Annotated in this window: 53 protein-coding genes and 1 tRNA gene (1 of these 54 only partly in view); 35 read left to right on the forward strand and 19 right to left on the reverse strand. The window is 39.0% G+C overall.

What is annotated here, in order from left to right:
• A protein-coding gene (gene porQ / locus AC0N32_RS06690) for a type IX secretion system protein PorQ (protein ID WP_476393084.1) crosses the window boundary here: on the reverse strand, positions 1 to 36 show its 5' portion. 957 nt of this gene lie to the left of the window's left edge; the window shows 36 of its 993 coding nt (coding positions 1-36); the start codon lies at positions 34 to 36; the stop codon falls past the left edge of the window.
• A gap of 389 nt (positions 37 to 425) precedes the next feature.
• Here porQ and pyrH point away from each other — a divergent pair, with 389 nt between their 5' ends.
• The 3 genes from pyrH (at position 426) to frr (ending at position 2,346) form a co-directional block, all read left to right on the forward strand.
• On the forward strand, positions 426 to 1,133 hold the full coding sequence (pyrH, locus tag AC0N32_RS06695) for a UMP kinase (protein ID WP_476393085.1): 708 nt from the start codon (positions 426 to 428) through the stop codon (positions 1,131 to 1,133).
• A 181-nt stretch (positions 1,134 to 1,314) separates the two neighbouring features.
• Positions 1,315 to 1,482, forward strand: a complete 168-nt coding sequence (locus AC0N32_RS06700) for a bacteriocin-like protein (protein WP_476393086.1) — start codon at positions 1,315 to 1,317, stop codon at positions 1,480 to 1,482.
• Between the two features lie 309 nt (positions 1,483 to 1,791).
• Positions 1,792 to 2,346 carry a ribosome recycling factor gene (frr, locus tag AC0N32_RS06705; protein WP_476393087.1) on the forward strand — a complete coding sequence of 185 codons (555 nt, stop codon included), beginning with the start codon at positions 1,792 to 1,794 and terminating at the stop codon, positions 2,344 to 2,346.
• Between the two features lie 51 nt (positions 2,347 to 2,397).
• Here the strand turns inward: frr and AC0N32_RS06710 are convergent, their stop codons facing one another.
• From AC0N32_RS06710 to AC0N32_RS06725, 4 genes are all read right to left on the reverse strand, one after another.
• Positions 2,398 to 3,039 carry a hypothetical protein gene (locus tag AC0N32_RS06710; protein WP_476393088.1) on the reverse strand — a complete coding sequence of 214 codons (642 nt, stop codon included), beginning with the start codon at positions 3,037 to 3,039 and terminating at the stop codon, positions 2,398 to 2,400.
• Positions 3,040 to 3,145: 106 nt separating this feature from the next.
• Positions 3,146 to 4,606, reverse strand: coding sequence for an LptF/LptG family permease (locus tag AC0N32_RS06715; protein WP_476393089.1), 1,461 nt, complete (start codon positions 4,604 to 4,606; stop codon positions 3,146 to 3,148).
• A 149-nt stretch (positions 4,607 to 4,755) separates the two neighbouring features.
• A complete protein-coding gene (gene lolA1, locus AC0N32_RS06720) occupies positions 4,756 to 5,403 on the reverse strand; it encodes an outer membrane lipoprotein periplasmic chaperone LolA1 (protein ID WP_476393090.1) in 648 nt (215 codons plus the stop codon).
• 72 nt (positions 5,404 to 5,475) lie between these two features.
• Complete coding sequence (locus AC0N32_RS06725; RefSeq protein ID WP_476393344.1) at positions 5,476 to 7,992, reverse strand: FtsK/SpoIIIE family DNA translocase; 2,517 nt, start codon at positions 7,990 to 7,992, stop codon at positions 5,476 to 5,478.
• Between the two features lie 420 nt (positions 7,993 to 8,412).
• Between AC0N32_RS06725 and AC0N32_RS06730 the strand changes: the two genes are divergently transcribed.
• The 4 genes from AC0N32_RS06730 to AC0N32_RS06745 all read left to right on the forward strand — a co-directional run bounded on the left by AC0N32_RS06730 (position 8,413) and on the right by AC0N32_RS06745 (position 13,330).
• Complete coding sequence (locus AC0N32_RS06730; RefSeq protein ID WP_476393091.1) at positions 8,413 to 11,658, forward strand: cytochrome c biogenesis protein; 3,246 nt, start codon at positions 8,413 to 8,415, stop codon at positions 11,656 to 11,658.
• A 191-nt stretch (positions 11,659 to 11,849) separates the two neighbouring features.
• Entirely contained in the window at positions 11,850 to 12,716 is an 867-nt protein-coding gene (locus AC0N32_RS06735; RefSeq protein WP_476393092.1) for an SPFH domain-containing protein, read from the forward strand.
• A gap of 72 nt (positions 12,717 to 12,788) precedes the next feature.
• A complete protein-coding gene (locus AC0N32_RS06740) occupies positions 12,789 to 12,977 on the forward strand; it encodes a type II toxin-antitoxin system antitoxin (RefSeq protein ID WP_476393093.1) in 189 nt (62 codons plus the stop codon).
• A gap of 56 nt (positions 12,978 to 13,033) precedes the next feature.
• Positions 13,034 to 13,330, forward strand: a complete 297-nt coding sequence (locus tag AC0N32_RS06745) for a hypothetical protein (protein WP_476393094.1) — start codon at positions 13,034 to 13,036, stop codon at positions 13,328 to 13,330.
• A gap of 147 nt (positions 13,331 to 13,477) precedes the next feature.
• Here AC0N32_RS06745 and AC0N32_RS06750 read toward each other — a convergent pair whose 3' ends face one another.
• Positions 13,478 to 13,615, reverse strand: a complete 138-nt coding sequence (locus AC0N32_RS06750) for a hypothetical protein (protein WP_476393095.1) — start codon at positions 13,613 to 13,615, stop codon at positions 13,478 to 13,480.
• Positions 13,616 to 14,003: 388 nt separating this feature from the next.
• Here AC0N32_RS06750 and amaB point away from each other — a divergent pair, with 388 nt between their 5' ends.
• From amaB to AC0N32_RS06790, 8 genes are all read left to right on the forward strand, one after another.
• Complete coding sequence (gene amaB, locus AC0N32_RS06755) at positions 14,004 to 15,554, forward strand: L-piperidine-6-carboxylate dehydrogenase (RefSeq protein ID WP_476393096.1); 1,551 nt, start codon at positions 14,004 to 14,006, stop codon at positions 15,552 to 15,554.
• A 118-nt stretch (positions 15,555 to 15,672) separates the two neighbouring features.
• Positions 15,673 to 16,998, forward strand: a complete 1,326-nt coding sequence (gene lat / locus AC0N32_RS06760; RefSeq protein WP_476393097.1) for an L-lysine 6-transaminase — start codon at positions 15,673 to 15,675, stop codon at positions 16,996 to 16,998.
• A gap of 61 nt (positions 16,999 to 17,059) precedes the next feature.
• Positions 17,060 to 17,290, forward strand: coding sequence for a DUF2007 domain-containing protein (locus tag AC0N32_RS06765; RefSeq protein WP_476393098.1), 231 nt, complete (start codon positions 17,060 to 17,062; stop codon positions 17,288 to 17,290).
• 146 nt (positions 17,291 to 17,436) lie between these two features.
• The gene (locus AC0N32_RS06770) at positions 17,437 to 17,949 is read left to right on the forward strand and encodes a GNAT family N-acetyltransferase (protein ID WP_476393099.1); all 513 of its coding nucleotides are present in this window, start codon (positions 17,437 to 17,439) and stop codon (positions 17,947 to 17,949) included.
• Between the two features lie 116 nt (positions 17,950 to 18,065).
• Complete coding sequence (locus AC0N32_RS06775; RefSeq protein ID WP_476393100.1) at positions 18,066 to 18,521, forward strand: transcriptional regulator; 456 nt, start codon at positions 18,066 to 18,068, stop codon at positions 18,519 to 18,521.
• A gap of 1 nt (position 18,522) precedes the next feature.
• Positions 18,523 to 19,710 (forward strand): efflux RND transporter periplasmic adaptor subunit, encoded by a 1,188-nt coding sequence (locus AC0N32_RS06780; RefSeq protein WP_476393101.1) that lies wholly within the window; start codon positions 18,523 to 18,525, stop codon positions 19,708 to 19,710.
• 3 nt (positions 19,711 to 19,713) lie between these two features.
• Positions 19,714 to 22,860 carry an efflux RND transporter permease subunit gene (locus tag AC0N32_RS06785; RefSeq protein ID WP_476393102.1) on the forward strand — a complete coding sequence of 1,049 codons (3,147 nt, stop codon included), beginning with the start codon at positions 19,714 to 19,716 and terminating at the stop codon, positions 22,858 to 22,860.
• An 80-nt stretch (positions 22,861 to 22,940) separates the two neighbouring features.
• On the forward strand, positions 22,941 to 24,356 hold the full coding sequence (locus AC0N32_RS06790) for an efflux transporter outer membrane subunit (protein WP_476393103.1): 1,416 nt from the start codon (positions 22,941 to 22,943) through the stop codon (positions 24,354 to 24,356).
• Between the two features lie 150 nt (positions 24,357 to 24,506).
• Here the strand turns inward: AC0N32_RS06790 and AC0N32_RS06795 are convergent.
• Positions 24,507 to 24,580, reverse strand: a tRNA-Ala gene (locus AC0N32_RS06795).
• Between the two features lie 345 nt (positions 24,581 to 24,925).
• Between AC0N32_RS06795 and AC0N32_RS06800 the strand changes: the two genes are divergently transcribed.
• From AC0N32_RS06800 to hisIE, 16 genes are all read left to right on the forward strand, one after another.
• The gene (locus tag AC0N32_RS06800; RefSeq protein WP_476393104.1) at positions 24,926 to 25,297 is read left to right on the forward strand and encodes a hypothetical protein; all 372 of its coding nucleotides are present in this window, start codon (positions 24,926 to 24,928) and stop codon (positions 25,295 to 25,297) included.
• A 133-nt stretch (positions 25,298 to 25,430) separates the two neighbouring features.
• On the forward strand, positions 25,431 to 26,003 hold the full coding sequence (locus AC0N32_RS06805; RefSeq protein ID WP_476393105.1) for a C40 family peptidase: 573 nt from the start codon (positions 25,431 to 25,433) through the stop codon (positions 26,001 to 26,003).
• 62 nt (positions 26,004 to 26,065) lie between these two features.
• Complete coding sequence (locus AC0N32_RS06810) at positions 26,066 to 26,668, forward strand: methyltransferase family protein (protein ID WP_476393106.1); 603 nt, start codon at positions 26,066 to 26,068, stop codon at positions 26,666 to 26,668.
• 69 nt (positions 26,669 to 26,737) lie between these two features.
• Positions 26,738 to 27,550 carry a 2,3,4,5-tetrahydropyridine-2,6-dicarboxylate N-succinyltransferase gene (locus AC0N32_RS06815; protein ID WP_476393107.1) on the forward strand — a complete coding sequence of 271 codons (813 nt, stop codon included), beginning with the start codon at positions 26,738 to 26,740 and terminating at the stop codon, positions 27,548 to 27,550.
• 28 nt (positions 27,551 to 27,578) lie between these two features.
• Positions 27,579 to 28,748: a glycosyltransferase family 87 protein gene (locus AC0N32_RS06820; protein ID WP_476393108.1), complete on the forward strand. Its 1,170-nt coding sequence runs from the start codon at positions 27,579 to 27,581 to the stop codon at positions 28,746 to 28,748.
• A gap of 4 nt (positions 28,749 to 28,752) precedes the next feature.
• Positions 28,753 to 29,682 (forward strand): glycosyltransferase family 2 protein, encoded by a 930-nt coding sequence (locus AC0N32_RS06825; RefSeq protein WP_476393109.1) that lies wholly within the window; start codon positions 28,753 to 28,755, stop codon positions 29,680 to 29,682.
• A 1-nt stretch (position 29,683) separates the two neighbouring features.
• On the forward strand, positions 29,684 to 30,460 hold the full coding sequence (locus AC0N32_RS06830; protein WP_476393110.1) for a polysaccharide deacetylase family protein: 777 nt from the start codon (positions 29,684 to 29,686) through the stop codon (positions 30,458 to 30,460).
• Positions 30,457 to 31,551, forward strand: a complete 1,095-nt coding sequence (locus AC0N32_RS06835) for a glycosyltransferase family 4 protein (protein ID WP_476393111.1) — start codon at positions 30,457 to 30,459, stop codon at positions 31,549 to 31,551. The genes AC0N32_RS06830 and AC0N32_RS06835 overlap by 4 nt, the downstream gene beginning before the upstream one ends.
• A 253-nt stretch (positions 31,552 to 31,804) precedes the next feature.
• A complete protein-coding gene (gene hisG / locus AC0N32_RS06840) occupies positions 31,805 to 32,662 on the forward strand; it encodes an ATP phosphoribosyltransferase (RefSeq protein ID WP_476393112.1) in 858 nt (285 codons plus the stop codon).
• Position 32,663: 1 nt separating this feature from the next.
• Positions 32,664 to 33,944: a histidinol dehydrogenase gene (hisD, locus tag AC0N32_RS06845; RefSeq protein WP_476393113.1), complete on the forward strand. Its 1,281-nt coding sequence runs from the start codon at positions 32,664 to 32,666 to the stop codon at positions 33,942 to 33,944.
• Complete coding sequence (hisC, locus tag AC0N32_RS06850; RefSeq protein ID WP_476393114.1) at positions 33,944 to 34,975, forward strand: histidinol-phosphate transaminase; 1,032 nt, start codon at positions 33,944 to 33,946, stop codon at positions 34,973 to 34,975. Before hisD ends, hisC begins: the two co-directional genes overlap by 1 nt.
• Positions 34,972 to 36,066, forward strand: coding sequence for a bifunctional histidinol-phosphatase/imidazoleglycerol-phosphate dehydratase HisB (gene hisB, locus AC0N32_RS06855; RefSeq protein ID WP_476393115.1), 1,095 nt, complete (start codon positions 34,972 to 34,974; stop codon positions 36,064 to 36,066). The genes hisC and hisB overlap by 4 nt, the downstream gene beginning before the upstream one ends.
• 1 nt (position 36,067) lies before the next feature.
• Complete coding sequence (gene hisH, locus AC0N32_RS06860; protein ID WP_476393116.1) at positions 36,068 to 36,646, forward strand: imidazole glycerol phosphate synthase subunit HisH; 579 nt, start codon at positions 36,068 to 36,070, stop codon at positions 36,644 to 36,646.
• A gap of 2 nt (positions 36,647 to 36,648) precedes the next feature.
• The gene (gene hisA, locus AC0N32_RS06865) at positions 36,649 to 37,371 is read left to right on the forward strand and encodes a 1-(5-phosphoribosyl)-5-[(5-phosphoribosylamino)methylideneamino]imidazole-4-carboxamide isomerase (RefSeq protein ID WP_476393117.1); all 723 of its coding nucleotides are present in this window, start codon (positions 36,649 to 36,651) and stop codon (positions 37,369 to 37,371) included.
• Entirely contained in the window at positions 37,364 to 38,116 is a 753-nt protein-coding gene (gene hisF, locus AC0N32_RS06870; RefSeq protein ID WP_476393118.1) for an imidazole glycerol phosphate synthase subunit HisF, read from the forward strand. The genes hisA and hisF overlap by 8 nt, the downstream gene beginning before the upstream one ends.
• Positions 38,113 to 38,703, forward strand: a complete 591-nt coding sequence (gene hisIE, locus AC0N32_RS06875) for a bifunctional phosphoribosyl-AMP cyclohydrolase/phosphoribosyl-ATP diphosphatase HisIE (RefSeq protein WP_476393119.1) — start codon at positions 38,113 to 38,115, stop codon at positions 38,701 to 38,703. The genes hisF and hisIE overlap by 4 nt, the downstream gene beginning before the upstream one ends.
• 66 nt (positions 38,704 to 38,769) lie before the next feature.
• On the opposite strand, the gene AC0N32_RS06880 is transcribed toward hisIE, so the two are convergent.
• The 6 genes from AC0N32_RS06880 to AC0N32_RS06905 form a co-directional block, all read right to left on the reverse strand.
• Complete coding sequence (locus AC0N32_RS06880) at positions 38,770 to 39,942, reverse strand: M20/M25/M40 family metallo-hydrolase (protein WP_476393120.1); 1,173 nt, start codon at positions 39,940 to 39,942, stop codon at positions 38,770 to 38,772.
• Positions 39,943 to 40,043: 101 nt separating this feature from the next.
• On the reverse strand, positions 40,044 to 40,388 hold the full coding sequence (rplT, locus tag AC0N32_RS06885) for a 50S ribosomal protein L20 (protein WP_100375628.1): 345 nt from the start codon (positions 40,386 to 40,388) through the stop codon (positions 40,044 to 40,046).
• A 121-nt stretch (positions 40,389 to 40,509) separates the two neighbouring features.
• Entirely contained in the window at positions 40,510 to 40,707 is a 198-nt protein-coding gene (gene rpmI, locus AC0N32_RS06890) for a 50S ribosomal protein L35 (RefSeq protein WP_002979658.1), read from the reverse strand.
• 255 nt (positions 40,708 to 40,962) lie between these two features.
• On the reverse strand, positions 40,963 to 41,463 hold the full coding sequence (infC, locus tag AC0N32_RS06895) for a translation initiation factor IF-3 (protein WP_294197649.1): 501 nt from the start codon (positions 41,461 to 41,463) through the stop codon (positions 40,963 to 40,965).
• A gap of 149 nt (positions 41,464 to 41,612) precedes the next feature.
• On the reverse strand, positions 41,613 to 43,532 hold the full coding sequence (gene thrS, locus AC0N32_RS06900) for a threonine--tRNA ligase (protein WP_476393121.1): 1,920 nt from the start codon (positions 43,530 to 43,532) through the stop codon (positions 41,613 to 41,615).
• Between the two features lie 151 nt (positions 43,533 to 43,683).
• The gene (locus tag AC0N32_RS06905) at positions 43,684 to 45,231 is read right to left on the reverse strand and encodes a hypothetical protein (RefSeq protein ID WP_476393122.1); all 1,548 of its coding nucleotides are present in this window, start codon (positions 45,229 to 45,231) and stop codon (positions 43,684 to 43,686) included.
• A 147-nt stretch (positions 45,232 to 45,378) separates the two neighbouring features.
• On the opposite strand from AC0N32_RS06905, the gene AC0N32_RS06910 reads away from it, so the two are divergent.
• The 4 genes from AC0N32_RS06910 to leuB all read left to right on the forward strand — a co-directional run bounded on the left by AC0N32_RS06910 (position 45,379) and on the right by leuB (position 49,796).
• On the forward strand, positions 45,379 to 46,542 hold the full coding sequence (locus AC0N32_RS06910; RefSeq protein ID WP_476393123.1) for a 2-isopropylmalate synthase: 1,164 nt from the start codon (positions 45,379 to 45,381) through the stop codon (positions 46,540 to 46,542).
• A gap of 26 nt (positions 46,543 to 46,568) precedes the next feature.
• Positions 46,569 to 47,951, forward strand: a complete 1,383-nt coding sequence (leuC, locus tag AC0N32_RS06915) for a 3-isopropylmalate dehydratase large subunit (RefSeq protein WP_476393124.1) — start codon at positions 46,569 to 46,571, stop codon at positions 47,949 to 47,951.
• Between the two features lie 131 nt (positions 47,952 to 48,082).
• Complete coding sequence (gene leuD / locus AC0N32_RS06920) at positions 48,083 to 48,685, forward strand: 3-isopropylmalate dehydratase small subunit (protein WP_476393125.1); 603 nt, start codon at positions 48,083 to 48,085, stop codon at positions 48,683 to 48,685.
• Positions 48,675 to 49,796, forward strand: a complete 1,122-nt coding sequence (gene leuB / locus AC0N32_RS06925) for a 3-isopropylmalate dehydrogenase (protein WP_476393126.1) — start codon at positions 48,675 to 48,677, stop codon at positions 49,794 to 49,796. Before leuD ends, leuB begins: the two co-directional genes overlap by 11 nt.
• Before the next feature lie 153 nt (positions 49,797 to 49,949).
• Here the strand turns inward: leuB and AC0N32_RS06930 are convergent, their stop codons facing one another.
• The 6 genes from AC0N32_RS06930 to AC0N32_RS06955 all read right to left on the reverse strand — a co-directional run bounded on the left by AC0N32_RS06930 (position 49,950) and on the right by AC0N32_RS06955 (position 56,307).
• The gene (locus AC0N32_RS06930) at positions 49,950 to 50,135 is read right to left on the reverse strand and encodes a hypothetical protein (protein ID WP_476393127.1); all 186 of its coding nucleotides are present in this window, start codon (positions 50,133 to 50,135) and stop codon (positions 49,950 to 49,952) included.
• 11 nt (positions 50,136 to 50,146) lie between these two features.
• Positions 50,147 to 50,752 (reverse strand): DUF4230 domain-containing protein, encoded by a 606-nt coding sequence (locus AC0N32_RS06935; RefSeq protein ID WP_476393128.1) that lies wholly within the window; start codon positions 50,750 to 50,752, stop codon positions 50,147 to 50,149.
• Between the two features lie 3 nt (positions 50,753 to 50,755).
• Positions 50,756 to 51,322 (reverse strand): TlpA family protein disulfide reductase, encoded by a 567-nt coding sequence (locus tag AC0N32_RS06940; RefSeq protein WP_476393129.1) that lies wholly within the window; start codon positions 51,320 to 51,322, stop codon positions 50,756 to 50,758.
• A gap of 1 nt (position 51,323) precedes the next feature.
• The gene (locus AC0N32_RS06945; protein WP_476393130.1) at positions 51,324 to 51,791 is read right to left on the reverse strand and encodes a pyrophosphohydrolase domain-containing protein; all 468 of its coding nucleotides are present in this window, start codon (positions 51,789 to 51,791) and stop codon (positions 51,324 to 51,326) included.
• A 234-nt stretch (positions 51,792 to 52,025) separates the two neighbouring features.
• A complete protein-coding gene (locus tag AC0N32_RS06950) occupies positions 52,026 to 54,956 on the reverse strand; it encodes a reprolysin-like metallopeptidase (RefSeq protein ID WP_476393131.1) in 2,931 nt (976 codons plus the stop codon).
• A gap of 211 nt (positions 54,957 to 55,167) precedes the next feature.
• Positions 55,168 to 56,307, reverse strand: a complete 1,140-nt coding sequence (locus tag AC0N32_RS06955) for an acyl-CoA dehydrogenase family protein (protein ID WP_476393132.1) — start codon at positions 56,305 to 56,307, stop codon at positions 55,168 to 55,170.
• Positions 56,308 to 57,671: the final 1,364 nt, after the last annotated feature.

The raw sequence follows: 57,671 nt of genomic DNA on the forward strand, positions 1-57,671 counted from the left end.
TGACAGAAATAATGAAAAAATGACAATTTTCTTCAATTCAGTTTATTATTAATGCAAAAATAATCCTTTTTCGTACTTTTCAAAATATTTCTTATATTATTTATAGGTAAATCGTTGAGTTTTGTGAAAATCGTGGTTTTTACCCATACAGATTTGAAACGATATCCTTTCTGGTTGCAGGTCGCAAAGCTATTGCAAAAAAAAATAATTTGACAACCTTATCACAGATTTCTGAAAAGCTGTCGGATATGTCTTAATATAAATCAAATTTTGTCGGTAAAATCATAGGAGAGAAGCCCTTAAAAACAGCTTACAGTACAAGATCTAAAAATTTAATCAAGAATTAAAAATCAACCTTATTAATGATTATATTTGCAAAGTCAAATTTCTGACAACAAACGGAATAAAATTATTTAAAAATAAAGATGAAATATAAAAGAATCCTTCTGAAACTTAGTGGTGAAGCCTTAATGGGAAACAGACAATATGGTATTGACAATGAAAGGCTTCAGGAATACGCAGCTGAGATTAAACAGGTCGTGGATAAAGGCTGTGAAGTTGCCATTGTAATCGGAGGAGGAAATATTTTCCGTGGTGTAGCCGGAGCGGCAAAAGGTATGGACCGTGTACAGGGAGATTATATGGGGATGCTTGCCACTGTAATCAATGGTATGGCATTGCAGGGTGCTCTTGAAGACGCGGGCATTAAAACCAGGCTTCAGTCGGCCATTGAAATGGATAAAGTTGCTGAACCTTTCATCAAAAGAAGAGCCGTAAGACATCTTGAAAAGGGCAGGGTAGTGATCTTTGGGGCCGGAACCGGAAATCCGTATTTTACCACCGATACTGCAGCTACATTGAGAGCTATCGAAATCGGCGCTGATGTTATCCTGAAAGGAACAAGAGTAGACGGTATCTACGACAGTGATCCTGAAAAAAACGTAAATGCTGTAAAATACAATTCTTTGTCTTTTGACGAAGTATATGCTAAAAACCTTAAAGTGATGGATATGACTGCATTTACTTTAAGCCACGAAAACAAACTGCCGATCATTGTTTTTGATATGAATAAAGAAGGAAATCTTGAAAAAATCGTAGACGGAGAGAATGTAGGTACTCTGGTTGATTTGTAACATAGAGTTTACCAAAAACCTTAAAGATAATTGCCCGATTATGAGTTGAAAAGCTGATAATCGGGCATTTTTTTAGTTCAAACATCTCAAAATATACCTCTGAATGAAAATATCTGGAAATTTATATCTCTGTAAAGAGAAATTTATTATATTTGAATTACAATCAACTAAAGTATTCATTATGAAAAATTTAAGAAAATTACCAAAGAAAGAACTGAAGACCATTCAGGGTGGAAGGCCGCCGCTGGGATGTAATGACTGGAATCAGTTAAAAGGTTGCTGCAGATCCTGGGATGAAGGTTACTGTGGAAACAATACCTGCCCGGATTCACCACCACCACTTTGCTAAGACTACAAAGCTCCACTGTCACAAGACTCTGGAGCTTATTTTTGCAAATTAATATAAGGTTGATTAATGAAAAAACTCAAGACTTGTCATTTTTCATACGATTTATTTTATAGACAAAAATTAAAACCGTTTATTTTAATTTTTTTAGCGACCATAGCATTTTCCGGATATTTTACTATCTTTGGGAGCGGTAAAAAATAGTAGAAAAACAGTAAAAAACGATCAGGTAATTCAGATTTTGAGTATCGTATTTTACTGATAATCAAACACTATTTGAAAATGTGTAACTTATCAAATTTTTATTATATAATGGAAGAATTAGATCTTATAGTAGAGTCTGTACAGCATGATATGGAAGCAGCTGTAAAGCACCTGGATCATGCATTTCAAAGAATCAGAGCGGGACGTGCGTCTACGAATATGGTTCAGGATGTAATGGTAGAATATTACGGAGCCATGACTCCCATCAATCAGGTTGCCAACGTTTCTATTCCGGATGCCATGACAATTTCTATTCAGCCCTGGGATTCTAAAGCGATTAATGATATTGAAAAAGCGATCATCAATTCAAATCTTGGCTTTGCCCCTTCCAATAATGGAATCAATATCATCCTTAATGTACCGCCATTAACGGAAGAAAGAAGAAAAGAGCTGGCAAAACAGGCAAAAGCTGAAACCGAAGATACAAAAGTGGTTGTAAGAAACGCAAGACAAAACGGTCTGAAAGAGCTTAAAAAGTTAGACGGTATTTCCGAAGATCTTGTTAAAGGAATCGAAGCGGATATTCAGGTTCTTACGGACAAGTATGTGAAGATCTGCGACGAACATCTGAAAGTAAAAGAAGCTGAAATTATGAAAGTATAATTTTCAGATCTTTTTTAAATAATAAAGCGGCTTTTGAGGCCGCTTTCTGTTTTAGAGACATCCAAGATCTCCTTTCTTATTTTTATTTTTCATAATACGTTCATACTGCTGCATATATTCTGAAATATCGCATTTCGTTTCCCTATTAGGCACGCTGTTGGGGTCCTGATTGTTTCCTTTCGATCTTATCGAATAATTCTTCTCAAAGCACTGAACAGCCTTACCCTGCAAAATATAAATTCTTTTTTCTTTAATATCATCTTTTGTTTCAGCCTTTTCGGGAGTACCGCCTTCATCAAAATTCCATACGGTTTCATCATTAAAAATGAAAAATACCTGGTCATCTTTCACAAAATATTTGGTGAAGCTTGAAAAATGACTGTGTTCAGCGTAGAAATCTTTTACCATTTTAAGTTTTTTATTCTGGTAATACAAAGTGACTTCACCTTCTCTTTCGTTACAGTAATAATTAAATGTGGTTGAATCCAGTTTTTTTGAGTCCACCAGACCACTGATGACCGCATATTCTTTTTTGATATCAGCAATAGTTTTGATAGAGTCATTCTTAATGCTATCAGGTTCCTGCACAGTGCTTAAACTATCATTCTTTTCATTGGGAGGCAGAGACCTTGTTTTTTCTTCTTTACACGAGAGGAAGAAAAGGAAACTCAGGCTTAATAGGGCAATTTTCATATTTTGAGAATTTGGTTATTTAATGCAAACAAAAAATATGCAACACCTTTATGAATATGGCAAAAAAAAGACCCGGAAGTTCCGGATCTTTTTGATATTGTTTTTATTACTGATATCTTTTATGTTCTTCTTTTTTAACAAATAATCTGGTTATCGGTTTAAAGAGAGCCTTATACTTTTCAGCATCAAACAGCTGAGAATCTGTCAGAGCCTTATAGGTCATCCAGATTCCAAAAGGGAAGAGGACCAGATTTGGAATCCAGGCAGCGAGATACGGATTTAATTTTCCGGACCACGCCATATTTTCTGTTCCTACGCTCATGACATAGAATATAATGAAAATAACAATCGCAATGATCACCGGAAGCCCCATGCCTCCCTTCCTGATAATCGATCCGAGACTTGCCCCGATCAGGAAGAAAATGATACACGTGAAAGAATAAGTCACGATTTTCTGCTGATAAATCACCACTTTACTGTAATACTTTACACCGGGATCGATCTCATTATTTTTTGCTTCCAAAGTGGCCTTAAGATTATCCAGTCTGCTGTAAGCATTGTTGATGATTTCAAGTTTTTTTTCACCTTTTACGGTATCAAGCTTTAAAATCTGCTTTGGCTTAACCTTCGATTTGTTCTGCTTCGCGTCCATATAGGTCATGATCGAATTGGTCTGATTCAGGACATCATTATTGACATTGGTGAAAAATTTATCATTATCTTTTTTTGTCTGATCGATCGTCTTGTTTAGCTGGTTGAATGTCTCAAAACGGTAGTCGTCCGTGATTTTCTCTTCCTCAATCGCTTTATTGATGATATCACTTACATCGAAGTGGGAAGTCAGGGAATCAAATTTAATAGCCTGGTCGGGTTGTTTCAAACGGACATTTTCGGGTTTTCCCGCAAAATTATCTTCGTAAACATAGCCGTTATACAGAATAAGTTTAAGGTAATTCTTATTCGCAGCCGGAACAAATTTTCCTTTTTCGGCTACAATAGAACGCTGATTATCGAATGTTGTCGATTTTTTATGAATAAAAACCCCTTCAATATTTTCTCCGTTTTCTCCTGTAATTTTGTCAAATTTCACCATATAACCGGGGATCTGATCGATAAATTGCCCGGGGGTGAAATTCAGTGCGGGTTTGGTCTGTGCAATATTAAAGAGCATATTTTTGGCCTTCCGCTGAAAATCGGGAATGATATTGTTAGAGAAAAAATAAAGCATGATCGAAAGAACGATCGTTACGCCAAGCAACGGGAGCATTACCCTGGTCAGGGAAATCCCTGCCGCTTTCATCGCCGCAAGTTCGTACCGCTCCCCGAATTCTCCGAAAGACATGATACTGGCGAGCAGAATGGTAAGTGGCAATACCAAGCTGATAACACTTACCCCAAGATAAAAAAGAAGTTTCAGGATCTGGAAGCTGGTGAGCCCTTTTCCCATAAACTGCCCCAACTGAACCCAGATGATATTCACAATAAATATGAAAAACAGCACGCTGAATATAAAGAAAAACGGTCCAAAGAAAGTTTTTATGATATATCGGTCTAGTATTTTTAACATTTGCCAAAATTAATGAAAAAGCCACAAAGTTTCCTTTGCAGCTTTTATATTTTATGAAATTTTTATAATCCGTAATGATGTCTGTTTTAAAAACTGTAATTATCTGAAAGACAGAAACGAGAAGCTTTAAAACTTAACCATTACAACATTTAAAGTTCTGTGATCAGATAATTTTTATACTTGCTCTTGTCAAAAACAAACATTCCCGGATCCAGATTCTGGTTTTCTTTGTATTCTTTTATGGCAATTACGGCTACATCTTTATTGTTGCCGTGCTGTTCAAGCTTTACCATCTGCTTTTTCGCAGAATCAACGAAAAGATAGACATACTGTATTCCGTTCGCTTTCACGGGTGTCAGCTTTATAAAATCCGTACTTACGCCATTGACATTTTTCTTGCCGCCGTAAGTGACATTATAATCATTTCTGTAGGTAGAAAGATAGTTGATAGGGGAGAACATCGAGCCGCTTCCGTTCGGTTTGGCTACCGTTACTTCCATATCTTCCGTATTGATGTTATAGATTTTGCTGCCGTCAAAAATCTGTTCGGTTTCCATGATCTTTAGCTTGTACTTATCGCCGGCAGAATAATAAATCCCAGGTTCCGTTTTCGAAACCTGTCCGTTGGTTCCCGTTCCGAAGGAGAATTTAAAATAAGAATTTTTCTTGGAATTATAGTTTGCAGTGACATCATCCAATATTTTTTTGGCCTTTGCATCAATTTTCTGCGCGTTGGTAAAGATTGCTGCTCCCACAACCAGACTGCTTACTATAATTTTTGAAACCATATTTTTCATTTTATTTAAATCTTTTAATCTTTAGACATTTCCAAAAGCTGAAAGTTAAACTGAAACCTCGTGTTCTTCTTTTCAGCTGCGCAAATCTTCCAAAAACTGTTCCAAAGAATGAAGATCACTGATAAGGACTTCCCTTGCTTTTGCACCGTTGAATCCTCCAACGATTCCGCTCGCTTCAAGCTGGTCCATAATTCTTCCTGCCCGGTTGTATCCAAGTTTCAATTGACGCTGAAGCATCGAAGTAGAACCCTGTTGCGTGGAAACGATAATTCGGGCTGCCTCCTCAAATAAAGCATCTTTTTCATTGGGATCAAAAGATCCTACACTGCTTGCAGAATCTTCAGAAACATATTCAGGAAGAATAAAGGCTGAAGCATATCCTTTTTGCTCACCGATATATTCTGCCAGTCTTTCCACTTCCGGAGTATCTACAAAGGCACATTGAAGCCTTAAGATTTCATTTCCGTTAAAGTAAAGCATATCTCCTTTCCCGATCAGCTGGTCTGCTCCCGGAGAATCCAGGATGGTTCTGGAATCCACACTTGAAATCACACGGAATGCCGCTCTCGCCGGGAAATTCGCTTTGATCATCCCGGTAATTACGTTTACCGAAGGTCTTTGTGTAGCGACGATCAGGTGAATCCCTACCGCTCTGGCCAGCTGGGCAAGTCTGGCTATCGGAAGTTCAACTTCTTTTCCGGCGGTCATGATAAGGTCTGCAAATTCATCAACGACCAAAACGATATAAGGAAGGTAACGATGGCCGTTTTCAGGATTCAGCTTACGTTCTGCAAATTTTTTATTGTATTCCTTTAAATTTTTACAGAATGCGTTTTTTAGCAGGTCGTATCTCGTATCCATTTCGATACAAAGGGAATTCAGCGTATTAATTACTTTATTGGTATCGGTAATTATGGCTTCTTCCGCATCAGGAAGTTTTGCCAGATAATGCCTTTCTATTTTTGAATATAATGAAAGTTCTACCTTTTTAGGGTCTACCATCACGAATTTCAGTTCGCTCGGATGTTTTTTGTAAAGCAGGGAGGTTAAAATCGCGTTGATCCCTACCGATTTTCCCTGTCCCGTGGCTCCGGCCATCAGTAAGTGAGGCATTTTTGAAAGATCGGCCATGAAAATTTCATTCGAAATGGTTTTCCCGAAAACGACCGGAAGATCCATATCCGTATTCTGGAACTTTTGAGAAGCTATTACCGAACGCATCGAAACCATGGTAGGATTCTTTCTCGGAACTTCAATCCCGATCGTCCCTTTTCCCGGCATCGGAGCAATAATACGGATTCCCAACGCCGAAAGGTTCAGCGCAATATCATCCTGAAGTTTTTTAATGGCAGCTACACGAATTCCCGCTTCAGGCACGATCTCGTACAAAGTTACCGTTGGGCCGATGGTCGCTTTGATTTCAGCAATTCCTACATTAAAGTTTTTCAGTAACCCGACGATCTTATTTTTATTTTCTTCTAATTCTTCTTTGTTAATAGAGATTTCTTCGTTTCCGTAATCTTTCAGAAGTTCAACAGTCGGCATCTGGAAATTGGCAAGATCCAGTTTATGATCGTACAAACCGTGCTTTTCCACCAGCTCCTGGGATTTTTTGTCAGAATCATCCAGGATATCAATCACAGGAGCAACTTCAACTTTAAATTTGATATCATCTTCTTTTGCCACAGCTGTAGAAGTCACAGGATTCATATCAAAAGCCTGTTCAGGGCTTGAAACTGGAACCGATGGCTTAGGACTTAAGTTCAAGTGCAGTGAGGTTGAAAAATCGTTTTTTTCTTCAAAAGAAGTCTGGTTGGGAGTGACAATTGTTTCAGCATCCGAAACAGGCAGCACTTCAATCGAGCCATTCTCTTTTTTGGGTTTTACCGTTTCCGTAACGGTAATTTTTGAAGGATCGATTTCAGGTGCCTGAGCTTCTTCAACAAGCTCATCATCAGCTTCAAAGTTTTCATCGGAATTCGGCATCATCGATTTTACCCTTCCGATTGTATTTTCATTGATATCGTTAAGCTTCGATCTAATAGAACTCGGACGAAGATTAAATTCTAAAATAAAATAAAGGGCAATACTGGACACCAATACAAGCCAAAGCCCGACGGTACCAATGATTGCATTCATAGAATCCATTATCTGATAACCGTATACGCCACTCAGGACACCTTGTCCCTTGGTAACAGCGCCAAATAAAATAGGAAGCCAGCAGATAAAGAACAGAGAATGCCCCACAGTTTTCCAGGGCTTGAACATTTTCTTTTTAAGAATAACGGTCCCGAAGACCAAAAACAAAAAAGCAATAATAAACGAAGCCACTCCGATACTTTCGAAAATAAAGATATTCCCAAGCCAGTCACCCAGTTTGCCGAACAGATTGGAAGATTTAATGCTTTTGTCGAGCATGGTTCCCGCCTGGCTCTGATCTGCTTTCCAGTTCATCAGATATGAAACGAAAGAAAACGTAAGAACTACGGAAAAAAGAATGAATGTGAGCCCGAAGAACACCCTCGGCTTCGATAAAAGTTTGCCTTTTTCAGGCGATTCCTGCTGTTTTTTTTGTGTGTTTTTATCCATAATATGTTGTGGCAAATTTAATGTTTTTAGGCATTAAAAAAGTGTGTTTGCTTAAAAAGAAAATTTAATTTTTAAAGAGAAAATCATTCACCCGGATGTCGATTTCCAAGACTAAAATATTTAAAATAATTTAAAAATGATTTAATTTTTTAATCTGTTTTTTTCTTAAACGAAAACTGTAACGAAAGCCTTTTCCCTGTGATAAGTCCAACAATTTTAATTAAATATTTCATCATGATGAAATTTACCGTAAGATTCGGAAAGCATCAGCCCGCACCGTTGATTTTTTCTCAATAAAATTATTATTATTAAGAATCTTTAAAAATAACCTTTATCCGGCCTAAAGTGATAAAAAACAGCTTTTTTTAACGTCTTTGTAGTTTATCATCCTTATTTTTGCCTATCAAGTATATATATATCATGAAGAAGATCCAGGATATTCTTATCTCGACCAGAACAATGGCTGTGTTGTTGCTGGTGTACGCATTTGCGATGGCTTATGCAACGTTCTTAGAAAACGACTATGGAACTCCCACAGCAAAAGCATTAATTTATGAAGCATGGTGGTTTGAATTGATCATGCTCCTTCTTATTCTCAATTTCATCGGAAATATCGGAAGATACAGACTCTGGAAAAGAGAAAAATGGCCCGTACTGGTTTTTCACCTTGCCTTTGTACTTATCTTCATTGGAGGTGCCATTACACGTTACATCAGTTTTGAAGGAACCATGCACATCAGGGAAGGGGAAACTTCCAATGAAATCGTAACCGACAAAAATTTCCTGAAAGTACAGATCGAGGAAAAGGGCGATATTCTTAATTACAAGGATGTTCCGTATCTAATGTCTCCTTTGCACAAAGATTTGCAGGCCACGTATGATTTCCACGGAAAAGAAGTAAAAGTCTTGGCTAAAGAGTATGTCCAAAGAAAAAAAGACAGCCTCCTTGCAGATCATAATGGCGCAGAATACCTTCACCTGGTATCGACCGGACAAACCGGAAGACAGAATATCTTCATCAAACCCGGAGAAACCAAGTCGATCAACGGAACGTTGGTTACTTTCAACAGACCGATCGAAGGAGCCGTGGAATTCAAAAACGAAGGCGGAAAATTATTCATTAAGACGCCTGTTGACGCCAGTTATATGACCATGGCCACACAAGCTACAGGCAGTACAAAAAAAGACGAGTTTCAACCGCTGGTTTTAAGAAGTTTATATTCCATTAACGAGCTTAAACTGGTTGTTCCTGAAGGTCTTAAGAAAGGAAAACTAATAGCGATTGAAGGCGACCGGAAGAAAGACCAGGCGGTACCTGATATGCTTACGGTTGAAATCCAGGGCCCTAAAACCAAGCAGCTCGTAGATCTTTCCGTTGAGAAAGGAAACCCGAATGCCTACAAACAGGTGACCATGGACGGACTGAACATTATGATCGGTTTCGGCCCGAAAATTTACAATACGCCGTTTTCTTTAAAATTAGATGATTTCATCATGGAAACCTATCCGGGAAGCTCATCCCCAAGTGCGTATGAAAGCCATATTAAAATCATTGATGAAGGGAAACAGACTCCTTTCAAAATTTATATGAACCACGTTTTAAACCATAAAGGATACCGTTTCTTCCAGTCGAGTTTTGACCCGGACAGAATGGGAACCGTGCTTTCCGTAAACCATGATTTCTGGGGGACACTGATCTCTTATATCGGGTATACTTTCTTATTCGGAGGCATGTTCTTTATGTTCTTCTGGAAGGGAACTCATTTCTGGAAATTAAACAAAATGCTGAAAGACGTCAATAAAAAAAGAGCGGCAACCGTACTTTTACTGCTGTTAAGTTTCGGTCTTAATGCTCAGAAAATTGACACCCACGGAACCACCGATGGCAGCAAAGAGCACATCCACGCGGAAGGAGACGGCCACAATCACGCGCCTGCACCTGAAACGGTTCAGCCACAAGGTGCACAGCCTTTTACAAAAATGAAAACGGTTTCGGCAGACGAGATCATCGCCCGAAACAAAATAGATAAAGAGCATGCGGATAAATTCGGGTATCTCCTGGTTCAGAATTTTGAGGGACGAATTGTACCGATCAACACCCAGGCGCTTGATGTTTTAAGAAAACTATACAAAAAAGACGAATTTAAAGGAACCGATGGAAAATCGCTTACTGCAAATCAGTGGTTTTTATCCGTAAACATCGACACACCGAGCTGGACAATGGTTCCGATGATTAAGGTAGGTACAAAAGGAGGCGATGAACTGCAGAAAAAAACAAAAGCAGATGAGGAAGGATATACTTCCCTGATGAATCTTTTCCCTGCAGATGCCAACGGAAACCTGAAATATATCCTTGAAAGCGATTATAATACGGCATTCCGTAAAAAAGCATCCGAACAGACCAACTATGACAAGGAAGTGATTGCAGTGAATGAAAGAGTTCAGATTTTCAACGAATTTTTCAGCGGCCAGTTTATGAGAATTGTCCCGGTAAAGAACGATGCCAATCATACATGGCACTCATGGCTGGACCAGAAGATGGAGCCGGATACCGAATCCCAGCAGGTAATGGGGCCTTATTTCGCAGAAGTTTTACAGGCTGAAAAATCCGGAAATTGGTCAAAGGCCGATACGGAGCTGGCTAAACTGTCAGAATATCAGCAGAAATGGGGCAAAGCTGTAGTACCTGCCAAATCCAAAGTTGATCTTGAAGTTTTCATGAATAAAGTGAATATCAATTTCAAGTTATTGATCTTCTACACAATTATAGGCGGACTTCTCCTGATCTTAGGTTTTGTGGAATTATTCAGGTCTAATAAAAATTTAAAGAAAATAATTAAGGCGGTTATTGTCATTGGTGCTGTAGGGTATGTATTCCATTTCCTTGGTCTGATCGCCAGATGGTATATTTCCGGTCACGCGCCGTGGAGTAACGGGTACGAAGCGATCATCTTTATCTCGTGGGTGGGTATTTCGGCAGGTTTATTCCTGTACAGAAACTCGAACGCTTTAATTCCTGCGGCCGGATTTATGGTAGCTGTTATTATGATGGGATTTGCACATGGAGGCTCGGCTCTTGATCCACAGATTACGCCGCTTGTTCCTGTATTGAAATCTTATTGGCTTATCGTACACGTTGCGATCATCACCTCCAGTTACGGTTTCTTCGCATTATCGATGATTATCGCGGTGATCAGTTTGGTGTTTTATATTATTTCCAATAAAGACACGCATAAGATTCACCATGATACCACACTGAAGGAACTTGCGATCGTTTCCGAAATGTCCCTCACCATCGGTTTATTTGCCCTTACTGTAGGAAACTTCTTGGGAGGAATCTGGGCCAACGAATCATGGGGAAGATACTGGAGCTGGGACCCTAAAGAAACCTGGGCATTCATCTCAATTATGGTCTATGCGTTTGTTCTTCACATGAGACTGGTTCCGGGCTTACGAAGCAGATGGGCATTCCATGTAGCGACGATGTTTGCTTTCTGTTCGATGGTAATGACCTATTTTGGGGTAAATTATTACCTGAGCGGTCTTCACTCTTATGCAGCAGGAGATCCGGTTCCGGTTCCGGCATGGGTGTATATAGGCCTTTCAGTAATGCTTGCTTTAGCGATTGCATCTTTCGTTAAATTTAAAATGCTGATAAAAAAATAGATTTCATTCATTATAAAACAGAATCCCGGGAATTGGTTTTCCGGGATTTTTTTTGTTAAATTAAATCATCTGTTAAAATGCATCAGCGAAGTATATATGGGATTGAAATTTAAAGAAAATAATATTTCAACAATAAAAATTTAATCATATCTTTATGATATCAAAATAATATCAAATTAAAAATCTATATCATGGAAAAAGTTTTAAAACCAATGTCGGGGTATCTTACTTTGGTAATCTGCCTTGTGCTTTTTGTAGCCTCCGTTTACTTTTTTATAACCGGAGTAGACACCAGCATCACCTTTGTGGTTCTGGCATTACTCTGTTTTATCCTGTCATGTTTTTTCTTGAAAGGTTTAATGATCATTCAGCCTAATCATTCAAGAGTACTTAATTTCTTCGGTAAATATGTCGGGACAGTTAAAGAAAACGGCCTGTTTTTTATTAATCCCCTGTACTCATCACAGAAAATAAGCCTCCGTTCGGAAAACCTTCAGGGACAGACTTTGAAAGTCAATGACAAAATGGGAAACCCTATTGAAATTGCGGTTGTTATCGTATGGAAAGTAGGAGATACCTACAAAGCGGCTTTTGATGTTGAACGTTACACAGACTTCGTAAAAATGCAGAGCGAAGCAGCCGTTCGTCACCTGGCCATGAGCTTCCCTTATGACAACCTGGAAGATGACCATGCGCCGATTACCTTAAGGGAAGGCGGAGACAAAATCAATGCGATCCTTGAACAGGAACTTACGGAGCGACTTTCAAAAGCCGGAATCACCATTCAGGAAGCCAGAATTTCTCACCTGGCGTATGCTTCAGAGATTGCAGGCGCCATGCTTCAGAGACAACAGGCCACAGCTATTGTAGCAGCCCGTATAAAAATCGTGGAAGGCGCCGTCGGAATGGTAGATTTAGCCTTAAAAAAATTATCCGAAGAAAATATTGTTGAACTGGATGATGAAAGAAAAGCAGCCATGGTAAGCAATCTGATGGTTGTTCTTTGTGGAGAAAAAGCTGCAACGCCCATTCTAAATGCAGGAACATTGTACAATTAATACGGATCGGATCTATATTTTGAATTAAAAATATACATCACCAGCGCTGTTTGCATTAAATAAAAACGAAAAATGAAATCACAGAAAACTCAGAATTCTTCCGAAAACAAAAGCAAAAAATCTTTCGTCATCAGGATCGATGAGTCTACCTACAAACTTTTGGAAAAATGGGCTAGTGATGAATTCAGAAGTGTAAACGGACAGATTGAGTACCTGCTTCATCAAAGTTTAATGGATTCGGGAAGAAAGAAAAAAGAATAATTTTATTACTAAAATTATTCTTTTTTCTTATTTTTGTATAAAATAATTCTCATAATATGATAAATATAGTGCTTGAATTTAAAAAATACCGTGACAGTATTCCTCAGCTTATCCAGAATTCTGATTATAAAACAGGATATTTCATCAACTTATTAGGCCTTAAGACTCCAACTTATTACCGGAAGCTTAAAGAAAACTCTTTTTCTATGGAAGAGATTGAATTGCTCACCAAAGCATTATATCCCAAAGAAGCACTTTTGATGGAACTACAGGATGCTGAGGACGATTATGCTAAAGGAAATGTAAAAGAACATGAAGGATTCATGGAAGAACTAAGGCAGGAGTTTCTTTAATTTTTCAGGGTCCTGATAATTATTCCAGAAAGAGGCCAAAAGAATTTCACCTTTCTCGGTTAATCGGTAGTAAAGATAAATTTGTTCTACAATTAAATATTTTCTGTAAAGTATATTTTCTTCGTAAACAGAGCCTATGTAAGGATTTTAAGAAATGTTTACCACAGCGATATGTACAAACTTCATGAATCTTTTGATTTCTTTTTTGGTCCAGAACTCTTGTAAATAAAGTAAATTATCCCTGTAGTTTTTCTGGGCTTTGACGGACCATACTACTTTTTTCATCTGAATGTTTTTTTCAAAAATAAAAAAACACAGGTATAAAGAAATATATAATTTATAATCAAATATTTAAACAACAAAAAAGCAGAGAATGTCTCTGCTTTTCTATTTTATACAACTTTGAAGCGTATCTGCGCCGAAGTAGAATATCACCAGCCAGATGAGGCCTTTTATTGTGAAAAAGGCAAATCCTGCCCAGCCAACCCGCTTGAACCACTTTTTAAACTTCGAATTATTTTCCTGTGAGCTTTCCATTTCTGAGTGTCAAAAGATTATATGACAAAGATAAGCATGTTTATAATTAGTCCAAATAAAAAGTCGTTAAAAAAATTTAAATTTTGTAGTTCGCCTAATATTTTTAACTTTAGGGAAAACGAAAAGTAAAATTTTTATGTCTAAAAAAGTAAAGGATTTTGGGATTGAAAAAACACTCAGAAATCTAGGAATCAAGGATGAAAATAAAGGAACTTCGACAGGCGGAAAATACTTTGCATCCGGGAAAGTTATAGAAAGCTATTCTCCCGTAGACGGAAATCTCATTGCTAAAGTTAAAACTTCAGGAGAATCCGATTACAACAAAGTACTGGAATCTGCGGAAAAGGCCTTTAAAGAGTTCAGACTGATTCCCGCACCCAAAAGAGGGGAAATCGTACGGCAGCTCGGCCAGAAACTAAGACAGTACAAAAATGACCTGGGAAAGCTTGTTTCGTATGAAATGGGAAAATCTTTGCAGGAAGGCTTGGGTGAGGTTCAGGAAATGATCGACATCTGCGATTTTGCGGTAGGCGTTTCAAGACAGCTTCACGGATACACCATGCATTCCGAGAGACCGGGACACCGAATGTATGAGCAATACCATCCGCTGGGAATCGTAGGAATTATCACCGCATTCAACTTTCCTGTAGCTGTATGGTCTTGGAATACGGCTTTGGCCTGGATCTGCGGAAATGTTACCATCTGGAAACCGTCGGAAAAAACACCGCTTTGCGCCATTGCCTGCCAGAACATTATGAACGAAGTTTTAAAGGAAAACAATCTTCCTGAAGGAATTTCCAGTGTTTTGGTGGCAGATTATGAGATCGGACAGAAACTGGTTGATGATAAAAGAGTCGCTTTGGTATCTTTTACAGGATCAACGAGAGTCGGAAGAATGGTGTCTGCAAACGTAGCCCAGAGATTCGGAAAATCGATCCTTGAATTGGGAGGAAACAATGCGATCATCATTTCCAAAGATGCAGATATCGATATGTCTATCATCGGAGCCGTTTTCGGAGCCGTAGGTACGGCAGGGCAGAGATGTACTTCCACCAGAAGGCTTATCATTCATGAAAGTGTTTATGATGAAGTTAAAAACAGGCTGGCCAAAGCATACGGACAGCTGAAGATCGGAAACCCTTTGGACGAAACCAATCATGTAGGCCCGCTTATCGATACCGATGCCGTAAACCAATATCAGGAAGCTATTAAAAAATGTAAAAAAGAAGGCGGAAAATTCATCGTTGAAGGTGAAGTACTGAAAGGAAAAGGCTACGAATCCGGATGCTACGTAAAACCATGCATCGCCGAGGTGAAGAATTCTTACGAAATCGTTCAGCACGAAACATTTGCACCGATTTTATACCTGATCAAATATAAAACGCTGGAAGAAGCCATCGCCATTCAGAATGATGTTCCCCAGGGATTATCATCTGCGATCATGACGCAGAATTTGAGAGAAGCGGAATTATTCCTTTCTCACGCAGGTTCGGATTGCGGTATTGCCAATGTAAATATCGGAACTTCGGGAGCAGAAATCGGCGGTGCATTCGGTGGTGAAAAAGAAACCGGAGGCGGAAGAGAATCAGGTTCAGACGTCTGGAAATATTACATGAGAAGACAGACGAATACCATAAACTATACGGCAAACCTTCCTTTAGCACAAGGAATTAAGTTTGATCTTTAGTCATAAAACATCAGGAAATCAGAGATTTAAAAATTAAAAATTGTCAACTTTTATATAAACCGGTCTCTTGTTTCCAATCATAATTATTTATCATTAATCATCCCTAAGATTAATTAAAATGGAACAAACAATTGATATACAAGTAAATAAAGTAAAAGAAACAGTAGGAAAACATGTTTTGGCAGACGGATTCGATTTCGTAATGGATATTGAAAAATCCCACGGATCGTGGCTGTATGACAAACTTACCAATAAAGAATACCTGGATATGTTTTCCATGTTTGCCTCGGCATCGATAGGCTACAACCATCCTTATCTGGTTGAAAAATCGGCGTGGCTGGGAAAAATGGCCGTTAATAAACCGACCCTTGCAGACGTTTATTCTGAAGAATACGCCCATTTCTTAGAAGTTTTTGAAAGAGTGGCGATTCCTGAAGAGCTTCAGTACGCTTTCTTCATCGAAGGTGGAGCGCTTGCGGTTGAAAATGCCATGAAAGCGTGCTTCGACTGGAAAACCCGCAAAAATTTTGAAAAAGGAATCGATATGGAAGCAGGAATATGCATCCATTTCAGACAGGCTTTCCACGGAAGAAGCGGATATACCTTAAGCCTTACCAATACCTCCGATCCCAGAAAATACCAGTATTTTCCGATGTTCGACTGGCCGAGAATACTGAATCCCAAGCTTACTTTCCCGATTACCGATGAAAATCTGGAAGAAACCATTAAAAATGAAAGATTAGCTTTATTAAACATCGAAGAAGCGATCCTGATGAATCCTAATAAAGTCGCATGCATCATCATTGAACCGATTCAGGCAGAAGGCGGCGACAACCATTTCAGAGATGAATTCTTATCGGGATTAAGGAAAATCTGCGATCAGAATGAAATTCTTCTTATTTTTGATGAAGTGCAGACCGGAATAGGAATCACAGGAAAAATGTGGGCTTTTCAACACTTTACGGCAAAACCGGATATTATTTCTTTCGGTAAAAAAGCACAGGTTTGCGGAATTTTAGCCAATAAAGAAAAATTCGATGAAATCCCTGATAATGTGTTCCGTGAAAGCTCAAGAATCAATTCTACTTTCGGTGGCAATTTTATCGATATGCTGCGTTTTCAGCTGGTCATGGAAGTCATCGAACAGGAAAATCTTGTTGAGAACGCAAGAATTGTAGGGGATTTTTTACTGGAAGGCCTGCAGAAACTTGCTGAAAAATATCCCGAAAAACTAAACAATGCGAGAGGAAGAGGATTAATGTGTGCGATCGATCTCCCGACTCATGAGCAAAGAAACGCCCTGAGAGACGAGCTCTGGAATGACGGAATGATCATTTTATCCTGCGGGGATTTGTCACTGCGCTTCAGGCCGCATCTTAATGTAACCAAAGAAGAAATTCACCTTGCATTGGATAAAATAGAGAATAACATTAACAAAATTTAAATTACGGATTTGTAATTTTCAAAAAAATTTTATAAATTTAGATACTCAAACGTAACAGAACATGGAAAGAAGTACAAGAGTATCAGTTTTTGAAAGTGACAAACCGGCAGAGATTCAGCTTATTAAGTCTAAATTGGATGACGCCAATATTAAAAATGCTGTTGAAAACAACTACCTTACTTTTACAACAACGCCCACGGCAACATCGCTGAAAGTAATGGTAAAACTGGAGGACGAAAAGAAAGCATTTGAAGTAATAGATGCTTATCTCCAGCAAAATGAAAATCAATAAAACAATTTCATAATTTTAAATTTTACTACTTCGAACCGAAAATTAATACTCATTAATTTTCGGTTTTTTAGTGCAAAAAATTTAATAGCTGAAAATTATGAACAGTGTAGCATTTTTAAATTTTTAAATATAATCTTTTAATATTCATGAATTCAGACATCAAACTAAGAAAGGCAGAACATGCAGACCGGGATATCATCTGGAACATCCTACAACAAGCCATAGAAAGAAGAAGAATAGACGGCAGCACGCAGTGGCAACAGGGATATCCGAACATCAATACCGTAGAAAGCGACATTGAAAAAGGATTCGGATACGTGATGACTGTTGACGGAGAAATTGCAGTTTATGTCGCTCTCATCCTTAATGACGAACCCGCATACAGCACCATTGAAGGTGCCTGGCTCAGCAACGGAGAATTTGTTGTCGTTCACAGGGTAGCGGTCGACGAAAAGTTTGCCGGCCGGGGAATGGTAAAGATGTTATTTGATCATATTGAAGACTTCACCAGATCTCACCAGATTCAAAGCATTAAAGTAGATACGAATTTTGATAATATCGCCATGCTGAAAATTCTGGAAAACAAAGGATACACCTACTGTGGCGAAGTATTTCTCGCAGGCGGTATGAGAAAGGCCTTTGAGAAGATTATTATTTAATCAAAAAGTTAAATCCGTTTTCATTGATTGTTTATAAAGCAATAGATTTATAAACTCTATTAAGTTTGTTCGTTTAGTTCAGAACTAATTTTTACTTTTGCTCAAATTTATATACCATGCATAAGAGTATAGAAATTGATGAGAAAATTTTTCAGGATGCCGTAAAGTTCTATGGCACTGTTTTCAACCTACCTCCTTTAGCATCAAAAATTTATGCGTACCTTTTATTTGATTATGAAAAGGTGGGCATAACTTTTGACGAGTTCGTGGAAGTGCTTTCTGCAAGCAAAAGTTCGGTTTCGACAAGCATTTCGCTTTTGCTGAATGCAGAACTTATTGTAGACCACAACAAAATGGATGAGCGAAAACGGTATTTTTTCATCAATGACGGTTACAAAAAAATCAGATTTGAAAAAATAGTACAGAAAATGAAGGATGAACTACAACTATTGGATGACTTAGACCATTTTAAGAAAAATCGCGACGATGTCCGCAATGAAAAAATAGAAGCCTATAAAGCACTTTTAAACAAAAATATAATTAATATTCAGGAATCTCTTAATAAACTATAAAATGAATAATAAGCTAGTTATACTTTCTGTTGCAGCACTTTCTTTGGTGGCCTGCAAAAAAGAAGCTCCTAAGCAGGACGGCCCGAAGCCTTATCCTGTGGTAAACGTGGAAGCGAAAAATGTAGTAGGTTATCAGACGTTCCCTGCAACCATTCAGGGTAGGGTAAATAATGATGTGCGTGCTAAAATCCAGGGATATATCACAAAAGTTCTGATAGATGAAGGTCAATATGTAACCAAAGGCCAGCCGCTTTTCCGTCTGGAGACGAATATTCTGAACGAAAATGCTGCCGCTTCAAAAGCCGGCATCGGTGCTGCAGAATCTAATATCGCTGCAGCACAGGCCGCCGTAAGTGCAGCCAATGTGGAAGTGAATAAACTTAAACCTCTTGTTCAGAAGAACATCATCAGCAACGTCCAGCTGCAGACTGCACAGGCCAATCTGGTGCAGGCTCAGGCACAGCTGAAGCAGGCTCAGGCAGCCAAAAGCCAGGCGGTGGCTAACTATAAAGGGGTAGAAGCCAATATTGAATACTCCATCATCCGTGCACCTATTTCAGGAGTTATCGGTAAACTTCCTTTAAAAGTAGGAAGTCTTGTGGGACCTTCGGATCAGACTCCTTTAACGACAATTTCCGACACTTCAGAAATTTACGCTTACTTTTCAATGAACGAAAAAGAATATTTTGACTTCCTTGAAAAATCTCCCGGCGCCACCATGCCTGAAAAGATCAAAAACCTTCCGATGGTAGAATTACAGCTGGCCAACGGAAGCATTTATCCGGAAAAAGGAAGAATAGAAGCGATTACCGGTCAGATTGACCCTACAACAGGAACCATACAGTTCCGGGTTGCATTTACCAATGCACAGAAACTTCTGAGCAATGGTAACAGCGGTACGATCAGGTTCCCGCAACGTTACGACAACGTATTGGTTGTTCCGGAAAGTGCTACTTATGAACAACAGGGAATTGTTTATGTATACAAAGTGGATAAAAGTGATACGGCGAGAAATGTGGTGATCAATGTGATCGACAGAATCGACAATATGGCTTTAATTAAATCCGGAGTCAATAAAGGCGAAACCGTGATCGCAGCAGGTATCGGGGGATTGAAGCCCGGAACCGCTGTGAAAAAGCAACCCGTAAAAATGGATAGTCTCGTTCAATCTATAAAACCGAAATTCTAAAAAATGATTAAAAATTTCATAAACAGACCGGTTTTATCCACGGTAATCTCAATTCTGATTGTGATTCTCGGGGTATTGGGACTTATCGCCCTGCCGGTTACACAATATCCGGATATTGCACCTCCCACAGTAAGTGTTACGGCAAACTATACAGGAGCCAACGCGGAAACGGTTATGAAAAGCGTGGTGGTTCCCCTGGAAGAACAGATCAACGGGGTTGAAGGGATGGATTACATCACTTCCAGTGCGGGAAACGACGGTTCAGCCAACATTCAGGTATTCTTCAAACAGGGAATTGATCCTGATATTGCAGCGGTAAACGTTCAGAACCGTGTAACCAGAGCTACACCGTTATTACCGAGCGAAGTAACACGTTCCGGGGTGGTAACGCAGAAACAGCAGACCAGTGCGTTGATGTACATGTCTTTCTATTCTGAAAATAAAGATCTTGATGACGTTTACCTTCAGAACTTCCTGAATATCAATGTTATTCCGAGCTTGAAAAGGATCAATGGAGTAGGTGATGCCAACGTTTTCGGGGGAAAAAACTATTCCATGAGAGTATGGCTGGATCCTGCAAAAATGGCCGCTTACGGAGTGACACCTACCGATGTGACCAATGCGATCAACGAGCAGAGTAGAGAAGCCGCAGCCGGTTCTATCGGACAAAACAGCGGAAGCTCTTTCGAATACATTATAAAGTATGTAGGTAAATTTAACGATAAAGAACAATACGATAATATTATCATCAAGTCTCTGGGCGACGGACAAAATCTGATGCTGAAAGATGTTGCTAAAGTGGAACTTGCAGGACAGTCTTACACAGGTATTGGGGAAAACGGGAATTATCCTTCCATCAGTATGGGTATTTTCCAGACGCCGGGTTCAAATGCCCAGGAGATCATCAAAAACATTAAAGCTTACCTGAAATCAGCCGAGGGAAGCTTTCCGCAAGGTATTAAATACACCTTCAACTTCGATACGAACGAATTCCTTGAAGCGTCTATCGATAAAGTTGTGCATACGTTGATCGAAGCATTTATACTGGTATTCATCGTGGTATATATTTTCCTTCAGGATTTCAGATCTACATTGATTCCGGCTATTGCAGTTCCTGTTTCGATCGTGGGAGCTTTCTTCTTCCTGAATTTATTCGGATATTCATTAAACCTGTTAACCCTCTTCGCTTTGGTTTTAGCGATCGGTATTGTGGTGGATGATGCCATTGTCGTCGTCGAGGCCGTTCATGCCAAGATGGAACATGGAATTTCCGATGCTAAAAAGGCTACTGTAGAAGCGATGGACGAAATCACCGGAGCGATCATCTCAATTACCCTGGTCATGGCTTCCGTATTTATTCCGGTAACCTTTATTACGGGACCTACAGGGGTTTTCTATCAGCAGTTCGGGATCACGCTTATTGTGGCGATCATCATTTCTGCAATTAACGCTTTGACCTTAAGTCCGGTTTTATGTTCATTATTCTTAAAACCTCACGATGCGCATCATGCAGAGTATAAAAATTTAAATTTCATTCAGAAGTTTTTCTATAAGTTTAATATTGCTTTCAGAACAACGACTGAACGGTATGGAAGAGGATTTATCTTCCTTTTAAGACATAAATGGGTGACGCTTATTATCTTCGCCATCACGGGAGGGATTTTATATTGGGCAAGTACAACCATGAAAAAAGGATTCGTTCCTACGGAAGACAGGGGGATCATCTTTACCGATGTTCAGCTTCCTCCGGGAGCCTCAATGGAGAGAACGTACAATGCTCTTAAAACACTTCAGGCTAAAGCGATGAAGGTGCCGGGAGTACAGAACGTAACGATTTCCACCGGTAGAGGATTCCTTTCCGGAAACGGAAGCAATAACGGTCTTGCATTCATTAAGTTAAAGCCATTTGACGAAAGAAAAAAAGACGGTCAGACCTCAGAAGATATTACCAAGAGCTTATTTGGGATCTCGGGAGCAGTTCCTGATGCCAAAGTGGTATTCTTCCAGCCGCCGAGTGTACCCGGTTTTGGTAGCAGTGCCGGTTTTGAGATGGTTCTTTTGGATAAATCAGGTGGTGAATACGCAGACCTTGACAATAAAACAAATGAATTTATCGGAAAACTGATGCAAAGACCGGAAATCGAGTTTGCACAGACTTCATTCAATACAAAATATCCTCAGTATGAAATGCAGATCAATGTTCCGTTGGCAAAGCAGCTTGGTGTTTCGGTAAGCGATATCCTATCGACTATGCAGGGGTACATCGGAGGAATCTATACGGCAGACTTTACCAAATACGGGAAGCAGTTCCGGGTAATGGTTCAGGCCCTTCCTGAAAACAGGCAGAATATCGACAATCTGAATGAATTATACGTAAAAACAGGTTCAGGCGTCATGTCTCCGATCTCGCAGTTTGTAACCCTGAAAAAAGCGTATGGCCCGCAGTCGGTAAGCCGGTACAACTTATTTACTTCAGTGAAAATCACGGGTGCCAATTCGGCCGGATTCAGTTCCGGGGATGCGATTACGGCCGTCCAACAGGTCGCGAAAGAAACATTAAACCAAAACTATGATGTTGAATTTACGGGATTGACGAGAGAGGAATTAAATTCCGGATCGCAGACGGTTCTGATCTTTGCTTTAAGTTTGATCTTCGTTTATTTCATTCTTTCAGCCCAGTATGAAAGTTATATTCTTCCTTTGATTGTAGTCATTTCTCTCCCTCTTGGGGTAATGGGTGCTTACTTCGGGCAGAAAATCATGGGACTGGAGAATAATATTTACTTCCAGATTGCTCTGATCATGTTGGTGGGACTTTTGGCAAAAAATGCCATTCTTATCGTTGAATTTGCCGTACAGAGAAGGCATCATGGAGAGACGATCGTTATGTCTGCCATCAATGCGGCAAAAGCGAGATTAAGACCTATCCTGATGACCTCATTTGCGTTTATCTTCGGGCTTCTTCCTTTGGTTCTGGCAAGCGGAATCGGGGCAGTGGGTAACCGGTCTATCGCGACAGGAGCAGCAATCGGACTTTTGATAGGAACAATTTTAGGACTTTTTGTAATTCCCGTATTGTATGTTATTTTCGAATACCTGCAGGAAAAAGTAAAACCTATCAAAAAAGAAGAAATCAATTTAGCAGAATAAATTAATCGGACTGGCTGGAAGTCGGATCTCATTTTGAAATCTGACTCCGTCTCCTGATTTCTAACTACTAATTAAAAAAAATGAAGAATATTTTAAACATAATAAAAGGACTTTCTTTTTCAGTTGCGCTTCTTGCTGTGGTGTCTTCGTGTATGGCAAGGAAAGACTATCACAGACCAGACCATGTGGTCGATGAGAAGCTGTACCGTACCGACATGCTTCCTTCCGATACGACCAACATTGCTAATGTTTCCTGGAAAGAAATTTTTACAGATCCTATCCTTCAGAAACATATTTCCAAAGCTTTGGAAAATAATCTCGACATCAGGATTGCATTGCAGAGTATTGCTTCTGCAGAGGCTTATTTAAAGCAAAGCAAGGCAGCCTATCAGCCGACACTGGCTGTGGGACCCAACTATACCTTCCAGACACAGTCTATCAATACCCAGTTTGGGCAAATTATCGGTGAAAGAAGATATGTAAATCAGTTTGACATCACCGCAAGCATCGGCTGGGAAGCTGATCTCTGGGGAAAATTAAAGTCTCAGGAAAAAGCACAGTACGCCGCTTACCTGGGAACGATTGCAGCCCATAAAGCAGTAAAAAGTGATCTGGTAGCTTCCATTGCTTCAGCTTATTATCAGTTACTGACATTTGACGCACAGAAAAAAATCATCAATGAGACCATCGCGGTCCGTGAAAAAAACCTGGAAACCACAAGAGCTTTAAAAACTTCAGGAACATTAACCGAGGTTGCCGTACAGCAGAGTGAAGCTTTGGTTTTTAATGCAAAATCTTTACTGATTGATATCGACACGCAGATCCAGCTTCTGGAAAATACCATGAGTCTTCTGATGGGAGAGCCTTCTCACACCATTGAACGCTCAACATTGGAAAGCCAGCAGCTTCCGATAGATGTTAAGCTTGGATATCCCGTGCAATTGCTGGCCAACCGTCCGGATGTGATGAGAGCAGAATTTAATCTTATGAATGCTTTTGAACTGACAAATTCAGCCAAAGCCCAGTTTTATCCTACGCTGAAGCTTACGGGAAGCGGTGGAGTACAGTCGGTGGATATTGATCACTTATTCAGTGTAAACTCTTTATTTGCCAATGTTGTCGCTGGCCTGGCACAACCGATTTTAAACAGAAGAGCGATCAGAACCAATTATGATGTGAGCCTGGCCAATCAGGAAACCGCATATCTCAATTTCAGAAAAGCCGTTCTTACTGCCGGAAAAGAAGTTTCTGACGCGATAAGGGTATTTTCTGTTCAGGATTCTTTTATTGAATTAAAACAAAAAGAACTGAATGCGTATAAAAACTCTGTGGAATATTCCCAGGAGCTGGTGAATTACGGTATGGCCAATTACCTCGAAGTATTGAACGCCAGTGTAAATTCACTGAATGCAGAACTGAATATTGCCAACGCGGAATACAGCAAAATGAAAGCTGCGGTTGAGCTCTATCAGGCTCTTGGAGGCGGATGGAAGTAAGCTGCCCAAAGATGATATATAGAAACGCACATTAAATTTTAAATGTGCGTTTTTTTATTTGATGATTTTAGTGAAGAAAGTGAATTTTGTGCAAATTTACACAAAAAAAGAGTTGTAATTCAAACCATTACAACTCCTTGACGATTAATGTGGAGAATACGGGGATCGAACCCGTCACCTTTAGACTGCCAGTCTAACGCTCTAGCCAGATGAGCTAATTCCCCTTTATCACTTTTCTAAAGCGGTACAAAAATAAGTATTTAAACCAAATCTGCAAACATTTTATTAATTTTATTTAAAGATAAAGTAACATTTATGCCTAACCATCAATATTTCAGGGACATTCTTTTTAATATCCGCCCCGAAAACTTAATTTTCTGAAATTTTTCTGTGATAATAGTTAATTAGAGATATTTTGTTATCTTTGGCAATAATTAAAAATAGAATAAAAACAGGTAAAAACCAACTATTCTTATAACAATAGTAAATTACAATCAATTATTAATCAGGAGACGACAAATTTTATTAAAAAACCTGCATTCTCCACAATTTGTTTATATAACAAAACTATGAAGAAAATATTTTTACTTTTATTTACCGCTTTTTTATTTATGGGCTGCAAAGATGAAGACACGATTTATGACTTCATAGGCACATGGGCCGGCACCTACGCGGGAACGCAAAAAGGGACCTGGAACATCGTAGTAGCATCTGACGGAAAAGTGACCGGAACATTGTCTTCCCAACAAACCACGGAGAACTACCAGATTTCAGGACAGCTGAGTGATTCGGGCGACCTTAACGCTACCATCGGTTCACCTGCAGACGGACAATTCACTGGAAAACTTTACAGATCAAAAAGTGGAAGCGGAACATGGGTAAACGACGTCCCAACACCTTCTAAATCCGGAACATGGCGGGGTAAAAAAACTTCAGAATAATATAAAAAAATCATACAAAAGCTATTCAGACGAATAGCTTTTTCTATTTTGAATGATTTCGTACCACAATTTCGACACAAAGAATACATAAATTATTTATATTTGTATGGCCTAGCCGTAAAATGAAAGAATTATGAAGAACTGTCTGAATTTTAAAAACGTACATTTAAAAACAATTCATACCCTATTCATTGCCTCTCTAATTACAGTATCGTGCGGAAGTTCTAAAAATGCAACTTCAAACCATAGAACGATTACGAAATCTGTCACCAAAGCTGAAAATCTGAGAAATCTGGAATCTAAATTTGATGGTAAAATTTCAAAATCAATAAATGAAATTCTTAAAGATGCTGAAAAGTACCTTGGAGCTCCTTACAAATTCGGAGGAAATACTTCTTCGGGCTTCGACTGCTCCGGTTTTACGGTAAAGGTCTTCGAGGAAAATGATTATAAACTTCCCAGAAGATCATCCGACCAGGCTGAGACCGGAAATTCGATAGATATCAGGGATGTAAAACCCGGAGATCTGCTGTTCTTTGCTACTGCAGGCGGTACAAGGGTTTCACATGTAGGAATCGTTCATGATATCGGAAATGACGGCGAGGTTAAATTCATTCACGCCTCAACGACCAAAGGGGTCATCATTTCATCATTGAACGAAAAATATTGGAATAAAGCATACCTGCACGCAAAAAGAGTATTGTAATCACTTAATCTGCAATAGCATTGCACGCTTTTAAAACTGAAATTTGCAGAAAACTTTTGATTATGGCAGATTTCATAAGGGTTTTTATCCCATTATTTTTCATTGTATTTTTTCTTACCGCATTTTTAGGCAAGAGTGCGATGGTTGCCCGAAAAACCGGAAAGAACCCAAACGTACTTCCGAAAGACGATTCCGCGTACAGCCTTATTGGTAAATACTTTACACTGACTTTACTACTTCTTTTTCTCTACACAATTCTTTTCCTGCTTTTTCCTGAAATCATCTCTGAAGCTTTTAAAATCAACATTTTAGATTGTTTTCCATTTAAACTAATTGGAATTTTACTGATGTTTATTAGCTGGATTTGGGTTCTCACGGCTCAACATCACATGAAAAATTCCTGGCGGATCGGGATTGACAAAAATTCTCCAACAGAACTGGTTACATCAGGTTTATTTAAATATTCCAGAAATCCCGTTTTCCTGGGCATGATAATAAGCTTAACAGGGTTATTGTTTTCATTGCCCAATTTCATTTCACTGGTGTTTTTATTGGTCGGAACTCTTTTAATGCAGATTCAGATCAGGCTTGAAGAAGAATTTCTGATAAAACAGCACGGAGATGTTTATTCCGACTATAAAAATCGTGTACGGCGCTTTATTTAATCAATTTCAAATTTTCCAACTTATAAAGGTTTTATGTATCTTTGACGCGAATAATTTTAAACTTGAAACATGTCGTTACAACAAACAATTGAAAATATCTGGGACAACAGAGAATTATTGCAGAATGAAGACAGCCAGAAAGCGATCCGGGAGGTTATCGCTTTGGTGGACAAAGGAGAGCTTCGTACGGCAGAGCCTACGGAAAACGGGTGGCAGGTAAATGAATGGGTGAAGAAAGCAGTAGTGATGTATTTTCCGATCCAGAAGATGGAAACTATTGAAGTAGGTCCGTTTGAATTTCATGATAAAATGCCTTTAAAGAGAAACTATGCTGAAAAAGGTGTAAGAGTTGTACCGCATGCCGTAGCCAGAGAAGGCGCTTATATTGCACCGGGTGTGATCATGATGCCTTCTTATGTAAATATTGGGGCTTATGTAGATTCCGGGACGATGGTAGATACCTGGGCGACAGTGGGAAGCTGTGCGCAGATCGGCAAAAATGTTCATCTTAGCGGTGGAGTAGGAATCGGTGGTGTTCTTGAGCCGCTTCAGGCTGCTCCGGTAATCATTGAAGACGACTGCTTTATCGGATCGAGATGTATTGTGGTGGAAGGTGTTCATGTAGAGAAAGAAGCTGTTTTAGGAGCCAATGTTGTTCTTACGGCATCTACAAAAATCATCGATGTTACCGGTTCTGAACCTGTTGAAATCAAAGGGAGGGTTCCTGCACGTTCTGTGGTGATCCCGGGAAGTTATACCAAGCAGTATCCTGCAGGAGAATATCAGGTTCCATGTGCTCTGATCATTGGCCAGAGAAAAGAATCTACAGACAAAAAAACGTCTTTAAATGATGCTTTGAGAGATAATAATGTTGCCGTTTAAGAGTAAATTTTAAACCAATACCCATATTTTGAAAGAAAAATTTCTTAAAATAATTCTAAACCCTAAATATATATTTGGGGTTTATCTTATTATAGCCGTCGTTACTGCAATTTCCAAATACCTGAGAGGAGATTATGCCATCAACAATTATCTGATTTTTAAGAATGTCTTTTTTAACACCATTCATCAGAAAAACCTGTTCGTTCATTATCCTGAGCTTTATTTTGACTTAAATCATTACGGTGTTTTCTTCAGCGCACTTATTGCTCCTTTCGCTGTAATGCCCGACTGGCTGGGAATTTCCCTCTGGAATGCTGCCAATACTTTCATCTTTATTTATGGCATCTACAAGCTGCCGTTTTCAGATGCTAAAAAAGCTCTTTTCGGTTTATTCTGCCTGCAGGAATACATCACCGCGGCGCTGAGCTTACAGTTTAATGTGGCTCTTACAGGACTTTTACTGCTTTCCGCGGTTTATATTTACGAAAGAAAGGAAGTAAAGTCGATAACGGCAATACTGATCGGTGTATTTGTAAAAATATACGGAATCGTAGGGCTGTCACAGTTTTTCTTCATCAAAAATAAAGCAAAGTTTATTCTTTCAGGAATACTCATCGCTGTCATCTTTTTTCTCCTGCCCATGGCTTATTCCAGTCCGGCGTTTGTAATTCAGTGCTATTCCGACTGGTTTCAGTCTATTGTAGAAAAAAACAGTGAAAATCAGGTGTTGGGAAACATGCAGGATATTTCACTGATGGGATTTTTCAGAAGAATTCTTGGCGATGCATCCATCTCAAATCTGGTATTCCTGGGGTTCGGCCTACCGCTTTTTGCCGCACCGTATTTTAGAATTAAGCAATACAGACATTACGCCTTCCAGCTGATGATCCTGGCATCAACTTTATTATTTCTGGTGCTGTTCAGTTCAAGTTCGGAATCGCCAACTTACATCATAGCAGTGGTAGGAGTACTGATCTGGTTTTTCCTTCAAAAAGAAAGAACACCTTTCGTAATCGGTTTACTGGTTTTCGTGATTATTTTCACCTGTTTCTCGACATCAGATCTTTTCCCGAAATACGTAAAAGAGAATTATATCATTAAATATTCTTTAAAAGCCGTACCTTGCATTGTGATATGGCTAAGGGTAATTTATGAGCTGCTTACCCGGGATTTCGAAAAAAATTACAGCCTTGAATAATCGTATGAAGAAAATTTCAATAGTCATTCCTGCACATAACGAAGAAGGAAATGTGGCTTTGGTTTATCAGAAAATCAAAGAGGTTTTCAGCGGGCTCGAAAACTACAGTTTTGAGATTATCTTTGTAAATGATGGCAGCAGAGACAATACGCAACTGAGGCTGGAAGAACTTTCAAAACAACATGAAGAAATAAAATTCATTGAGTTTTCAAGGAATTTCGGACACCAGCCTGCCGTAAAAGCCGGTCTGGATCATGCTTACGGAAATGCTGTCGTTTCTATGGACGGCGATCTTCAGCATCCGCCCGAGCTCATCCCGGAGATGATCCGGAAATGGGAAGAAGGATATGATGTTGTCTTTACGGTGCGAACTTATCCTAAAGAAATTTCTTTATTTAAAAGAAAAACTTCTGATTTTTTCTATAAAATTCTTTCAGGTTTATCAGATGTTAATTTAACGAAAGGGGGCGGTTCAGATTTCAGGCTTATGGATGCCGGCGCCGTAGAAGTCATGAGAAATCTTAATGAAGATGATCTCTTTTTAAGAGGACTGACAAGCTGGATGGGTTTCAGACAGACGGGAATACCCTTCGTGGCCAACGAAAGGCTTTCGGGGAAAAGCAGCTATAATCTTAAGAAGATGATTACTTTCGCATTTACCGGCATTACGGCCTTCAGTGTGAAACCTCTTTATATCGCTGCTTATCTGGGGTTTTTATTTTCAGGAATTTCGGTGGTGGGATATGCAGCATACGTGATTTATTCTTTCATTGCCAAAACGGAAATTTCAGGCTGGGCATCACTTATCATGACCATTGTATTTTTCGGTGGCTTACAGTTGATCATCCTTGGAATTATCGGCATTTATTTAGGAAAAATATTCAAACAGGTAAAAGAAAGGCCTAATTACATTATCAAAAACAAAAATTTTTAACATGGTTTTATTAAGTTTTGACATTGAGGAATTTGATATGCCATTGGAATACAAAGGGGAGATTCCTTTTGAAAAACAGATTTCCATTTCCCAGTCCGGGCTGGAAAAAATCCTGGATATTCTGAAAAAATATAAAGCAAAAGCTACCTTTTTCTCGACAGTCGTTTTCGCGGAGAACAGCAAGCATTTAATTGAACGATTATTGAATGAAGGACACGAACTGGCTTCTCACACCTGGTATCATTCGGATTTTAAAGAAGAGCATCTGAAACAGTCGAAGGAAAGACTTGAAGAATTATTCGGGATCAATGTAACGGGATTAAGGATGCCACGGATGATGCCTGTGAGCAAAAATGCGGTTCAGGATGCCGGATACCAATACAATTCATCGGTAAACCCGACCTTCATTCCCGGGAGATACAATAATCTGAAAGTTTCCCGGACCTATTTCAAAGAAGGAAAAGTAACGCAGATTCCGGCTTCGGTTTCTCCGAATTTCAGGATCCCGCTATTCTGGCTGAGCTTTCATAATTTCCCATTATCTTTTTACAAAAAAATGGCTTCAGACGTGCTTAAAAAAGATCAGTACCTGAATATTTACTTCCATCCGTGGGAGTTTGCGGAAATTAAAGATGAAGCATTCAAATTACCCGGATTTACTGTTAAAAATTCGGGCGACGATATGGTGAAACGCTTTGATGAGTTTTTATCATGGTTAAAAAATAAAAATCATACATTCGGAACATTTCAGGAATTCCACAAACACATTGAAGCATGAAGATAGCATTTGATGCCAAACGTTTTTTTCACAACACTTCCGGTCTTGGAAACTATTCACGAGATCTGGTGAGAATTCTGGCCACGTACTTTCCTGAAAACGAATACATTCTGTTAAACAAAAACAAATCTGAAAGAACGAAAGACATTCTTGATTTTCCGAATGTCAATTTTGTGGAAACTTCAAAAGGAAACTTTTCGCGCCAATTGAAAATGGGCAAAGACGCTCAAAACCAGGGAGCAGATATTTTTCATGGACTGTCGGGCGAACTGCCCCTGAAATGGGATCAAAAGCCTATAAAAAAAATCGTTACAATTCATGACCTTATCTTCGTAAGGTACCCGGAATATTATTCATTTTTTGACCGTAAGATTCATTTCTGGAAGTTTAAAAAGGCAGCTGATTCAGCCGATAAAATCATTGCTATTTCTGAACAGACAAAGCAGGATATCATTGATTTTCTTAAAGTTCCGGAATCTAAAATCGAAGTGATTTATCAGGGTTGCCATAAAGCTTTTAAGGAAGATCAGGCACAGGAATTTATTCAGAAAACGAAAGAAAAATTTAATCTTCCTGAGCGGTTTGTGTTAAATGTAGGGACCATTGAAGAACGGAAAAATCTTTTAAATACCGCTAAAGCATTGAAAGATACGGATATTCCACTGGTGGTTATCGGGAAGAAAACAAAATATTTTAAAAAAGTAGAAAATTTCGTTCAGCAGAATAAGATTAAAGCATATTTCCTGGAAGGCGTTTCTATGGATGAGCTGGCGGTCATTTATAAACTCGCGGATATTTTTATTTATCCGAGTTTTTTCGAGGGATTTGGAATCCCGGTGATTGAAGCTTTATTTTCCAAAACAGCTGTTATTACAAGCAATACAAGCTGTCTTCCCGAAGCCGGCGGACCGGATTCCGTGTATATTGATCCGAAAAATCCTTTCGACATCCAGGCAAAAATAAAATTTTTATGGCAAAACGAATCAGAGCGAAAACGCCGTGCTGAAAGGAGCTTCGAGTTTGTCCAGAAGTTTAATGATGAGCCGATCGCCAACGAATTAATGAGCCTCTATAAAAATATTTTAAAATAATATTTGCATATTTAAAAAGTATTGCTTTAAATTTGCACCATACAATTCAAACAAATGAAACCGAATTTTTTAACTGTTCATCATCATCATCATCATCACCTCTGCTAAGACGGAATTGATTGATATGACTATGTTAAAAATCAAAATAATTAAAAACCGTCTGAGTAAACAGGCGGTTTTTTTGTTTCTAAATTCTTCCCGGGCAATTTATATCAATTAAACATTTTGGTTACTCAGGCACAACAAAAGTGAAATGAGTATCATAAAAATTGCTATACAAAAAAGCGGCAGGCTTTACGAAGAATCCCTTCAGCTCCTCAAAGATTGCGGCATTCTCATCAATAACGGAAAAGACCAGCTTAAGGTCTCTGTTGATAATTTCCCTATGGAAATCATGTACTTACGAAATTCAGATATCCCCCAATATCTTGAAGACGGAATCGTGGACATTGCAATCTTAGGGGAAAATCTTGTTGTCGAAAAACAGAAAAATATTAAAATCATCCAGAATCTTGGGTTTTCAAAATGCAGGGTTTCACTGGCAATCCCAAAGGAAGTTGAAACGGATGATATTCACTATTTTCAGGGTAAAAAAATTGCCACTTCCTATCCGAATACCCTCAAAAGTTTTCTTGATAAAAATAATATTTCCGCTGATATCCACGTCATTTCCGGATCCGTAGAAATTGCTCCGAATATCGGTCTCGCCGACGGAATCTGCGACATCGTAAGCTCGGGGAGTACCTTATTCAAAAACGGACTGAGAGAAACAGTGACCATTTTAAAATCTCAAGCCGTACTGGCCAGAACCCGGGATATCAGTCCTGAGAAAAATTATCTTTTGGAAAAATTCATCTTCAGGATTAAAGCTGTACTCAAAGCCAAAAATTCAAAGTACATCCTGATGAATGTTCCCGACGAAAAAATAGAAGTGATCTCAAAAACGCTTCCCGTACTGAAAAGTCCTACGGTTATTCCTTTGGCGCAAAAAGGCTGGAGCAGCATTCATTCGGTGATCGACGAAGAAAGATTCTGGGAAGTCATTGATGATCTTAAAGAAAAAGGGGCACAGGATATTTTAATTATTCCAATTGATAAAATGGTTATTTAAGATGGATATTATACGTTACCCTGAGAAAAATACCTGGTCGGAATGGGTAAAAAGACCGGTATTAAAGAAAGAAAAATTGAATGAACTGATCGCTGACATCTTTTCACAGGTAAAGGAAAACGGAGATTTGGCTTTGCTTAATTTCAGTAAAAAATTTGATAAGGCAGAGATCAAAAACATCTGCGTATCTGCTGAAGAAATTGAGAAAGCTGTAGAACTGGTAAGTCCCGAATTAAAAGAATCAATTCATATCGCTAAGGATAATATTACCAAATTTCATGCTTCACAAATACAGGCAGTTGAAAAAATCGAAACGATGGAAGAGGTGATCTGCTGGAGGGAAAACAGGGCTATTGAAAAAGTCGGGATCTATATCCCTGGAGGCAGTGCGCCTTTGTTTTCTACCGTTCTGATGCTGGCCATTCCGGCACAGTTGGCAGGTTGTAAAGAAATCGTTTTGTGTACCCCTCCGGATAAAAATGGAAATATCAACCCTGCGATCCTATCTACCGCAAAGCTTTGTGGCGTGACTAAAATTTTTAAAGCAGGCGGTGCACATGCTATTGCCGCTATGGCCCTGGGAACAGAAAGCATCCCGAATGTTTATAAAATTTTCGGACCCGGGAATCAGTATGTTGTAGCCGCTAAAGAATATGCACAAAACTATAACATTGCTATTGATATGCCTGCAGGCCCCAGTGAAGTTCTTATAATAGCCGATAAACACGCCGTTCCTGAATTCTGTGCAGCCGATTTACTGTCACAGGCCGAACACGGAAGTGACAGCCAGGTAATTTTTATCACTGATGATGAAAAGGTGCTTACTGAAACTATTAAAGAAACGGAAAAACAGCTTAAAATGCTTCCCAGAAACGAAATGGCTGCAGAATCATTGAAAAACAGTCATTTTATATTACTGAAAACACTGGAAGAAGCTCTTGAATTCAGCAATTTATATGCCCCGGAACACCTGATTCTGGCCATACAGAATTTCGAAAATGTTTTATCACAAATTCAGAATGCAGGGTCTGTTTTTTTAGGGAATTATTCCTGTGAAAGTGCGGGAGATTACGCAAGCGGAACCAATCACACGCTTCCGACAAACGGATTTGCAAAGAATTACAGCGGAGTTTCGGTAGACAGCTTTGTGAAAAAGATCACTTTTCAGCAGCTCTCTGAAAAAGGACTCAGAAATTTAGGAAAAACAATAGAAACCATGGCAGAGGCAGAAGGATTGTTTGCCCATAAAAATGCCGTAACCATAAGATTAAATAAAGGATAATGAAAGATTTTAATATCAATAACCTGGTCAGAAAAAACATTCTGGAATTACAGCCTTACCTAAGTTTTAGGGATCACAATCAATTCAATTCTCCGATTTTGCTTGATGCCAACGAAAGTGCGTACGGAGCGCTGAACCGCTATCCCGATTCTACACAGAAAAAATTGAAACAGAAAGTATCGGAACTCAAAAACATTTCTGAAAAACAGATCGCGATAGGCAATGGCAGCGATGAACTGATTGATTTAATTGTAAAAGTTTTCTGTGAGCCTAAAAAGGATACTGTTCTGGTGATGAATCCTTCATTTGCGATGTACGGTTTTTATGCCTCAATCAATGAAAATAAGATCTTAAAATTAAATTTAGATGAAAATTTTGAAATCGATAAAGAGGAATTTTTAAAAATTTCAGGGGCACAAAAACCTAAAGTTTTTTTCCTGTGTTCGCCAAACAACCCGACCGGGAATGCAGTGGAAGATATAGAGTTTTACGTTAAAAATTTCGATGGAGTAGTTGTGGTAGATGAAGCCTATATTGAATTTTCAGGGAAAAAATCGAATATCCGGCTGCTGGAAAAATATTCCAATCTCATTGTTCTTCAAACCTTTTCAAAGGCTTGGGGAATGGCCGGAGCAAGGGTAGGATGTGCCTATGCATCAAAGGAGGTTATTACCCTCATCAATACGGTGAAAGCTCCCTACAACGTTAATTCAGTCAGTTTAAATAATATTATACAATCTATTGATAATAAACACAAAACAGAGTCACACATCCAAAATACTTTAAATGAAATTTTATGGTTAAAAAATAATCTCCAAAGTATAAATTGTATAAAAAAAATATATCCGACGGACGCCAATTTTTTCTTAATTGAATTTATAAATGTAGGCCAGGTTTATCAGAAATTATTAGAAAATGAAATTCTTACCAGCAAAAGAGATCCGCAAATCCCCAATTGTATCAGGATAAACGTAGGCAGCAGGGAAGAAAATAAAAGACTCGTGGAAATTCTTAAAAATATTGAATCATGAAAAAAATATTATTTATAGACCGCGACGGAACATTGATCGTAGAACCGCCGGTAAATTTCCAGGTAGATTCTTTGGAAAAGCTGGAATTTTATCCGGGAGTTTTCCGGAATCTTGCAAAAATAACCAAAGAACTCGATTTTGAGCTGGTGATGATTACCAACCAGGATGGGCTCGGAACAGATGCTTTCCCGTACGAAGATTTTATTAAACCTCATGAAAAAATGCTGAAATATTTTGAAAATGAAGGCATTGTATTCAACGACATTCTTATCGATAAGAGCTTTGAATACGAAAATCTACCGACGAGAAAACCGGGAACCGGCTTACTGGGAAAATACATATACGGCGATTATGATCTTAAAAATTCATTTGTTATTGGTGACAGGCTTACGGATATTCAGCTGGCAAAAAATTTAGGCTCAAAATCTGTTTTTTTAAATAAGAACCAAAATGAAGAAGCTGAATTAACTACAGAGAGTTGGGACGAAATTTACCAATATCTCAAAAAGATTCCCAGAAAGGCACAGGTTATCAGAAAGACGAATGAAACCGCTATAGACATAGAAATCAACCTCGACGGGAAAGGAAAATCTGAGATTTCAACAGGCCTTCAGTTTTTCGACCACATGCTCGAACAGATTTCCAGACACGGCAATATCGATTTGAAAATCAATGCAACAGGAGATTTACATGTAGACGAACATCATACCATCGAGGATACAGGAATTGTTTTGGGGGAAGCTTTCGCAAAAGCATTGGGAAAGAAAAAAGGAATCGAGAGGTACGGCTTTTTACTTCCTATGGATGACTGTCTGGCGCAGGTGGCGATCGACTTCGGAGGACGTTCCTGGCTGGTCTGGGACGCAGATTTTAAAAGAGAAAAGATCGGAGATGTTCCTACGGAGATGTTTTTTCATTTCTTTAAATCTTTTTCAGATGCCGCGCAGTGCAATATCAACATCAAAGCTGAAGGTGCAAATGAGCATCACAAAATCGAATCTGTTTTTAAAGCTTTCGCTAAGGCGGTAAAAATGGCCGTGAATCAGACCGATCAAAATTTCAATATTCCATCAACCAAAGGCACTTTATAGCATGATAGCCATTATAAAATACAACGGCGGAAATGTAAACTCCGTACAGAATGCTTTAAAAAGATTAAATGCAGAATCGGTGATCACCGATGATCCTGAAATCATCAGGAAAGCTGATAAGGTTATTTTTCCGGGCGTCGGTGAAGCTTCGTCGACCATGAAGATTTTAAAGCAGAATGGTTTGGATCTTTTAATACCTTCTTTAAAACAGCCGGTTCTGGGCATTTGCCTGGGCATGCAGCTGATGTGCAGGAACAATGAAGAAGGAAATACCCATGGAATGGGAATTTTTGATGTTGATGTTAAACGCTTTCCGGCCCGTGGAATCGTTCCGCACATGGGATGGAATGCCATTTCAGAATTTAAATCAAATGTTTTTTCGGGGATCAAAGAGAACAGTGATGTTTATTTCATACACAGCTTTTACTGTGAATTATCTGAAAATACAACTTCAGCCTGCGATTATATTTTACCGTTCAGTGCGTCTCTGCAAAAAAATAATTTTTATGCCGTGCAGTTTCACCCTGAGAAATCGGGAGAAATCGGGAGCCGTTTATTACAAAACTTTTTAAATCTTTAAAGATGAAAATTATTCCAGCCATTGATATCATCGACGGAAAATGTGTGCGTTTGTCGAAAGGAAATTACGACACAAAAAAAATATACAATGAAAACCCTGTTGAAGTCGCCAAGGAATTTGAAAATTCAGGTATACAATATCTTCACCTGGTTGATCTCGATGGTGCAAAATCCAGGCATATCGTTAATCAGAAAATCCTGGAGTCTATTGCAAAGGAAACCTCTTTAACAATAGATTTCGGAGGAGGCCTGAAAACAGCTGAAGATATTGAAATAGCTTTTAGTTCAGGAGCAAAACAAGTTACCATCGGCAGTATTGCGGTTGAGAATCCTGAATTTTGCTTTGATCTGATCGAAAAATACGGATCTGAGAAAATAATCCTGGGAGCCGATTGTGAGAACCGGAAAATAAAAACTTCCGGCTGGCTGGAAAACAGCAAACTGGACATTATCGATTTTATTTTCAATTACCAGGATAAAAAGATCAGAAACGTAATCTGTACCGATATTTCGAAAGATGGAATGCTGGAAGGTCCTTCTAAGGAGCTTTACAAAGAAATTTTGAACAAAACCTCTATCAATCTTACAGCCAGCGGAGGTATTTCGTGTCTGCAGGATCTTTATGAGATGAAAGAAATCGGCTGCTCGGCAACAATTATCGGGAAAGCGATTTATGAAGGGAAAATCAGTTTAAAACAACTTCAAGATTTTATCCAAAATGCTTAAAAGAAGAATCATTCCATGCCTGGATATTAAAGACGGAACTACCGTGAAAGGAATAAATTTCAATGATCTTATACACGCCGGAGATCCTGTGGAACTCGCAAAGAAATACGAAAGAGAAGGAGCTGACGAACTGGTTTTCCTTGATATCACGGCAACTATCGAAGAACGTAAGACATTTATCGAACTGGTAAGGAATATTGCCGCAGAAATCAGCATTCCCTTTACCGTTGGCGGCGGCATTTCGTCGGTGGACGATGTAGGGAAACTTTTACGTGCCGGAGCGGATAAAATAAGTATTAATTCTGCTGCCGTTAAAAACCCAGGGTTAATAACGGATTTAGCAAAAGAATTTGGCAGCCAGTGTATTGTTGTGGCGATCGACACCCGATTTGTGGATGATGAAGACTGGGTTCACATTAAAGGCGGAAGGGAAATGACCGAGATAAAAACCATAAAATGGGCGGAAACGGCGGCGCAACTGGGTGCCGGAGAGATTTTACTGACTTCAATGAATGGCGACGGTACAAAAAGAGGATTCGATCTGGGAATTACAAAACGGGTTTCTGAAAGCATCAATATTCCTGTCATTGCTTCGGGTGGAGCAGGCAAAGTTTCAGACTTCGAAGATGTATTTAAACTGACAAAAGCCACCGGAGCCCTTGCCGCAAGCATTTTCCATTTTGATGAAATAAAAATTCAGGATTTAAAAAGTGAATTAAAATCTAAAAAATTAGCAATACGATGAACATCAACTTCAATAAAAACAATGACGGGCTGGTCCCTGTAATCATTCAGGACGACAGAACCATGCAGGTTTTGATGCTAGGATATATGAACGAGGAAGCATTTGAAAAAACAAAAAATGAAAAGATCGTAACATTTTACAGCCGTACAAAACAGAGATTGTGGACCAAAGGCGAAGAATCCGGAAATTTCCTGACGGTAAAAAGCATAGAAACCGATTGTGACCAAGATACCATTCTGATCAAAGTTATTCCTCAAAATGTCGTATGCCATACGGGAGATTTCAGTTGCTTTGGAGATAAGGAGACGAAGGGATTTTTATATGAACTGGAAGCGAAAATCAGCCACAGGATCGCTGACAAACCTGAAAATTCTTATACCTATTCCATATTTCAGAAGGGAGTAAATAAAATAGCCCAGAAAGTAGGAGAGGAAGCCATAGAACTGGTTATTGAATCAAAAGATAACAATGATGATCTTTTTAAAAATGAAGCAGCAGATCTGTTATACCATTTTTTAATTTTACTTAGGTTCAAGAATATGAGTTTACAGGATATTGAGAAAACTCTTGCTCAGCGTAACAAATAACTTTACCCTATAAAAAATCTCGGCGGGCTTTATTTAGCCCACCGAGATTCGTAAAATAAATTACTGTTATTTTCCGATGATAATTTTTCTCACCGCAGTCTGGCTGCTTGATTTTATATTGCATAAATAAGCTCCGTTTGCCAATGATGAAACATTGATCTTTTTCTCATTTTGCTTATTGATGATTAAACGGCCGTTCATATCTGTAATTTCCACATGAAAATCTTTGATATCTTTCGGCAATTCAATGTTAATGAAATCTTTAGACGGATTGGGATAAACCTTTACTGACTCTAAAGAATGTACATTCACATCTTCAGTGCCAAGCTGAGCGATTGTCGCCGTAGCAAAATGCTGTAATGCTCCCACAGCAGCTTTTCCTACGTTATACACGTAAACCGGGTCTACATTAGCAAAGGTATCATCGACTGTATGTTCGTTGTAACTTCTTTCATTTTCATAAAATCCTGTAATGATATCCCCATTTTCTTCAAAAGGCATATAATCAGAAGAATAGGCATTGGACATTACGGTTTGTAACGGAGAATATAATGATGTACAATTGGCTAACTGCTGGGTGAAAGCCAGTGACTGACTGTTATTTCCAGACTGTCCCGACTGGTCACTTTCGCATTTTATGGCATCATTTATATTGCCGAGTTGTCCGCCAACCTGATCGATATTAAACACAAGTCTTATATTTAGTTGTCGTACATTATTCTGAAACACAACATTATCAGCATAATGAGCACTTCCGTGTAATCCCTGTTCTTCACCGGAAAAATGAATAAATTTGATGGAGTACTCCGTAGGAACATCTTTCAAAATCCTTGCAGCTTCGAGAATAATGGAGGTTCCGCTTCCGTTATCACTTACTCCCGGGCCGGTGATGGTATCGTAATGTCCGCAAATGATTACATAAATATTAGGATAGAGAGTTCCGGTCTTTGTGATAATCAAGTTTTTAGAACTGGTATTTCCGAATGTGAAAGCATCCTCCGTAATCTGACTGGCTGAGTAACCATAAGACTGATATTTAGCTTTAAGCCAGTTTAATGTATTGGTATTGGCCTGAGACCCTGTCGTTTTTACGCCCAGATTTTCAAATTCCTGGAGAATTGTGGTGACATTGGTCTGGGAAACCTGGTTTGCTCTGTTTTGGTAGGCCTGAATGAAACTTTGTGCCTGTAAGCTATAAGATGCTAAAAAAATTAGCAAAAGAGTCGTTATTTTCTTCACTTTTAAATACAGTTTTTCGGATTTAATAAATTTAGGCAAATGTATATAAAAAAATCCCAGACAAAAAATCCGGGATTTATATTGATAACAAAAATTTTACATTATTTTACTTGATCTACAACTGCTTTGAAAGCTTCAGGATGATTCATTGCTAAATCGGCTAAAACCTTTCTGTTAAGCTCAATGTTGTTCTTTTTAAGAGCTCCCATAAATTGAGAGTAAGACATTCCGTGCTCTCTAGCTCCTGCGTTGATACGAGTGATCCAAAGTGCTCTGAAGTTTCTTTTCTTCTCTTTTCTTCCACGGTAAGCATATTGCATTGCTTTTTCTACCGCGTTTTTAGCTACTGTCCAAACGTTCTTTCTTCTACCGAAAAAACCTTTAGCTTGCTTAAAAATTTTCTTTCTGCGAGCTCTAGAAGCTACCGCATTTACTGATCTTGGCATAATTTAAATTGTTTTTTTGAAATGTGCGGCAAATATTTCATTACTCTTAGTGGCTCCATTTCAGGGTTAAAATGTTGAATTTGTTTTGAATTCTTATAAACCGGATATAGATTTATAAAAACTACTTAATGGCTAATTGACGTTGAACGCTTTTTTCGTCCACTTTAGCTACGTAAGAAGTAGTAGTAAGATTTCTCTTCTGCTTAGTTTCTTTTTTAGTTAAAATGTGGCTTTTGTAAGCGTTTTTTCTTTTGATCTTACCAGATCCGGTAAGAGCAAAACGTTTCTTAGCACCTGATTTCGTTTTTAATTTTGGCATTGTTCTGCTTTTTATGGTTTTGTTATCAATTCTTTTTCAATATGGTAATGTATGAATTCAAATGTATCACTCATAAAATCAGTTGTCACATTATCCTTTCAAATCATTACTTACTTTAAATGTGTTCTCACACAATAATTGCGTCTGCAAAATTACTAAAAATAATAATACAAAAGAGACTTTCATAGAAAATCTCTTTTAGTTATATTAAATCAAGATTCAAAGCTGAGCTGGAATCCCTGATTATCTTATAGATTATTTAGCCGGTTTTTTAGGACTCATCATCATAATCATTCTCTTTCCTTCAAGTTTAGGAAGCTGGTCTACTTTCCCAACGTGCTCCAATTCCTGAGCCAGTTTCAAAAGTAAAATTTCTCCCTGGTCCTTAAAGATAATCGAACGTCCTTTAAAAAATACGTAGGTCTTTAATTTTGAACCTTCTTCAAGGAATTTTTCAGCATGCTTTTTTTTGAATTCGTAATCGTGTTCATCGGTCTGAGGTCCGAAACGGATCTCTTTTACCACCACTTTTACCTGCTTGGCCTTTAATTCCTTTGTTTTTTTCTTTTGCTCGTACAAAAACTTTTTATAGTCCAGTATCCTAGCAATAAACGGTTCAGCCTTATCGGAAATCACTACCAGATCCAGTTCCTGTTCCTGGGCAATCTGTTTTGCTTTTTCAGTAGGATATACTCCCGGCTCTACGTTATCGCCCACCAAACGAAGCTCTCTCACACGAATTTTATCGTTGATCAAGTGTAAGTCCTCCTGTACCGGACGTCTCTGTGGGCCCCTGTTGTTAAATCTCTGTGCTATTGTATTATAATTTTATTGGTTAACTCTAATTTAAATAATATTCAGAACAATTTAAAATTAATATAATTCTGAATTTCAAATCTTTGATCCTAGATCGCCGATTCTTTTTTGAAGTAGGAAGCAAAATCTTCTAAATTCATGACTCCCAGGTCACCTTCCCCACGTCTACGTACAGAAATTGTGCCATCTTTCTCCTCATTTTCCCCTACTACAAGCATGAACGGGATTTTATTCAATTCCGCATCACGGATCTTTTTACCGGTCTTTTCGTTTCTGTCGTCAATCTGACCGCTAATATCGTGATTTTCTAAAAATTCTGAAACTTTTTTAGCATAATCTACATATTTTTCACTGATCGGAAGAATAATAAACTGATCCGGGCTCAGCCACAGCGGGAAATCTCCAGCCGTATTCTCAAGCAGAATTGCTATAAAACGTTCCATAGAACCGAAAGGTGCTCTGTGGATCATCACCGGTCGGTGCTTTTCATTGTCACTTCCGATATAGTGAAGGTCAAACCTTTCCGGTAAATTATAATCTACCTGGATAGTTCCCAGCTGCCATCTTCTGCCTAAAGCATCTTTCACCATGAAATCAAGCTTTGGCCCGTAGAATGCCGCTTCACCATATTCAATAACGGTTCTTAAACCTTTATTTTTTGCCGCAGTGATGATCGCGTTTTCCGCTTTCTCCCAGTTTTCATCGGAACCGATATATTTTTCCCTGTTTTCAGGATCTCTCAGAGAAACCTGTGTTACAAAATCTTCAAAACCTAAAGATCTGAAAACATACAGTACAAGATCAATTACTTTTTCAAATTCTCCCAACAGCTGATCCGGTGTACAGAAAAGGTGGGCATCATCCTGGGTAAACCCGCGAACTCTTGTCAAGCCATGAAGCTCTCCCGATTGCTCATACCGGTAAACCGTTCCGAATTCGGCATATCTTTTCGGCAAATCCCTGTAGCTCCATTGTGAAGTTTTATAAATTTCACAGTGGTGCGGGCAGTTCATCGGCTTCAGCATAAATTCTTCCCCCTCGTTAGGAGTTTTGATCGGCTGAAAGCTGTCAGCTCCGTATTTATCCCAGTGTCCGGAAGTTACATACAATTCTTTGGCTCCGATGTGCGGTGACATTACAAATTCATATCCTCCTTTTTTCTGAGCGGCAGAAAGGAAATTCTCAAGTTTTCTTCTCAAAGCGGTTCCTTTCGGCAACCATAACGGCAAACCGGCACCCACTTTTTCAGAGAAAGCAAAGATTCCCAGTTCTTTACCTAACTTTCTGTGGTCTCTTCTTTTCGCTTCTTCCAGTCTTTCAAGATATTCCGTTAGGTCTTTCTGTTTAGGAAAAGAAATACCGTAAACTCTTGTCAGCTGTGGATTTTTTTCATTTCCTCTCCAGTAAGCGCCTGCTGCATTTAAAATCTTTACCGCCTTTACAATACTGGTATTCGGGATGTGTCCTCCACGACAAAGGTCTGTGAAATCATCGTGAGTCACGAAAGTAATTTCACCATCATTAAGATTAGAGATGAGCTCTACTTTATACGGATTATCAGCATACACTTTTAGTGCTTCTTCTTTAGAAACTGGATAAAGCGAGAATGTTGATCCTTTTTTTGCGTTTTCCAATACCTTTTTCTCGATCTTCTCGAAATCTTTTTCAGATAAGCTTTCGTCACCGAAATCCACATCATAGTAGAATCCGCTTTCGATTGCCGGACCGATGGTTAACTTAGCATTCGGATAAAACTCAAGGATAGCCTGCGCCAGAAGGTGGGCAGACGAATGCCAGAAGGCTTTCTTTCCAAGATCATCATTCCAGGTAAGCAATTGTACCGTAGAATCCGTGGTGATAGGCGTGGTCGTCTCTACTTGTCTGTCATTAACAATTGCGGAAATGGTATTTCTAGCCAATCCCTCGCTTATAGATTTTGCCACATCTAGAGGAGTAACTCCTGCTTCGAATTCTTTGACACTACTGTCTGGAAGTGTAATTTTTATCATTGTTTACTAAGAAATTTTAAGAGGCAAAAATACGGAATTTTTATTTAAAATGCTATAAACACCACACATTTGAAGACATATTTAATACTAAAAATGAAATAATGTCGTTTTTAATAGTTGTATTTAAGTCAATTTTTATGAAAAATAAAGATTAATCCGTTTTCCTTTTAGATCTCACTTTCTCTTTAATGATTTCTATAACATCAACATTTCGTAATTTAGACTTTACCCACCCGTGAATATCTATATACAGCAAAGATCTTCTGTAATATTCGTTTCCGGAGAAAACTTCCAGCTTTTTATCAAATTTTTTAAACGATTCCAGCTGATTTTGAGGAGTGATACTGTTCAGGTTTTTAAAGAATTCAATACTCTCAAAATGAAATGCATCGGGCTTTTTCATTTTTTTCACAAACTTCAGGGTCGCCTTGATAAATTCATCATAATCTTCGTCATTACCGGATTCATGTTTCGCCATCAGGATTAGAATCCGTGTGTGGAACAAAAGATCTTCCTGAACATTTCCTTTGGATTCGATAACCTTTAATGAATACGTTATGGATTCTTTAAATTTTTTACTTCCGAAAAACATAGCGGCCATTTTCAGATATAAAATCATAAAATGATGCTCATCAATTTTATCGCGCAGTTTTTCCATTTTCAGTTCGATTTCAGGAACGAGTTTGGAACCTGAAAAGAATTCTCCTTTCACGAAATGAATATTCATTAGCGTATTGTAATGGGTAAGAAAAATAAGGGATTGAAGGTTTTCATTTTGAGCAAAACTTGAAGCATAAACCGTTTCATTGAAGGTATTGAAACTATTCTCCAGAACATCAATATTCCCATAAAGAAACAGGATTTTCAGAAGGTAAGTGTTCCCTTTAATATACCATACCGGATGGCTTGTGATCATCTCGGGGTTTTTGTGAAATAAATCGACCCACTGAAAGGCATATTTCAGGGTATATTTATACTCCTGCAACAATTGATTTTTCCAGACGTGCGCTTTAAAATACCATAATTTCTCAGTAAAATTCAGCTTGTCAAAAACTATTTTCTGGATTTGGGCATTAAAAATCTCCATGATTTCCGCACGCTCTTCATCAGTTTTCACATAACCATGTGTGAGCATCTGGCTATACAGTTTCAATGAAAGGTTAGACAGTTCTGTGGCATAATGATTCTGTTTACTGATTTCCGTGGATTGTTTGATCAGCTCTTCGGCACGGCCTTCAATACTTCTTGTAATAAACTGTGATTCAATTACTTTTTCCAGATCAATAATTTCCGAAGCAATTGTTTTTTCATCAAGTTCCAGCGCGGATTGTTTGGTTTTATCTAAAATTTTTAAAGCCTGCTTATAAAGACCTTTCTGGTACAGAATATTTGCAAAATCAAGTTGTTCGCGCAGTTGTATCCTGTAATTCTGATGACTTGGATTCATCCTTAAGCTTACCAGTATTTGCTTATAAAGATGAGCTTTAAGATTTGACAGCTGCTGCTTGGTAGAAATCTTTTTTTTAATGATAATACTTTCGTCATATTCTGACATCTTATCAAGTTCAGAAAAAAGAAGAAGAAATTTTGCATCTACATTAATTCCGAGCCGGTTTACATACAACCTGAATTGCCTTTTTTCCGAAGTCGTGAGAGACTTTACAAGTACAAATAAAAAATCTTTATGCAATTCTGCCATTGTAAATTTATATAAATTAAAACACTGATAAACAAACCATTAAATCTATTCTTGAATATTTTGGATATTGTATTTTTTTATAAAATTGAAAAACGGAAAATCTTTCAACTCTTTAGTTTTGAATCAAAATTAAGTAAAAACTTCATTATGAATTCCGAAAAAGTTGAAATTTTTGACACTACGCTGAGGGATGGAGAACAGGTTCCGGGTTGTAAACTGAATACGGAACAAAAGCTGGTTATTGCAGAAAAGCTTGACGAACTTGGAGTTGATGTGATCGAAGCCGGTTTCCCGATTTCAAGTCCGGGAGACTTTCATTCGGTTTCAGAAATCTCAAAACTGGTAAAAAATGCAAAGGTTTGCGCCCTGACCAGAGCCAATCAGAAAGATATTGACACCGCTGCAGAGGCACTGAAATATGCCAGAAGACCAAGAATACACACTGGAATCGGAACTTCAGATTCGCACATCAGATATAAATTCAATTCAAACAGGGAAGATATTATCGAAAGAGCCGTTCAGGCTGTAAAATACGCAAAAACTTTCGTCGAAGATGTAGAGTTTTATGCAGAAGATGCAGGAAGAACAGATAATGATTATCTGGCCAGAGTCTGCGAAGCGGCCATTAAGGCCGGAGCAACCGTTTTAAATATTCCCGATACGACAGGATATTGCCTGCCCGCCGAATACGGTGAAAAAATTAAGTATTTAAAAGAAAATGTAAAGGGAATTGAAAAGGCAGTTTTGTCATGTCACTGCCATAATGATCTGGGACTCGCCACCGCCAATTCAATCTCCGGCGTTATCAATGGCGCAAGACAGATTGAATGTACGATAAACGGACTTGGAGAAAGAGCCGGGAATACCGCCCTGGAAGAAGTCGTCATGATTCTTAAACAACATAAAAATTTAAAATTATACACAGAGGTCAACTCCAAAATGCTCAATTCCATGAGTGTTTTGGTGTCTGATCTGATGGGAATGCCCGTACAGCCCAACAAAGCCATCGTGGGAGCCAATGCATTTGCACACAGCTCAGGAATCCATCAGGACGGGGTTATCAAAAACAGGGAAACCTATGAAATCATCGATCCTTCGGAAGTCGGCGTCAATGCGTCATCTATTATACTCACAGCCAGAAGCGGACGTTCGGCTTTAGCGTACCGATTCAAAAATATCGGTTTTGATGTGACCAAAAATGAGCTTGATTTCTTATATCAGGAATTCCTGAAAATTGCCGACCGTAAAAAGGAAGTCAACAATGATGATTTAAGCCTGATTATTGAAAAAGCAACAAGGAAAATAGGATAGAAGCCTGATCTTCAATACAAATAAAAATGAACAAGGATAAAAAAACACTATTTGACAAAGTCTGGGATGCCCATGTGGTGGAGACCATTCCGGACGGACCTCAGATTATCTATATTGACAAACACCTGATTCACGAAGTAACCAGCCCACAGGCTTTTGCAGAACTGGAATCACGTAATCTGGAAATTTTCAGGCCGAAACAGATTGTAGCCACAGCCGATCACAATGTTCCGACCTGGGACCAGGATCTCCCTATAAGAGACGCATCTTCAAGAAACCAGGTCGAACAACTAACCGAAAACTGTAAAAAAAATAATATTGAATTATACGGCTTAGGGCATCCTTACCAGGGAATTGTTCACATTATCGCTCCCGAACTTGGCATCACCCAGCCTGGAATGAGCATCGTGTGCGGAGACAGCCATACTTCCACCCACGGCGCTTTCGGATCCATCGCCTTCGGCATCGGAACAAGCCAGGTCGCACAGGTTTTTGCGAGCCAGTGCTTATTATTAAACAAGCCAAAGTCCATGAGGATTACCGTAAATGGAAAATTAAATCAGCATGTTCAGCCAAAAGATGTCATCCTATATATCATTTCTAAAATCGGGACCGATGGCGGGACAGGGTATTTCTGTGAATACGCAGGTAATGTTTTCGAGGAAATGTCAATGGAAGGTAAAATGACCGTCTGTAACATGAGCATCGAAATGGGCGCCAGGGGAGGAATGATCGCTCCGGATGAAACAACTTTTCAATACGTAAAAGACAGAACCTTCGCGCCAAAAGGAGAGGAATGGGAAGAGAAACTCGAATACTGGAAAACCCTAAAGACTGACGATGAAGCCGTTTTCGATGCAGAATTTACATTTGATGCTTCAGATATTTTTCCGATGGTAACGTATGGAACCAATCCGGGAATGGGAATTTCCATTTATCAGAATATTCCTGATCCTCAGAATGATTCAGAAGAAAAAGCCCTGAAATATATGGGGTTGAAGGCCGGACAGGCACTTTCGGATATAAAAGTGAATTATGTTTTCATCGGAAGCTGTACCAATGCACGCATTGAGGATTTTCGCTCGGCAGCGAAATATATTAAAGGCAAAAGAAAATCGGAGCACGTTCAGGCCCTGATTGTACCCGGTTCCCAGCAAGTGGTAAAACAGATCTTTGAAGAAGGTCTTGATACAATTTTTAATGAAGCCGGTTTTCAGATCAGACAGCCTGGATGTTCAGCATGTCTCGCCATGAATGACGATAAAATCCCTGAAGGTGAATATTGTGTTTCGACTTCCAACAGGAATTTTGAAGGAAGACAGGGACAGGGCGCAAGAACGATCCTGGCAAGTCCTCTGACTGCGGCAAAAGTAGCGGTTGAGGGGAAAATTTCAGTGTTTGAGAACTGATGGGATAAGTGAATCGTGAATTTCGCTAAGCGAGTCAATTTTGCTTTGCAAGTGAATTTTAGTAGTAATTAAAAATTGACCATTGACTTACGAAGTAAAATTGACCATTGACCTTAAAAAAACTAAACAAAATGCAAAAATTAATAAAACTAAAATCCCGTGCAATTCCGTTGCCGGTAGAAAATATAGATACGGACCAGATCATTCCGGCAAGGTTTTTAAAGAGTATTGACAAGAAAGGTTTTGGCAGTAATCTTTTCAGGGACTGGCGATACAATGTTCACACCGGTGAACCCAACCCTGAATTTGTTCTGAATAATCCTAAATATGAAGGTGAAATCTTAGTTGCCGGCAATAATTTCGGTTGCGGAAGCAGTCGGGAGCATGCGGCCTGGTCGCTCACCGATTACGGTTTTAAAGTGGTTGTTTCCAGTTTTTTTGCGGATATATTTAAAGGAAATGCTTTAAACAACGGCTTGCTGCCCGTAAAAGTTTCGGAAAGTTTTTTAAAGGAAATTTTAACCGATATTACGGAAAACCCGGAAAAGGAAATCACAGTCGATGTTGAAAACCAGACCATTACTTTTAATGATAAAACCGAATACTTTGAGTTGGATTCTTATAAAAAAATATGTCTGATCAATGGGTATGACGATATCGATTTCCTGATCAGCAGGAAACAGGCCATTCAGGAATTTGAATTGAAAAAAACACGAAAAGTTTATGAAAACTGATTTTAAAATTGCAGTCCTTCCCGGAGACGGAATCGGACCGGAAGTAGTGGCAGAGAGCATTAAAATCCTGGATGCAATAGCCGAGGCATTTCACTATAAATTCGAGTTTAAATACGGATTGATGGGCGCTGAAGCCATTTATAAAACAGGAAATCCGCTGCCGGATGAAACACTGGACATCTGTAAGGAATCGGATGCAGTACTTTTCGGAGCTATCGGAGATCCGTCTTTTGATAATAACCCTGATGCTCAAGTACGTCCGGAACAAGGGCTATTGAAGCTTCGTAAAGAGCTTGGTCTTTTTGCAAACATCAGGCCTTTGAAAACATACGGTTCTTTAATCGAAAAAAGCCCTTTGAAGAAGGAAATCATTGAAGGTACTGATATTCAGATCTTCAGGGAATTGGTAAGCGGGATTTATTTTGGCGAAAAATTTACCGATGAAGAAGCTGGCTATGCTTATGATATCTGCAAATATAGCCGTGATGAGATAGCACCAATTGTTCACATGGCTTTCCAGGAGGCTCAAAAACGAAGAAAAAAATTAACGCTGATTGACAAGGCAAACGTTCTCGACACCTCAAGATTATGGCGAAAAATCTGCAAAGAGATCGCCGCGGACTACCCTGATGTGGCGCTTGACTTCATGTTTGTCGACAATGCGGCCATGCAGTTGATTTTAAATCCGAAACAGTTTGATGTTATTGTGACAGAAAATATGTTTGGAGACATCATATCCGATGAAGCAAGTGTTATCGGAGGTTCAATCGGTTTACTTCCTTCAGCATCGATTGGCAATGGAAATGCATTATTTGAGCCGATCCACGGATCTTATCCGCAGGCAAAAGGAAAAGGAATCGCCAATCCGATCGCTTCTGTTTTGAGCACGGCAATGATGCTTGATTATTTAAATCTGGAACAGGCAGCAGAAAAATTGAGACAGTCTGTAGAACATGCGATCGAAAATAAATACGTCACGGTAGATCTGAATGCCAAACAACCTTATTCAACCAGTGAAGTGGGGAGCTTTATTTCTGATTTTATCAAATATTCCGAAAAGTCGTATTATAATTTTGAAAATGTGAAACTCGGGAAATCTACCATTGTATGATTTAAAAAAAATAAATTTCGCTTCGCCGCAATTAGATAAGAATTAACAGTCCATAAAATTCAGACGGCGGAGCGAATTTCTCAAGGTTTGATTTTTATTTGTATATTTTTTTTCTGAAAAAGGTTCCGCTTCACTGAAGCAGAACCTTTTTATTTAGTCTTCCGTATTATCGGTTTTCCCCGACTTGTTGTTCTTTGAAGATTTCTGGACATCTTCTTTATCTACATCAGACGGATTTGTTTTCTTGGATGATGCAGGAATGTTAGGAAAATCCTGATTTTGTTTCTTGGTTTCCGCAGCGTTTGCAGATTCCTGTTTTTTGTTTTCTTCTGAGTCCATTGCTTTACATTTTACAGTTTGAGAACACCGAGCTTTCCGGTCTGGTCTTCAATCTTGTAATTCAAAGCCTTTGCCAAAACGAATATTGAATTGAGATTTTCCATCAGCTGTTCACGCCCTTCATTTCTCAGTCTGTTCTGATCGATTGAATTGATGGCTGTTACTTTAGCTTTCTGCGTTACGTTTTTAATATCTTTTTCAGAAATCCTGTTAAAGAACGAATCATCGAGAGACTGGATTTCAACGCTTGGGGTAATTCTTATTTCCGCTTCCGGCAATTCTGTAATGATGAGTTTTTTATTAATGGAATCAACCTCCATTTTCATCTTGTTAAGATCATAAGACACCTGAGCATTGGTTTTGGTATACGTAATGATGCTGTTGCTGGATACTTCTTTTCCAAAAAATTCGTAACCCATCTTTGTTTTTTGCATCGATGACGTGTTCTGCTCAAGAACCACCATTTTATTCATCTTTGAAATCTGATTGGTCAGAATATAATAATCTGATTTCTCAGTTTTCTCAGCGGGATTAAAACAGGATCTGAAGCTGAAAAACAGGATAACCATTACAATGACTCCTGCCAGAAACGGAAGTATTACTTTTAAATTCCTCAAGATTTATTTATTAAAAATTTCTTTGATTACGGGTTGGTCATCTTTTTTTAATATCTCCACAAGATCTCTTTCAATATATCCGGTAGTCGGCATTTCGATAATTCTGCCAACTTCTTTACCGTATCTCTCCAGGATAATCGTAGGAACTTTATGAACGTTGTACTTTACCTCATCGCCGGTAGGAGATTCCTTCTTACGGTTCACGGCAATGATTGTCAGCTTGCTCTCAGGATATTTTACCTCTTCCAGGATTTTCATCAGCCGTGGAAAATCACGATGGCTGTCTTCACACCAGGTTCCCATAAAAACGACCATATTGTAACTGTTGATTTTATATTTCCTGAGTTCACTGATCGCCTTCTGGTCCATGGTATATTCATCATGTTCTTTCACGTACCAGTCGGCATAGGGTGCTTCAGTAAACTTTTCCTTAAGCTGATTTCCCAGAAGCATTTTCCCGTCTTCAGTGGTTTCTACCTCGCGGCCTACCACCACTTTCTGGGCTGAAAGCTGCTGTCCTGCCATTAATAATGCTGAAACGGTCACAAGATTTGTAATAATTTTTTTCATTCTATTTTTCTATAATGGTCTTTAAATCTGCAGGAGAGTAATACTTGTTTTTAAGCACTTTATGATCTGCTTTCCGGTAAACATTAAATTTCTCACCTGACTTTTCATAAAACGATTCCACATCCTTTTCTTTGTAAAACGCTACCGTTTCCTGCGCCTGTTCTTCATTGTCGCAAGCTTTAGACATATTGGAACGCTGTACCTCATCGAACAGTTCTACAAATTTATTGCCAAGTCCGAATTCCAGCACGGCGCCGCTTAATACATACTGAAGATCACATAGAGCATCTGCAATTTCTACAAGATCGTTATCTGCAATGGCTTGTTTCAGTTCATTAAGTTCTTCCTGCAAAAGCTCAACACGAAGGTTACATCTTTCCGCGGAAGGAATTTGCGGAGTATCTAAAATCGGGGCTTTAAAAGTGGTGTGGAATTCTGCTACCTGATTCAGACTGTCAATTTTATCCATGAATATTTTTTATTTAGGCAAAGATAAAAATTAGCTTTCAGAAATCAGGATTCAAGACTTAGGTTTTTACGATTAATATGAAATGATGAACATCAATTTGTAATCTTGAGCTATGAATTTTAAAAGCAGTCATCAATCATCAATCATCATTTATCAATTATCAATCATCATTTATTACCCATAAAAAAAGACTGCCCGTTTCCGGACAGCCTTCAAATTTAATTGAATCAGCTATTAGTTTTTAATGAATCTCTTGGAAGTTCCGCCGATCTGGATCATATAAGCTCCTTTGATCAGGCTGCTTACATTAACAGAACCTCTTTCAAGTTTTCCTGAATTGATTAGTTTTCCACCCATATCGAAGATTTTGTAATCTTCTGCCGTCGTATTAGAGATATATAAAATGTCTTTTACCGGATTCGGATATAGCTTAATATCGGTTATCAGATCCTTGGTGCCTGCCTCAGCTCTTCCGGACGATACGATATTTAAAGTATAATCTTCCACCTGTCCGTAGGTATAAGTTCCGCATGACGATGAAGGGACGGAGTTATACTGCATCATGACTCTCATTCTGGTACTTCCCACCGTAGCGGTAGAAGGGATGGTGATGGTACCCGTTGCGGGACTTGTGGTAGAACCTGTTTTAGACCATGCCAGTTCTCCGCTGTCTGTAAAATCTCCGTCTCCGTTGTAATCGATGTAAACTGCATAAGCTTCACTGTAAACAGTCGACGTCCAAACCGGAGTTACGGAAATAGAATATGCCGTTCCTCTTGTCACATTGGTTGAAACCGAGGTAAAGTTTTCATACCCTGAAGTTCCTGTCGAAGTATTATTGATAGAGCCGAATTTTACATTTCCTATTCTTTCATCCGCCGTATTATTGGCAGAAGCCGAACAGTAAGAAACCGTACTTCCCGCAAGCGTGGTCACACTTACCGTATTGCTTGAAGACGATACATTACCCGCCGCATCTTTTGCTCTTACGGAGAAACTGTATGTTGTAGAAGGAGTAAGACTTGTTACGGTATAAGATGTCGATGCCGTAGAACCGATCAATGAAGATCCCTGATAAACATCGTAACCGGTCACTGCAACATTATCCGTTGCTCCCGACCATGAAAGATTAGTAGCGGTAGAAGTGGTACCGGAAGCTGCTAATGACGGTGCAGTCGGTGCTGTTGTATCCACGGTTCCCGATCCTGCGTTTACTGTAATATTGGCATTATTAACATCAAAGAAAATATGATTGGATCCCTTTACCATAATTCTTCCCGTTGTAGTCGATGAATTGGGAATCGTTACTGCCTGAGAACCGTCATTAGGCGTTCCCGAAAGCAGGGTAGTCCACGTATTCCCGCTGTCTGTAGACCAAAGAATATCAACATTGGCGGCATTTACTCCGTTTGCAGTCGTTCCGGCAACATTCCAGGTTACGGTTTGAGAAGTTCCTCCTGTATAGGTTGTTGCAGAGTTTTGTGAGCTTACACTAAATGGGCCTGCCGTTCCGTTCACCGTAATTACCGCATCATCAGAATTGTTTCCTGATCCGCCGGCTCTGTTGTCACGAACGGTAAATCTGAAATTATAAGTTCTCGCGACAGTAGACAAAGCTTCCACTGTAATTTCTGATCCGGCAGTTGTTGTAGCCCCGGTAAGAATGGAAGCCATTCTGGGGAAATACCGTACAGGCGTTGCCTGTGGTGTCCAGGATCTGAATGTGGGTCCTGACGATTTGGTAGCACTTGCCGCTGAACTCGCTCCCGTCTGGGATGATGAAGCATTATCCATCTGCTCCCAAATATAGGTCAGAGAATCACCGTTGGCATCGGTGCCTGTACCGGTCAGCATAAAAGGAGTTCCTTTAGGGATCGTGTAATCTGATCCGGCGTTGGCTGTAGGAATTGAATTCCCCGTATTGGTACTTACAGGACAGGTTTTAGCTTTAATATTATTGGTAATCTGCTGAATGCTGATGGCATGAAAGAAAGCATCGGAGTGCGGCTGGATATCCTGGCTGGTAATTCCGGCATACCCCATGATCGTTGATCCCGATCCCGGTTCCATATTGGCACCCGTTCCTTCATTGCTATTGGAGAAAGTATGGTTTCCTCCAAACTGATGTCCCATTTCATGCGCCACATAATCGATATCAAAATTATCACCTGACGGAATGGCATCCGCCGGAGAAGTATAACCGCTTCCTTTAGAGCCGTTGGTACATACACATCCGATACAACCGGCATTTCCGCCACCTCCGGAAGCTCCGAAAAGGTGACCGATATCGTAGTTGGCCTCTCCGATAACCGAAGTTAAAGTAGACTGCAGCTGGGAATTCCAGTTGCTCATCTGTGAAGCGGCAGAGTAGGGATCTGAAGAAGCACTGGTATAAATCACTGCATCATTATTGGAAATTAAAACCATTCTGGCTGAAAAGTCTTTTTCAAAAACACCATTGACGCGGGTCATGGTATTATTCATGGCTGCTAAAGCATTGGCTTTGGTACCACCGAAGTACGCCGTATATTCTCCTGTACAGGATAGTGCCAGCCTGAAGGTTCTCAGTTTGGCATCGTCAGCATTAGGTCTTGCGGCCATATCACTCGAAGCGGAAGCTCCTTTTTGGGCAACATCGAGAACGGTACATTCAAATTTGTTGAGATTGTCTTTTTTGTCAGATTTTTTGTAAACGATGTAGGTGGAAAGATCTTTAGTATAAGGCTCAATGAAAACCGCAGATTTATCACCATAAATTTCCATGGATGAAAGTCCAAGAGGAGAAATACTGAAATAAACCGTTGAAGCTGGATTTTCCAGGCCTTCGCCTACATAAGATTTAATGTCTGGATATTTGGCAGCAAGCTGGAGGTCGAAATTGGAGTTTTCCCGGATCTTGAAATTTTCCATATTTCCTTCTGCATTGGGAAACGAAACAATAATTTCAGATTTTTCACCCGCTGCAAGACGTTTTGGAGCATTGGCCAGAGCATTTTTTAATCCGTTGATATCAAGGCTGTAGATTCGTGGATTATTGATGCCTGTTTTATTTTCAAGGATACCGGAGGTTGGTTTTACAGTACCCGGCGACCAGAGTCGGTCGGTCTGCGCGAAGGAAATGCCTGAAAGAAAAAGCATTCCCAACAACGTTAATTGTTTTTTCATATAAATTCTTATTTGATTGTGGAAGACCAAATCTAGTAAAAAATATATTACGAAAAACAAAATTATTTAAGAAATTTTTAGATAATTCATTTAAATAATTATGCAATACATTAAACAATAAATATCAATATCAAATTTTTCAAACAAAAATAGCATACAGAAACCCGTATGCTATTCACTTTTTGAAGATATAATTCTCTTTTATATCACCTTATTTTGTAATATCTCTTCCGATGACCAGTCTCTGAATTTCGGAAGTTCCTTCGCCGATCGTACAAAGTTTAGAATCTCTGTAGAATTTCTCAGCCGGGAAATCTTTGGTATATCCATAACCTCCGAAGATCTGAACTGCATTATTGGCAATTCTTACACAAGCTTCAGAAGCATAAAGCTTTGCCATTGCGCCTTCTTTGGTCATTTTCTGTTTGGCATTTTTCAGAGTAGCAGCTCTCTGGATCAGCAATTCTGCAGCGTCGATCTCCGTAGCCATATCAGCAAGCATAAAGTTGATCGCCTGGAATTCAGAAATTGACTTTCCGAACTGGTGTCTTTCTTTAGCATATTTCAAAGCTGCTTTGTAAGCGCCTCTCGCTGTTCCTAAGCTTAATGCCGCAATAGAGATCCTTCCTCCATCGAGGATTTTCATGGCTTGTTTAAAACCTTCTCCCACTTCTCCCAATCGGTGAGAATCCGGAACACGTACGTTATCGAAGATCAGCTCTGCCGTTTCAGAAGCCCTCATCCCCAACTTATTTTCTTTTTTTCCTGAAGAAAAGCCCGGCATTCCTTTTTCCAAAACAAAGGCTGTTGAATTATTTTTTGCTCCTTTCTCGCCGGTTCTTGTCATGACTACAGCGATGTCTCCAGAGATAGCGTGCGTAATAAAGTTTTTAGCCCCGCTGATGATCCATTCGTCACCGTCTTTTACGGCAGTGGTAGACATTCCTCCGGAATCAGATCCCGTATTATGCTCGGTAAGCCCCCAGGCACCGATTACTTTTCCGGAAGCCAGCTGAGGAAGCCATCTGTTTCTCTGTTCTTCATTTCCAAACTCATAAATATGATTGGTACAAAGTGAATTGTGCGCCGCTACCGACAGCCCGATCGAAGGATCTACCTGGGAGATCTCATCAAGAATGGTCACATACTCATGGTACCCAAGACCCGAACCGCCATACTGCTCAGGAATAACAATTCCCATAAACCCCATTTCTCCTAACTCATGAAACAAATCTTTAGGGAAAGTCTGACTTTCATCCCACTCCATAATATTAGGTCTAATATTCTTTTCAGCAAACTCCTTTGCCGTTTCCGCTATCATTTTAATGTTGTCAATAGTCTCTGTATTCATATAGATATATAGTTAGTTCCCAAAGATAACCAAATTGACGGAACGCCCAAAAAAATTATTTCCGACACAAAAGGCCATCCACAAAATTTTAGTTTACAGCTTTTTACATTCTTTAAATTAAAAATGACTGAATAAAAACCAAGCGTAATAATTGATGATTAGCCATCCGATTTTTAACCTTATAAGAAAACTTCGGGGTCCCGAAATGATTATGTCTTTCTGTTTTACATCAATGACACTGGCAGGATGTTATAGCAGAACCCCGGATTGCTATTAACAGGTTTTTATCGTCAATTTATCGTCAAAAAGATTTATTTAAAATAAAGAAACTGTCCTAAAAGTCTGCATAGCCTTTTTTTGTAATCGCCACGACCTTATCTGTTTTAAATAATAATTTTATTAGCACAGCGTAGAATTTGCTCCAGGAGGAGCAATATCTGTGTAGATCAATATCAGAACTCCGTCGGAGTTCTATCTTATCATAGCACACCTACGGCGTGCCTGCGATATTCTATTGTATTATTGCTACACAGATACTGCTCCTACGGAGCATAAAGTGGTGCTGTCCTAAAAGTCTGCATAGCCGTCTTTGTAATCACCACGACCTTATCTGATTCAAATAATAATTTTATTAGCACAGCGTAGAACTTGCTCCGGAGGAGCAATATCTGTGTAGATCAATATCAGCATCCTGTATCGGAACTCCGTTGGAGTTCTATCTTATCATAGCACACCTACGGCGTGCCTGCGATATTCTATTGTATTATTGCTACACAGATACTGCTCCTACGGAGCATAAAGTGGTACTGTCCTAAAAGTCTGCATAGCCGTCTTTGTAATCACCACGACCTTATCTGATTCAAATAATAATTTTATTAGCACAGCGTAGAACTTGCTCCGGAGGAGCAATATCTGTGTAGATCAATATCAGCATCCTGTATCGGAACTCCGTCGGAGTTCTATCTTATCATAGCACACCTACGACGTGCCTGCGATATTCTATTGTATTTCTGCTACACAGATACTGCTCCTACTGAGCATAAAGTGGTGCTGTCCTAAAAGTCTGCATAGCCGTCTTTGTAATCGCCACTACCTTATCTGATTCAAATAATAATTTTATTAGCACAGCGTAGAACTTGCTCCGGAGGAGCAATATCTGTGTAGATCAATGTCAGCATCCTGTATCGGAACTCCGTCGGAGTTCTATCTTATCATAGCACACCTACGACGTGCCTGCGATATTCTATTGTATTTCTGCTACACAAATATTGCTCTTACGGAGCATAAATGAAACTGTCCTAAAGTCTGTATAGCCTTCTTTTGTAATCGCCACGACTTGTTTTAATTTTCAGTAGCAAAAGAAA

This window comes from Chryseobacterium endophyticum (assembly GCF_056333165.1).

Excerpts from the sequence above, each read along its gene's own strand:
- pyrH (WP_476393085.1), top strand. The coding sequence starts at position 426 with ATGAAATATAAAAGAATCCTTCTGAAACTTAGTGGTGAAGCCTTAATG.
- AC0N32_RS06700 (WP_476393086.1), top strand. The coding sequence starts at position 1,315 with ATGAAAAATTTAAGAAAATTACCAAAGAAAGAACTGAAGACCATTCAG.
- frr (WP_476393087.1), top strand. The coding sequence starts at position 1,792 with ATGGAAGAATTAGATCTTATAGTAGAGTCTGTACAGCATGATATGGAA.
- AC0N32_RS06710 (WP_476393088.1), bottom strand. The coding sequence starts at position 3,039 with ATGAAAATTGCCCTATTAAGCCTGAGTTTCCTTTTCTTCCTCTCGTGT.
- AC0N32_RS06715 (WP_476393089.1), bottom strand. The coding sequence starts at position 4,606 with ATGTTAAAAATACTAGACCGATATATCATAAAAACTTTCTTTGGACCG.
- lolA1 (WP_476393090.1), bottom strand. The coding sequence starts at position 5,403 with ATGAAAAATATGGTTTCAAAAATTATAGTAAGCAGTCTGGTTGTGGGA.
- AC0N32_RS06725 (WP_476393344.1), bottom strand. The coding sequence starts at position 7,992 with ATGGATAAAAACACACAAAAAAAACAGCAGGAATCGCCTGAAAAAGGC.
- AC0N32_RS06730 (WP_476393091.1), top strand. The coding sequence starts at position 8,413 with ATGAAGAAGATCCAGGATATTCTTATCTCGACCAGAACAATGGCTGTG.
- AC0N32_RS06735 (WP_476393092.1), top strand. The coding sequence starts at position 11,850 with ATGGAAAAAGTTTTAAAACCAATGTCGGGGTATCTTACTTTGGTAATC.
- AC0N32_RS06740 (WP_476393093.1), top strand. The coding sequence starts at position 12,789 with ATGAAATCACAGAAAACTCAGAATTCTTCCGAAAACAAAAGCAAAAAA.
- AC0N32_RS06745 (WP_476393094.1), top strand. The coding sequence starts at position 13,034 with ATGATAAATATAGTGCTTGAATTTAAAAAATACCGTGACAGTATTCCT.
- AC0N32_RS06750 (WP_476393095.1), bottom strand. The coding sequence starts at position 13,615 with ATGAAAAAAGTAGTATGGTCCGTCAAAGCCCAGAAAAACTACAGGGAT.
- amaB (WP_476393096.1), top strand. The coding sequence starts at position 14,004 with ATGTCTAAAAAAGTAAAGGATTTTGGGATTGAAAAAACACTCAGAAAT.
- lat (WP_476393097.1), top strand. The coding sequence starts at position 15,673 with ATGGAACAAACAATTGATATACAAGTAAATAAAGTAAAAGAAACAGTA.
- AC0N32_RS06765 (WP_476393098.1), top strand. The coding sequence starts at position 17,060 with ATGGAAAGAAGTACAAGAGTATCAGTTTTTGAAAGTGACAAACCGGCA.
- AC0N32_RS06770 (WP_476393099.1), top strand. The coding sequence starts at position 17,437 with ATGAATTCAGACATCAAACTAAGAAAGGCAGAACATGCAGACCGGGAT.
- AC0N32_RS06775 (WP_476393100.1), top strand. The coding sequence starts at position 18,066 with ATGCATAAGAGTATAGAAATTGATGAGAAAATTTTTCAGGATGCCGTA.
- AC0N32_RS06780 (WP_476393101.1), top strand. The coding sequence starts at position 18,523 with ATGAATAATAAGCTAGTTATACTTTCTGTTGCAGCACTTTCTTTGGTG.
- AC0N32_RS06785 (WP_476393102.1), top strand. The coding sequence starts at position 19,714 with ATGATTAAAAATTTCATAAACAGACCGGTTTTATCCACGGTAATCTCA.
- AC0N32_RS06790 (WP_476393103.1), top strand. The coding sequence starts at position 22,941 with ATGAAGAATATTTTAAACATAATAAAAGGACTTTCTTTTTCAGTTGCG.
- AC0N32_RS06800 (WP_476393104.1), top strand. The coding sequence starts at position 24,926 with ATGAAGAAAATATTTTTACTTTTATTTACCGCTTTTTTATTTATGGGC.
- AC0N32_RS06805 (WP_476393105.1), top strand. The coding sequence starts at position 25,431 with ATGAAGAACTGTCTGAATTTTAAAAACGTACATTTAAAAACAATTCAT.
- AC0N32_RS06810 (WP_476393106.1), top strand. The coding sequence starts at position 26,066 with ATGGCAGATTTCATAAGGGTTTTTATCCCATTATTTTTCATTGTATTT.
- AC0N32_RS06815 (WP_476393107.1), top strand. The coding sequence starts at position 26,738 with ATGTCGTTACAACAAACAATTGAAAATATCTGGGACAACAGAGAATTA.
- AC0N32_RS06825 (WP_476393109.1), top strand. The coding sequence starts at position 28,753 with ATGAAGAAAATTTCAATAGTCATTCCTGCACATAACGAAGAAGGAAAT.
- AC0N32_RS06830 (WP_476393110.1), top strand. The coding sequence starts at position 29,684 with ATGGTTTTATTAAGTTTTGACATTGAGGAATTTGATATGCCATTGGAA.
- AC0N32_RS06835 (WP_476393111.1), top strand. The coding sequence starts at position 30,457 with ATGAAGATAGCATTTGATGCCAAACGTTTTTTTCACAACACTTCCGGT.
- hisG (WP_476393112.1), top strand. The coding sequence starts at position 31,805 with ATGAGTATCATAAAAATTGCTATACAAAAAAGCGGCAGGCTTTACGAA.
- hisD (WP_476393113.1), top strand. The coding sequence starts at position 32,664 with ATGGATATTATACGTTACCCTGAGAAAAATACCTGGTCGGAATGGGTA.
- hisC (WP_476393114.1), top strand. The coding sequence starts at position 33,944 with ATGAAAGATTTTAATATCAATAACCTGGTCAGAAAAAACATTCTGGAA.
- hisB (WP_476393115.1), top strand. The coding sequence starts at position 34,972 with ATGAAAAAAATATTATTTATAGACCGCGACGGAACATTGATCGTAGAA.
- hisH (WP_476393116.1), top strand. The coding sequence starts at position 36,068 with ATGATAGCCATTATAAAATACAACGGCGGAAATGTAAACTCCGTACAG.
- hisA (WP_476393117.1), top strand. The coding sequence starts at position 36,649 with ATGAAAATTATTCCAGCCATTGATATCATCGACGGAAAATGTGTGCGT.
- hisF (WP_476393118.1), top strand. The coding sequence starts at position 37,364 with ATGCTTAAAAGAAGAATCATTCCATGCCTGGATATTAAAGACGGAACT.
- hisIE (WP_476393119.1), top strand. The coding sequence starts at position 38,113 with ATGAACATCAACTTCAATAAAAACAATGACGGGCTGGTCCCTGTAATC.
- rplT (WP_100375628.1), bottom strand. The coding sequence starts at position 40,388 with ATGCCAAGATCAGTAAATGCGGTAGCTTCTAGAGCTCGCAGAAAGAAA.
- rpmI (WP_002979658.1), bottom strand. The coding sequence starts at position 40,707 with ATGCCAAAATTAAAAACGAAATCAGGTGCTAAGAAACGTTTTGCTCTT.
- thrS (WP_476393121.1), bottom strand. The coding sequence starts at position 43,532 with ATGATAAAAATTACACTTCCAGACAGTAGTGTCAAAGAATTCGAAGCA.
- AC0N32_RS06905 (WP_476393122.1), bottom strand. The coding sequence starts at position 45,231 with ATGGCAGAATTGCATAAAGATTTTTTATTTGTACTTGTAAAGTCTCTC.
- AC0N32_RS06910 (WP_476393123.1), top strand. The coding sequence starts at position 45,379 with ATGAATTCCGAAAAAGTTGAAATTTTTGACACTACGCTGAGGGATGGA.
- leuC (WP_476393124.1), top strand. The coding sequence starts at position 46,569 with ATGAACAAGGATAAAAAAACACTATTTGACAAAGTCTGGGATGCCCAT.
- leuD (WP_476393125.1), top strand. The coding sequence starts at position 48,083 with ATGCAAAAATTAATAAAACTAAAATCCCGTGCAATTCCGTTGCCGGTA.
- leuB (WP_476393126.1), top strand. The coding sequence starts at position 48,675 with ATGAAAACTGATTTTAAAATTGCAGTCCTTCCCGGAGACGGAATCGGA.
- AC0N32_RS06930 (WP_476393127.1), bottom strand. The coding sequence starts at position 50,135 with ATGGACTCAGAAGAAAACAAAAAACAGGAATCTGCAAACGCTGCGGAA.
- AC0N32_RS06940 (WP_476393129.1), bottom strand. The coding sequence starts at position 51,322 with ATGAAAAAAATTATTACAAATCTTGTGACCGTTTCAGCATTATTAATG.
- AC0N32_RS06945 (WP_476393130.1), bottom strand. The coding sequence starts at position 51,791 with ATGGATAAAATTGACAGTCTGAATCAGGTAGCAGAATTCCACACCACT.
- AC0N32_RS06950 (WP_476393131.1), bottom strand. The coding sequence starts at position 54,956 with ATGAAAAAACAATTAACGTTGTTGGGAATGCTTTTTCTTTCAGGCATT.
- AC0N32_RS06955 (WP_476393132.1), bottom strand. The coding sequence starts at position 56,307 with ATGAATACAGAGACTATTGACAACATTAAAATGATAGCGGAAACGGCA.